The following is a 57,671-nucleotide window of genomic DNA, read 5'->3' as shown; positions in this document are numbered from 1 at the left end:
GTGATCGGCACCAGCCTGGACAAAGAGCTGTATCTGGCATTCCAGATCCTGGACTACGCGCTTCTGTCCGCGCCGGGCGCACCCCTGAAGAAAGCCCTGACAGATGCAGGCATCGGGAAGGATATTATAGGATCCTACGACAACGGCATTTACCAGCCCATCTTCTCTGTTGTTGCCAAAAATGCCAACGTGGAGCAGAAAGAGGAATTTATCCGCATCATCGAAGAGGTGCTGACAGATGCGGCGGACAAAGGTATAGACAAGAAAGCCCTGGAGGCGGGGATCAACTATCATGAGTTCCGATACAGGGAGGCGGACTTCGGCAGCTATCCCAAGGGACTTATGTATGGGCTGCAGATGATGGACAGCTGGCTCTACGATGAAAACGAGCCATTTATGCACATTGATGCCCTGGATACATTTGCGTTCCTGAAAAGTCAGGTGGGAACAGGATACTATGAGGAGCTGATCCGGAAATACCTGCTGGACAACACTCACGGGGCCATTGTCGTGGTGAAGCCGGAGAAGGGCCGCACGGCCAGAATGGACAGGGAGCTGGAGGAGAAGCTGGAGACCCTCAAGGACAGCCTCAGCGATGCCCAGAAAGAGCGCTTGGTGAAGCAGACCAAAGAGCTGGAGGACTACCAGTCCCAGCCGGACAGGCCTGAGGATATTGAGAAGATCCCCGTGCTGCAGAGGACGGATATTTCCCGGGAGATTGCGCCTATCATCAACGAGGAGATGACACTTGCCGGTGTGCCTGCTGTGTTCCACGAGACCTGGACCAACGGGATCGGCTATGTGGATCTCATGTTTGATCTTTCGGATGTGCCGGAGGAGATGCTGGGGTATGTGGGCATTCTTCAGTCCGTGCTGGGCATTATCGATACAGAAAATTATGAGTACGGGGAACTGTTCAATGAGATCAACAGCCACACTGGCGGCATCGGTACATCCCTGGAACTTTACAACGATGTGACTAAGGTGGAGGAGAAAGCTTTCCGTGCTACCTTTGAGATAAAGGCAAAGGCCATGTACGGTCAGATGCCTTTTGCCTTCCGGATGATGCGTGAGATCCTGACCGGGTCAAAACTGGAGGATACAAAGAGGATCAAGGAGATCCTGGATATGTTGAAATCCCGGCTTCTCATGCGGTTCCAGTCCTCGGGACACACCACTGCTGCCCTGCGGGCCCTGTCTTACGCCTCGCCCTCAGCGAAATTCAAGGACATGACCAACGGTATAGACTTTTACCAGTTTGTGGCAGACCTGTCAGAACACTTTGAGGAGAGAAAAGATGAGCTGACACAGGTGCTTGAAACACTGAGCCGGCAGATTTTCCGGGGGGACCATATGATGGTCAGCTTTACTGCTTCCCGGGATGGCCTGGATGGCCTGGAGGAGCTGGTAAAAGAGATAAAGGAAGGCCTCTTTGCAGACGGAGCTCCGGGGACACCCTGCGTGATCCACTGCCAGAAGAAGAACGAGGGGTTCAAGACAGCTTCCAAGGTTCAGTACGTGGCCCGCACCGGTAATTTCATCGATCATGGGGCATCCTACACAGGTGCGCTGCAGATCCTGAAAGTGATCCTGAGCTACGATTACCTGTGGCAGAATATCCGCGTCAAGGGTGGAGCCTACGGCTGCATGAGCAGCTTTAACCGGATCGGTGAGGGATATCTTGTCTCCTACCGTGATCCTCATTTAAAGCGCACCATGGACGTGTACGAGGGCGTTGTGGACTACCTGAAGAACTTTACGGTCAGCGACCGGGATATGAACAAATATATCATCGGCACCATCAGCAATCTGGATCAGCCCATGACTCCTGCGTCTAAGGGAGACCGCTCCATGAATCTTTACATGAACCATGTCAGCGCGGAGATGATCCGCAGGGAGCGCGCCCAGGTGCTGGATGCTACCCAGGAAGATATCCGGGCTCTGGCAGGCGTTGTGGAGGCCATGCTGGCGGCGGACCAGATCTGCGTCATCGGAAGCGAGGAGAAGATCGAGGAAAACCGGGATATGTTTGACAATGTGACAAACTTTTAACAGGGGACGTAACACTTTTAAAAAGTGTTACGTCCGGATTTACACTAACTGGTGTGTAATTGTGTACCAACCCCTGTGAAATATAATAAAAAGGAGTAAATATGACAGATAATTTTAAATCAGGTTTTGCGACCCTCATAGGCCGCCCAAATGTTGGAAAATCAACGCTTATGAACTATCTGATCGGCCAGAAGATCGCTATAACATCCAACAAACCCCAGACCACAAGGAACAGGATCCAGACTGTGCTGACCACAGAAGAGGGACAGATCATTTTTGTGGACACTCCGGGCATACATAAAGCGAAAAACAAGCTGGGCGAATATATGGTCAATATTGCCGAGCGGACCCTCAATGAGGTGGATGTGGTGCTCTGGCTTGTGGAGCCAACCACTTTTATCGGGGCAGGCGAGAGGCATATTGCCGATCAGCTCCAGAAAGTGAAGACGCCGGTGATCCTTGTGATCAATAAAGTGGACATGGTGAAGAAGGAGGAAGTGCTCCCGGCCATTGCTGCTTATAAGGATCTCTACGATTTTGCAGAGATCGTGCCTGTGTCTGCCAGGAGCGGGGAGAATACAGATGAGCTCCTGAAGGTGATCATGAAATATCTGCCTTACGGGCCGCAGTTTTATGATGAGGACACCATCACAGACCAGCCGGAACGTCAGATCGTGGCGGAACTGATCCGTGAGAAAGCCCTGCACTGTCTGAATGAAGAGATCCCCCACGGCATCGCTGTGACGATCGAGAGCATGAAGCGCAATAAAAAAGTCATGCACATTGATGCGACGATTATCTGCGAGCGGGACAGCCACAAGGGGATCATTATTGGAAAACAAGGAAATATGTTGAAAAAGATCGGCAGTACAGCCCGGTACGAGATTGAAAAAATGCTGGGATGCCAGGTAAACCTGAAGCTTTGGGTCAAAGTGAAAAAGGACTGGAGAGACAGTGAATACCTGATGAAAAATTTTGGATATCGGGAAGATGAATAAAAAGAACCGTCCACAGGAGATGCTAACCTCATGAATATTGGAACCAACAATAGGATGAGGTGAAAAGATGGAAGAACACTGGGACAAGTTTATGCATTCGGGAGCTATTTCAGACTATCTCGAGTACAAAGGAATAGAGATGTGCATGGCCATCATGCGGAAATATGAAGAGCCGGGAGACGGGACAGGAGAGGAAGACAGTGGAGCAGATAATGTTGACGGGAATGGTCCTTTTGACCACTCCTATCGGTGAATATGACAAGCGAGTTGTGCTGCTTACAAAAGAGCGGGGCAAAGTCGCCGCATTCGCTAGGGGTGCGCGCAGACCCAACAGCCCCCTGGCCGGGGCGACAGAGCCCTTCTCTTTTGGCAGTTTTTCCCTGTATGAGGGGCGCACTTCCTACACACTGATATCGGCTTCTATATCAAATTATTTTGCAGAGCTGAGGATGGACGTGGAGGGGGCTTTCTACGGATTTTATTTTATGGATATTGCCAATTATTATGCCCGGGAGGCAAATGATGAGACAGAGCTTCTGAAGCTTCTCTATCAGACGCTGCGAGCTCTTGTGAAAAAGTCTATTCCGGATAAACTGATCCGCTACATATACGAACTGAAAGCTATTACTATAAATGGTGAGGGGCCGGATGTGTTCCACTGTGTGATCTGCCGCCGGGAGACGACAGGAAGTTTTTTCAGCCCTCTCAAGGGAGGACTTGTCTGCGACGGGTGCCGGCCCCAGGGGGCAGACTGCCTGCCGCTGGATCCCTCCACGCTCTATACGATGCAGTACATTGAAACATCCAGCATTGAAAAGCTGTATACCTTTACCGTTTCTGAGAAAGTGCTGGGCGAGCTGGAGATGATCATGAAAAGGTACATGGAGATCTACGTGGACCGGCATTTTAAGTCGCTGGATATTCTGGAGCAGATGATCAGGGCTTGAAAACTGCAGTGCTTAACGGTATAATATTGACATTATCCAATATTTATAAAGGAGAGAAAGAGAAATGGTTGAGAAGACAATGGACAAAATCGTGGCCCTTGCAAAATCAAGAGGTTTTGTCTATCCGGGGTCTGAGATTTACGGTGGTCTTGCGAATACATGGGACTATGGAAATCTTGGCGTGGAACTGAAAAACAATGTAAAAAAAGCCTGGTGGCAGAAATTTGTCCAGGAAAATCCATACAATGTAGGTGTGGACTGTGCCATCCTGATGAATCCACAGACATGGGTGGCATCCGGGCATCTGGGCGGTTTCAGCGACCCTCTGATGGACTGTAAGGAGTGCCATGAAAGATTCCGTGCGGACAAAATGATCGAGGATTATGCCCAGGAGAACGGCATTGACATCGGCCCCACCATTGACGGCTGGAGCCACGAGCAGATGGAAGCCTTTATTGAGGAACATAACATTCCCTGTCCTACGTGCGGTAAACACAATTTCACAGAGATCCGGGAATTCAACCTTATGTTCAAGACATTCCAGGGCGTAACGGAAGATGCAAAGAATACTGTTTATCTGCGCCCGGAGACAGCCCAGGGCATCTTTGTGAACTTCAAAAACGTGCAGCGTACATCCAGAAAGAAAATTCCGTTCGGTATCTGCCAGATCGGAAAATCTTTCAGAAATGAGATCACACCGGGTAACTTTATTTTCCGTACCAGAGAGTTTGAGCAGATGGAGCTGGAATTCTTCTGCGAGCCGGGAACAGACCTTGAGTGGCATGCATACTGGAAAAAGTACTGCCTTGACTGGCTGAAAACACTGGGAATTAAAGAAGAAGAGATGCGCGCAAGAGACCATTCTCCGGAAGAGCTCTGCTTCTACAGCCGTGCTACCACAGATGTGGAATTCCTCTTCCCATTCGGCTGGGGCGAGCTGTGGGGTATTGCTGACAGGACAGACTATGACTTAAGCCAGCACCAGGAAGTGTCCAAGCAGGATCTGACCTATTTTGACGATGAGAAAAAGGAAAAATATATCCCCTATGTTATTGAGCCTTCGCTGGGGGCTGACCGTATGGTTCTGGCGTTCCTTTGCAGCGCTTACGATGAGGAGGAGCTGGAAGGCGGAGATGTGCGTACAGTCCTTCATTTCCATCCGGCAATTGCTCCTGTGAAGATCGGCGTGCTTCCACTCTCCAAAAAACTGAGCGAGGGCGCCACAAAGATTTATACACAGCTCTGCAAAAAATATAACTGTGAGTTCGATGAGAGAGGAAATATCGGAAAGCGTTACCGCCGTCAGGATGAGATCGGCACACCTTTCTGCGTGACCTACGATTTCGAGTCAGAAGAAGACGGTGCAGTGACTGTCCGTGACAGAGACACCATGGAGCAGGAGAGAGTAAAGATCGAGGATCTGGAGAAATATTTCGAAAAGAAATTTGAATGGTAAGACAGCAGCAGAAAGCAAAAAAGTTGATAAGAAAAGGAGTGTTGCAAAATAGATGAGTCATTCATCTATGGAGCAATGCTCCTTTTCTTATCAACTGGTTTTGCCATTCAATTTGGAAAGCTTGGTTCCTGATGATGATCCTGTCCGGCTGCTGGCAGGAAGAACCCCTTTCGTATCTTTTCTGAACCAGGAGAATATCCACAAAACAAAGCGATACTCTCCTGATTTTTCATAAACGGAGCGAGAATGCCGCCCGATCCTCTAATCTGATGATCGGGCGGCACCCTATTTTACTTGCCGTATATTTACTTGTCTGTATTATCTTATTTGTTCTTAGGAACTGTGAAGCGAGCTTCCGGCTTTCCAACGTAATTCTCGGGGTGAAGACGTCTGTCGCGGAACTCCGCACAGGCTGTGTAGAGAACATCTGTGGAAGAATTGATACCTGTCTCGCAGGAATCCTGGATTACGCCGATGATGAAGCCTACGCCGACAACCTGCATAGCGATGTCGTTCGGGATGCCGAAGAGGCTGCAGGCGAGCGGGATCAGCAGAAGGGAACCGCCGGCCACGCCGGATGCTCCGGCTGCACTTGCTGCCGCCAGTACGCACATGATCAGAGCGGATCCGAAGGATACCTCGATGCCCAGTGTTGTCGCTGCTGCCAGCGCCATGGTGGAGATCGTGATAGCGGCTCCGGCCATGTTGACTGTGGATCCCAGCGGGATGGAGATAGAATATGTATCCTCATCCAGGTTCAGCTTCTTACAGAGCTCCATGTTAACCGGGATATTGGCAGCAGAGCTTCTTGTGAAGAACGCTGTGATAAAGCTCTCTTTTAAGCAGGTGAACACGAGTGGGTACGGATTTTTGCGCACACATATAAATGTAACAAGCGGGTTGATGATAAAAGCGACAACCGCCATACTGCCAACCAGAACAGCGATCAGCTTTCCGTACTCTACAAGTGCACCCAGTCCCTGCTCGGAGATGGTGCCGAAGATCAGGCCCATGATACCGAAGGGAGCACAGCTGATAACCCACTGCACGGCAACGGAAACGGCCTCGGAGATATCCTCCAGGGCTTTTTTCGTGCCGGGGCCGGCCTTCTTGAGGGCTACGCCGAAGATGATGGCCCATGCCAGGATGCCGATGTAGTTAGCGTTCACGATGGCATTCACCGGATTGTCCACCAGGTTCATCAGAAGGTTGGTCAGCACTTCTACAACGCCGCTCGGGGGAGCTACATCACTTGTGGCAGTGTTCTCGGAGAAGGTTACGGTGACCGGGAAGATGTAATGCGCGATCACAGCTACCAGAGCGGCCAGAAGGTTGCCCAGGCAGTAGAGGATCACGATGGCCTTCATGTTGGTCTTCTGTCCTTCGCCCATGTGGCACAGTGCACTCATGACCAGGAAGAATACCAGGACGGGTGCAACGCCGCGGAGCGCCCCAACGAACAGATCTCCGAGAATGGAAATGCCGGTTGCCTGTGGAACAGCAAGCCCCAGGATGATACCGATGATCAATCCGCAGATGATACGCGTTACAAGACTGATGCTGTTCCATTTTTTGATTAGATTTTTCATACTTTTTTTCGCAGATATGTTTGGATCTGCTTCTCCTCTCTTTCTCTCATGATTTCAGTTGCTGTATTTCCTGATAGGACTTATTATCGCATATTATCATCAATAATGCTATAGAAAAAGTGAAAAAACTTGTAAAAAGTAGAATAAATCTTACAAAAATGTTATAAGATTAACAATTAAAATAATGCAAAATGCATAAAATTTGTCAATATGTAATTGTAGTCACTGGCCAGGAGTGCTATAATAAACAAAGGTAGGCTGCCGGCATTTTTTATAGAATATTTCTATAAAAACGGGGCAGTAATTGATAGAATATGGAGGTATGTATATCATGGGAGAAGGAAAAAATGATGGAATGATGTGGGCGCTTGTCAAGGAGAAACCGGAAGAGGGACTCTGGATGAAGCGAGTACCCATACCGGAGGTAGGACCGAATGATGTGAAGATTAAGATCCACAAGACAGCGATCTGCGGGACAGACGTACATATCTGGCAGTGGAATGACTGGGCACAGCATACGATTCCCATTGGTCTTACGGCCGGCCACGAGTATGTTGGGGAAGTCGTGGAGACAGGGGAAGGCGTTCGCGGATTTAACATCGGTGATCTGGTGTCCGGAGAAGGACATATCACATGTGGAAAATGCCGCAACTGTCTGGAAGGACACAAGGAAAACTGTAAGGATGCCAAGGGCGTGGGCGTAAACCGCAACGGAGCGTTTGCGGAGTATCTGGTCATCCCGGCTTCTAACGTATGGCCCTGCAATCCTAATATACCGGAAGAGATGTACGCGATTTTTGATCCCTTTGGAAATGCAACTCACACAGCCCTTTCTTATGATGTATTGGGCGAGGATGTGCTTGTGGCAGGCGCAGGTCCTATCGGCATCATGGCAGCAGCTATCGTAAAATTTGCGGGCGCAAGACACGTGGTGGTGACAGATTTCAACGAGTACCGTCTCGACCTGGCAAAGAAGCTGGGTGCTACCAGAGTAGTTGATCTGGGCAAAGAAAAGCTTCCGGATGTTATGAAAGAGATCGGAATGACAGAGGGCTTTGACGTTGGTCTTGAGATGTCCGGTTCCCAGGCAGCGCTCCACGATATGATCCACAATATGAAGCACGGCGGCAAGATCGCGCTTCTCGGACTGCAGAGGACAGATGCCAAGGTGGATCTGGAGACCGTCATCTTCAACGGACTGAACCTGCGCGGTATTTATGGAAGAAAGGTATGGGATACATGGTACAAGATGTCCACTATGCTTCAGGCTGGTCTGGATATCAGCGGCATTATTACTCACCATTTCGACATCAAAGATTACCGCAAGGGATTTGAGGCAATGATTTCCGGAGAGTCCGGCAAGGTGATCCTGGACTGGGCCCATGTAAATGACTGATCTGACATCTGAATGTGATTGCATTATAATTAGGAAAGTACATTAACAATAAGGTAAAGGAGCGAAAAAAGAAAATGGCACGTAAAGACGATATTTTAAGCATTTATGCAAAAGAAGTGGAGGGGATCAAGGAAGCAGGATTGTTTAAAGGCGAGGCGCCTTTCGTTTCTCCTCAGGGAGCGAGAGTGACCATGGAAGATGGAAGAGAACTCCTCTGCATGTGTGCAAATAACTACCTGGGATTGGGAGACAGCCCGAGGCTGATCGAGGCTGCCAAGAAAACATATGACGAAAAAGGATTTGGCGTGGCATCCGTGCGATTCATCTGCGGAACACAGGATATCCACAAGAAGCTGGAGAAGACTATCTCCGATTTCCTTGGAACAGATGACACCATCTTGTATTCCTCCTGCTTTGACGCCAACGGCGGACTTTTCGAGACACTTCTGACAGCTGATGACGCAGTGATCAGCGATGAGCTGAACCATGCTTCCATCATTGACGGTGTGCGCCTGTGTAAGGCAAAGAGATACCGCTATAAAAACAACGACATGGAAGACCTGGAGGCTAAGCTGAAAGAGGCAGATGAGGCGGGAGCCAGGATCAAACTGATCGCTACAGACGGCGTGTTCTCCATGGATGGAATTATCTGTAACCTGAAAGGTATCTGCGATCTGGCAGACCAGTACAATGCACTGGTTATGGTGGATGACAGTCATGCAGTCGGATTCGTCGGAAAGACAGGCCGGGGAACTCCCGAGTACTGCGGCGTGCAGGGCCGTGTGGACATTATCACAGGTACTCTTGGAAAAGCACTCGGCGGTGCGTCAGGCGGATACACATCCGGCCGCAAAGAGATCATTGACCTTCTCCGCCAGAGAAGCCGTCCGTACCTGTTCTCCAACTCCCTTGCTCCCGCTATTGCAGGCGCCAGCATTGAGATGTTCAAGATGCTGGATGAGAGCACAGAACTTCGGGATCATCTGGAAGAAGTGACAGCTTACTACAGAAAACTTCTTGTGGACAACGGCTTTGACGTAATCCCCGGCACACATCCCTGCGTACCGGTTATGCTGTACGATGAGAAGACAGCAGCAGAATTCGCAAAACGTATGGTGGACAAGGGCGTATATGTAGTTGCCTTCTCCTACCCGGTTGTACCGAAGGGCAAGGCAAGAATCCGTACCCAGGTGTGCGCAAGCCACACGAAAGAAGACATCGATTTCATCGTGAAATGCTTCATGGAAGTAAGAGATGAGATGGGATTGTAATATGTAGTTCCGTTAATTCTGGACGTAATACTTTGCAAAAGTATTACGTCCGGAATTAAACTAACTGGTGTGTAATTGTGTGAAATGTCCCTGTGGCAAGTGAGAGGAGAGATATTTTGCCACAGAGAAAAAGACAGGAGAGTAGTACCGGCATATACCACGTTGTTGGAAAAGGAATAGCCCGGGAAAATAATTTTAATCAGACAAGAGAAAAGAAATATTTCCAGAAAATTATCAGAAAATATCAGAGCAAATATGCAGTAAAAATCTATGCCTACTGTATCATGTCGAATCATGTGCATATTATGATTGGGGCAGAGCTTCAGGTTTTATCTTTGTTCATGGCCAGGATCCTGGCAGAATACGCATTTTATTATAATTATAAACATAACCGTAATGGGCATGTGTTTCAGAATCGTTTTACAAGTGAATGTATTGAGACAGAATCTTATTTCTGGAATTGTCTTCGCTATATTCATATGAATCCGGTAAAAGCCGGAATGGTGGTGCATGCAGGAGATTACCGCTTTAGCAGTATGAAAGAGTTCTTTTCTGGGAAAGATCCGCTGATACATCCAGACAGTATACAACTAGTAAAACAGAGATTTTGTGATCGGATGTCTTTTGATGATTTCCATGGAAAGAGGAAGTACGAAATTTTCCAGGATATCTATGAGGAAATGGAACAGCAGAGGATTGAGATTGCAGAAAGAATCGCAAGAGAAATGTATGCGCAGGCAAGGATGAATTATCTTAGCCAGGTGTTTGAAGAAAAAGAATATCGGGAAGAATATATGGAAAGGATTCAACAAACACTGCATGTATCACAGCGCAAATCTAAACTTCTATATTCAAAAGTAAGAAATCAGGTAAAAAACAACTGACACAATTACACGGGGAATATTTCATAAAAGCACACCAGTTAGTTTAATTCCGGACGTAATACTTTTTAAAAGGGTTACGTCCCCAATCAAATATGTTATACTATACCCATCATCATAAAGGAGGACTACAGATATGGAAAGAACAAATGCATGGCTTACCTACTCCGAAGGGGAGCTCGGCGAGCTGGAGCGCATCAGCAGTTTATACAAAGCATGCCTGGACGAGGGCAAGACGGAGCGGGAGTGTGTAAAGGCCGCTGTCCGAATTGCCGTGGAACACGGATACCGTGATCTGAAGGAAGTGATCACATCCGGCGGCAGCCTTTCAGCAGGAGACAAAGTTTACGCAGTGTGCATGGAAAAAAGCGTTATCCTCTTCCACATTGGCGAGAATCCACTGGAGGAGGGTATGAATATTCTGGGCGCCCACATTGACTCGCCCCGCATTGATGTAAAGCAGAATCCTCTCTATGAAAATGAGGAACTTGCCTATCTGGATACTCACTATTACGGCGGCATCAAAAAGTACCAGTGGGTGACCCTGCCTCTGGCGCTTCATGGTGTGGTTGTGAAAAAAGACGGGACAACCGTGGATATCTGCATAGGAGAAAAGGAGGAGGATCCGGTCTTTGCAGTGACAGACCTCCTTGTGCACCTGGCAGGAAAGCAGCTGGAGAAAAAGGCGAACATTGTCATTGAGGGAGAAAAGCTGGATCTTCTGGTGGGAAGCAGACCACTTAAAAAAGAGGAAGAAGACGCCCAGGACAAAGCAGAAAAAGAAGCAGTGAAAAAACAGATCCTGCAGCTTCTTAAAGAAACGTACCAGATTGAGGAAGAAGATTTCTTTTCCGCTGAGCTGGAAATCGTTCCAGCAGGAAGGTCCAGGGACTGCGGACTTGACCGCAGCATGATCATGGCCTACGGACAGGACGACAGAGTCTGCGCATTCACATCCCTGTTCGCCATGATGGACACGGCTGATCTGAAAAAGACCGCCTGCTGTATCCTGGTAGATAAGGAAGAGATCGGCAGCGTTGGCGCCACAGGCATGCATTCCCGGTTCTTTGAAAATACAGTGGCTGAGGTGATGGCGCTTAAAGAGGGAGAGTCAGAGCTGAAGCTGCGCCGGGCCCTGCAGAATTCCAAAATGCTTTCTTCTGATGTGAGCGCTGCCTACGATCCCATGTACGCGGAAGTGTTTGAGAAGAGGAGCTCCGCCTTTTTTGCCAAGGGCCTGGTGTTCAACAAATTCACAGGCAGCAGGGGAAAAAGCGGATCCAATGATGCCAATGCCGAGTACCTTGCACAGATCCGCCGCGCCATGGATGAGCAGAATGTGGCTTACCAGTTCGCGGAGCTTGGAAAAGTAGACGCAGGCGGTGGCGGAACTATTGCCTACATCATGGCAAATTATGGGATGGAAGTCATTGACAGCGGCGTGGCCGTGCTGTGCATGCACGCTCCCTGGGAGATCACAAGCAAGGCGGATGTGTACGAGGCATACAAGGGGTACAAGGCGTTTATCCGAGAGATGTAAATCTTTGGTTTTCAAGGGTTTTATGGCAAAAAAGAGCGGCCGGCATATTATTTTACAACTTACTGGTTAAGGACTTGACGAACCATGGCAAAAACAGTAAAATATTATGTGCAAATTACTAGATATTACTAGAAAGAAAAATTTTTAGGAGGTCATTGGAACATGGCAACAAAATGGGTTTATATGTTCACAGAAGGTAACGCAACCATGAGAAACCTTCTCGGCGGCAAAGGCGCCAACCTCGCAGAGATGACAGGCCTGGGACTCCCGGTACCGCAGGGATTCACTGTTACTACAGAGGCTTGTACACAGTACTATGAGGATGGCAGAAAGATCAACGACGAGATCATGGGTCAGATCATGGACGCTATGGCTAAGCTGGAAGAGATCACAGGAAAGAAATTCGGAGACAAAGAGAATCCGCTTCTCGTTTCCGTACGTTCCGGTGCAAGAGCTTCCATGCCTGGTATGATGGACACAATCCTGAACCTGGGATTAAATGAGGAAGTTGTTGAGACTCTGGCAGAAGCTTCCGGTAACCCGCGCTGGGCTTGGGACTGCTACAGAAGATTCATCCAGATGTACTCTGACGTAGTTATGGAAGTTGGTAAGAAATACTTTGAAGAGCTTATCGACAAGATGAAAGAAGAGAAAGGTGTTACACAGGATGTTGATCTGACAGCAGAGGATCTGAAGACTCTTGCAGGACAGTTCAAAGCTGAGTACAAAGAGAAGATCGGTTCAGACTTCCCGTCTGACGCTAAAGAGCAGTTAATGGGAGCTGTTAAAGCCGTGTTCCGTTCATGGGACAACCCGAGAGCAAATGTATACCGTCGTGACAACGACATCCCGTATTCATGGGGAACAGCTGTCAACGTACAGATGATGGCATTTGGTAACATGGGTGATGACTGTGGTACAGGTGTTGCGTTCACACGTGATCCAGCTACAGGAGAAAACGGACTCTTCGGTGAGTTCCTTACAAACGCACAGGGCGAGGACGTTGTTGCTGGTGTCCGCACACCTATGCACATTTCCGAGATGGAAGACAAATTCCCGGAGGCATTTGCTCAGTTCAAGAGCGTATGCAAGACTCTGGAGACACACTACAGAGATATGCAGGACATGGAGTTTACTGTAGAGCACGGCAAACTGTACATGCTGCAGACGCGTAACGGTAAGAGAACAGCTCAGGCTGCGCTGAAGATCGCATGCGATCTGGTTGACGAGGGAATGAGAACAGAGGAAGAAGCTGTTGCAATGATCGATCCCCGTAACCTGGATACACTGCTTCATCCGCAGTTTGACACTGCTGCACTGAAGGCTGCTACTCCTATGGGCAAAGGTCTTGGAGCTTCTCCTGGAGCTGCCTGCGGTAAGGTTGTCTTCACAGCTGATGACGCTGTAGAGTGGGCTGCAAGAGGCGAGAAGGTTATCCTTGTTCGTCTTGAGACATCACCTGAGGATATCACAGGTATGAAGTCTGCGCAGGGTATCCTGACAGTCCGCGGTGGTATGACATCTCACGCAGCCGTTGTTGCTCGTGGTATGGGCGAGTGCTGCGTATCCGGATGTGGCGACATCATCATGGATGAGGCTAACAAGAAATTTACACTTGGCGGAAAAGAGTTCCACGAGGGAGATGCTATCTCTATCGATGGTTCCACGGGTAACATCTACGACGGTATCATCCCGACAGTAGACGCTACAATCGCTGGTGAGTTCGGACGTATCATGGACTGGGCTGACAAATACAGAACAATGAAAGTCCGCACAAACGCAGATACACCGGAAGATGCAAGAAAAGCTGCTGAGCTTGGCGCTGAGGGTATCGGACTTTGCCGTACAGAGCATATGTTCTTCGGCGAGGGAAGAATTGACGCATTCCGTGAGATGATCTGTGCTGAGACAGAGGAAGAGAGAGAGAAAGCTCTTGAGAAAGTTCTTCCGTATCAGCAGAGCGACTTCGAGAAACTGTACGAGGCTCTGGAAGGCAACCCGGTAACAATCCGTTTCCTTGATCCGCCGCTTCATGAGTTCGTTCCGACAGAGGAAGAGGACATCAAGAAACTGGCAGAGGCTCAGGGCAAGACTGTTGAGAGAATTAAAGAGATCATCGACAGCCTCCATGAGTTCAACCCGATGATGGGTCACCGCGGATGCCGTCTGGCTGTAACATATCCTGAGATCGCAAAGATGCAGACAAAGGCTGTTATCCGCGCGGCTATCAATGTACAGAAAGCTCATCCGGGCTGGAAAGTTCAGCCGGAGATCATGATCCCGCTTGTTGGCGATATCAAAGAGCTGAAATACGTGAAGAAATTCGTTGTTGAGACAGCTGACGCTGAGATCGCTGCTGCAGGAAGCGACCTTGAGTACGAAGTTGGTACAATGATCGAGATCCCGAGAGCTGCTCTTACAGCTGACGAGATCGCTGCAGAGGCTGACTTCTTCTGCTTCGGCACAAACGACCTGACACAGATGACATACGGCTTCTCCCGTGACGATGCAGGTAAGTTCCTTGAGGCTTACTATGATGCTAAGATCTTTGAGAACGATCCGTTCGCAAAACTGGATCAGGTTGGCGTTGGCAAGCTGATGAAGATGGCTATCGATCTTGGAAAACCGGTTAACTCCAAGCTCCACGTAGGTATCTGCGGCGAGCACGGTGGAGATCCGAGCTCTGTAGAGTTCTGCAACAAGCTTGGTCTTGACTATGTATCCTGCTCACCGTTCCGTGTACCGATCGCTCGTCTGGCTGCTGCACAGGCTGCAATCGCACAGAAGAAAAACTAATCACAGCAGAATATAGCGTGGTATATAAATCCCGCCTCGGAAATGAGGCGGGATTTTTGTGTGTGGCGCCATTAATTATATTGGCGCGGACAGGGCGTCCAGTATGTCCGGTATGCTGCGGGAGGCGCAGGGGATCTGCAGGTCCGGCTCTCTGATGTCCCAGAGATAGTGGGCATCTGAACTTGAGAGGATGCGGCAGCTCTCCAGATAGGGGTGGTCTCTCCTTAGCTGATGCAGCTTTGTAAGATCACGGATTTCTGCGCATCGGAAAGTGCTCTCCGGGGGAATAAAGCCCAGGTTGGAGAGCAGGCTGGTGGAAGATTTGTCCAGGTGGGCCGGAAAACAGATGCCGTGGAATCCTGCCACGAGAGCCTCTGTCCGGTAGAAGGGGATGTCTGTAGCATTGATCAGGAGTTTCTCTAAGGTGCCTGTGATCTGATCCTTCTCATCCAGGATCAGCTGTTCACCGAAAATGTCCGGACGGTTTTTTACAGGAAGGAGATGTGCATACACATAGCTGTCGAAATCCATGGCTGCCTCCAGAGAGGGAAAGAGGCAGACCACGTGAACTTCCTCGGAGGTGGTCAGCTCCATGCCCGGGATCAGCGTAATGCCCAGAGCCTCAGCGTGCCTCATGGCGGCGGGACAGTTCCTGCAGGAATTGTGGTCTGTGAGGGCGATCACATCCAGCCCCTTCACGGCAGCCATGCCGGCGATGTTGGCCGGCGTCATATCTCCGTCGCCGCAGGGGGAGAGGCAGGAGTGGATGTGAAGATCGTAGAAGAGCATGTTCACAGGAGAGCATGCACCGCCAGGGCTGCCTCAAAGACGGGCAGCTCGGTGTAAAATACGGTGATCTCCTCTTTTTTTGCGCAGTCCAGATCTTCCGGTGCGAAGGCAGCCCCCTCTGCCAGGATCACACAGGAGACATCCGCCAGGGAGGCGACGGCCAGCGTGTTCCGGTTTCCCATGACCGTGACCCAGGCACTGTCTCCGGGAGCCTTCCCCATGGCGATACTGAGAAGATCGCAGCAGAACACTTTTGTGATGTCCCGGTCAGTCTTTCCTGCATTCTTCAGCTCAAAACAATTTTTTTCTATAAGATTCTGTACAGAAGCCATCTGTCACACATCCTTTCTGCGCAGTTCCAGAGCCAGTTTCCCGATGGAGTGCTGCAGGTTCTGCAGATCCTCGGGGCCAATGCGGCCGGAGGCCTCCATCTCGGTAGTCATGTAGGACAGATCTCCGGAGAGGCTCTGGATAAATGCAATAAATTCATAGATACAGTCATTTCTCGAGGCTTCTCCTCTGACAATATCCTCCGCCAGGGCCCGGCAGGTGGGAGCGCCGCAGGAGCCGCAGTCCAGGCCGGGAAGCTGCTCTGTCAGGTCCTCCACCATACCCATCATCTCAAAGCTTTCGCGGAAATTGCTCCCAAGGCGGAAGACCGGTTCGTACTCCACATACTCTTCCCACAGATAGTCCACATCCGGGCAGGCTTCCATATGGGTGCCGGAGACAGGCAGATACCGGTGGAGCCGCTTTGTCTTGGCGGTGGCCACGTAGGGATTTTCTACGGTCAGAGGACCGCCCACGCATCCTCCGTTGCAGGCGTTCAGCTCCACAAAGAGAAGACCGTGAAACTTCTCGTCCTCCAGATCGCTGAGCACCCGCAGTACATTCATGATGCCGTCAGCTGCCAGGTAATTGTCTGTGATGAGCCCGGCTGCCTCACCGCCGCTGTTGCTCCAGCCGATGCCGATGCGGCCGGAAGTGGAGAGGGGGCGCAGCTTCGACTCATCGTGGGTCATGTGGGAGAGGAGCACAGGATACACATCTTTGATGGCAAGTACCTTGTCAATCTGGCTTTTCTCAATACCAAGAGGAGCCTTGGCGTAGGTGACCTTGGAGGGACAGGGGGATATGAAGAAGATTCCGATGTCCGAGGAGGGAAGTCCTGTCTTTTCCATAGCCAGTTTTCTGGCAATCTGTGCCGCGATCTCCACCGGGGGCCGGATGGGCAAAAGGCGGGGGATCAGAGTGGGAAAGCGGACCCGGATGATGCGCACAATGGTGGGGCAGGCGCTGCTGATGAAAGGCGCCTCATCACGGTGTTCTTCTATGTAGGAGCGGGTCATCTCCGACACCAGTTCCGCTGCGGCGCTGACCTCAAAGACATCGTCAAAGCCCATGGAGAGGAGGGCGTTGAGAACAATGTCCACGTTGGTCAGATTGTTGAATTGGGCGTAGAGGGAGGGGGCGGGAAGAGCCACCGTGTATTTATAATTATGCATCTCATCCAGGGAGTCCGACTCCGCGATCTTGGCGTGGTGGGGACAGTACCTGATACAGCGGCCGCAGTCCACGCAGAACTGGGGCTTGATGGAAGCCTTTCCGCCGTGTACCCGGATGGCCTGGGTGGGGCAGTATTTGATACAGTTGATGCAGCCTGTGCAGGCATCTTTATCCAGTTTGACAGAATGTATGAATTTATCCAAAAGATGTCCTCCTTTACAGGGCAGATCCGCCTACAGGTGTATGTCCATGGTCACTGTGGTCCCGACACCCACCTCAGTGTCGATCTGCATATTGTCTGAAAATTTTTTCATGTTGGGCAGACCCATACCGGCGCCAAAGCCCAGGGAGCGCACCTCCTCCGGGGCGGTGGAGTAGCCCTGCTGCATGGCTTTTTCCACGTCCGGGATGCCGGGGCCTGTGTCCGCCAGTATGAGCCGGATGTTGTCGTCAGAGACCAGGACTTTAATGCTGCCTCCGTCTGCATGGATGACCATATTGATCTCTCCTTCGTACATGGCGATGGCGACCCGGCGAATGACGCCGCTGTCCACGCCCATCATCTTGAGTTTGTTCTTTACATCGCTGCTGGCTTCGCCGGCGCGGGTGAAATCATCGCCGGAAACCTGGTATTCGAATGTCAGGCATTCGCTCATGTCTGTTTACCTCCTTGATGCCGGCATGACCGGCATTACAGCCCGCTGCTGTACAGAATGCCGCAGGTTGTATACATTCCTTTCTCCGTGTGCAGAACGCACATATCCTTTGCCCTTGCCAGATTCAGGATCTCGCTGTCCAGGGGCTTGCCCCGTACAAAAACAATACAGGAAACATCCAGCATTTCGGCAGTCCGGATGACCTGTGGGTTGCACAGACCGGTGAGCAGGACACAGTGGGGATTGGCAAAGGCCAGCACATCGCTCATCATGTCCGAGGCAAAAGCCTCTGCCACATCCTGATCCAGCATCTGTTCGCCGGACAGGATCTGTGCATCCAGAAGGGTTTTGATTTCTCTGATTAACATGGAAACCTCCTGTAAAAATACTGTAAAAACACAGAAAAGATATTTAAATAAGAAACAATAATCATAAAGAGAGTATAACATCAGAAAATATCCAAATCAAGGCAAATTGTATAAAATAGATAAAAATGAAAACACATTATTGTGCATTTTTTAACATATACTGTGAAAAAATAAACATTGAAAAAGGTATAATAACTAAAAAACAGGATAAAAAATTGTAGATATTTAGAAAAGTCTATGATAGAATGAATAAAGAGTGAAATGCAACGCAATTTTCAGACAAAAAACGAACAAGGAGGTTTACAGATGGGTTCTACGAAGTCGACCGTTCCATTCCGTGGAACGAAAGAGCAGGAAGAGGCGCTGCTTGCTGTCATCCGCGGTATGAAGGATGAAAAGGGCGCCCTCATGCCGATTCTGCAGAAGGCTCAGGAGATATACGGCTATCTTCCCATAGAGGTGCAGAAGATCATTTCCAATGAGACAGGGATCCCCCTGGAAAAAATTTACGGAGTTGTGACATTTTATTCACAGTTTACCTTGAGTCCCAAGGGCAGATATCAGATTTCTGTCTGTCTTGGCACGGCATGCTATGTGAAAGGATCCGGCGACATCTACAACAAGCTGATGGAGAAGCTGGGGATTGTGGGCGGAGAGTGTACCCCCGACGGAAAATTTTCACTGGATGCATGCCGCTGTATCGGTGCCTGCGGCCTGGCTCCGGTCATGACTATCAACGATGAGGTCTACGGCAGGCTGAAGGTGGACGATATCGACGACATTCTGGCCAAATACGAATAGCCATGCTGCCGGAGATATCCCTTCATATCCTGGACGTGGCAGAGAATTCTGTCCGGGCAGGCGCGACCCTGGTAAGGATCGAAGTGCTGGCTGACACGGCTGAAAATACCCTCTCCGTTACGATAGCGGACAACGGCTGCGGCATGTCAGAGGAACAGCTTGCAAAAGTGGAAGATCCCTTTTTTACCACCAGGAATACCCGGAAGGTGGGGCTTGGCATTCCCTTTTTCAAGCAGGCGGCCCTGGCCACAGGAGGAAGCTTTTCCATCCGGTCAAAGGAGGGGGAGGGGACAGTGACAAAGGCGGTGTTTGTCCTCGACAGCATCGACAGGATGCCCCTGGGAGATATGACAGCCACCATACATACACTTGTCACCTGCCATGAGGAGATGGATTTTTATTACAGATATGACTGTGACGGACGCGGGTTTGTGCTGGACACGCGGGAGATGAAGGAAATACTTGGAAATGTGCCGCCAGGACTGCCGGAGGTGTCCGGGTTCATAAAAGAATACCTGGAGACGAATCACAGAGAGGCGGACGGCGGAAACGTGTTATAAAACGGAAAGATTGGAGGAAGGATATGAAATCTCTTGAAGAATTACGTGCTATAAGAGAGAAGATGCAGGGAAAAGTGGGCTTCCGCTCCGAGGATGCCACCCAGACAAGGGTTGTGGTGGGAATGGCCACATGCGGCATCGCCAGCGGCGCCCGTCCTGTACTTACAGCCCTTTCTGACGCTGTGCAGGAGGAGGGGCTGAACAATATCAATGTCACCCAGACAGGCTGCATCGGCCTGTGCCAGTATGAGCCCATTGTGGAGGTCATGGAGCCGGGCAAAGAGAAAGTAACGTATGTAAAAATGACACCCGAGAAGGCGATGGAAGTGTTCCGCCTGCACTTAAAAGGCGGCCAGGTAGTGACAAAGTACACCCTCGCCACAGAGAAGATCGGAAAAGAGTAGAAGGAGGTTGCAGCTATGTATCGTTCACATGTACTGGTCTGTGGAGGAACCGGATGTACCTCCTCGGGAAGCCAGAAGATCAGAGACAGACTGGAAGAAGAGATCAGAAAACAGGGACTGGAAAATGAAGTTGGCGTGGTAAAGACGGGCTGCTTCGGTCTGTGCGCCTTAGGTCCCATCATGATCGTGTACCCGGAAGGGGCCTTCTATTCCATGGTAAAAGAAGAGGATATCCCGGAGATCGTGTCCGAACACCTCTTAAAAGGAAGAGTGGTCAAGCGACTCCTCTATGATGAGACAGTCAAAGGCGCGGAGGTGCTGCCGCTCCAGGAGACAAAATTCTACAAAAAGCAGCATCGTATCGCCCTGCGCAACTGCGGTGTCATCAACCCGGAGAATATTGAGGAGTACATCGGCACCGGCGGATACGAGGCGCTGGGGAAGGTGCTCACAGAGATGAAGCCCCAGGACGTGATCCAGATCCTTCTGGACAGCGGCCTTCGGGGAAGAGGAGGAGCCGGCTTCCCCACGGGACTGAAGTGGAAATTTGCCGCCGCAAACGAGGCGGACCAGAAATATGTCTGTTGTAACGCCGACGAGGGCGACCCGGGAGCATTCATGGACCGCTCCGTGCTGGAGGGCGACCCCCACGTGGTGCTGGAGGCCATGGCCATCGCGGGATACGCCATCGGCGCCTCCCAGGGTTACATTTACGTCCGGGCAGAGTACCCCATTGCGGTAGAGAGACTGAACATTGCCATCGGACAGGCAAGAGAGTACGGACTTCTCGGCAAAGACATTTTCGGGACAGGATTTGATTTTGATATTGAACTGCGCCTGGGTGCGGGAGCCTTTGTCTGCGGCGAGGAGACAGCCCTTATGACATCCATCGAGGGCAACAGGGGCGAGCCCCGTCCCCGTCCGCCTTTCCCGGCGCTGAAAGGCCTGTTCCAGAAACCCACCATCTTAAATAATGTAGAGACGCTTGCAAATATCCCCCAGATCATCTTAAACGGCCCTGAGTGGTTCGCGTCCATGGGAACCGAGAAGTCCAAGGGAACCAAGGTTTTCGCCCTGGGCGGAAAGGTAAACAACACAGGACTGGTGGAGATCCCCATGGGAACCACCCTGCGGGAGATCGTGGAGGAGATCGGCGGGGGCATCCCCAAGGGCAAGAAGTTCAAGGCAGCTCAGACCGGCGGCCCCTCCGGCGGCTGTATCCCGGCAGAGCACTTTGACGTGCCTATAGACTATGACAATCTGATCGCCATCGGCTCCATGATGGGATCCGGCGGACTCATCGTCATGGATGAGGACACTTGTATGGTGGACATCGCCAAGTTCTTCCTGGAGTTTACGGTAGATGAATCCTGCGGCAAGTGTACACCCTGCCGGGTGGGCACAAGGAGGATGCTGGAGATCCTGGAGAAGATCACAAAGGGCCAGGGAACCATGGAGGACCTGGACCGCCTGGAGGAGCTGGCAGAGCATCTGAAGTCAGGTTCCCTCTGTGCTCTGGGACAGACAGCGCCAAACCCGGTTCTGTCCACTTTGCGGTATTTCCGGGACGAGTACATAGCCCACATTGTGGATAAGAAATGTCCGGCGGGCGTGTGCAAGGATCTTCTGCAGTACCGGATCGATGCGGACAAGTGCCGCGGATGTACGCTCTGTGCCCGCACCTGCCCCAACGAAGCTATCGAGGGCAAGGTGAGAGAGCCTCACGTGATCAATCAGGACAAATGTGTAAAATGCGGCGCCTGCATGGAGAAATGCCGCTTTGGCGCAATCTACAAAGAATAATGGAGGATGGAGAATATGGAGAATATCAACTTAAAGATAAACGGTTTAGAAGTATCCGCTCCGGCTGGTTCCACCATTCTCGAAGCGGCGCACCTGGCGGGTATCAGGATCCCGACCCTGTGCTATTTAAAAGAAATCAATGAGATCGGCGCCTGCCGTATGTGCGTGGTGGAGGTCAAGGGAGCCAAGAACCTGGTGGCGGCCTGTGTCTATCCCATCAATGAAGGGATGGAGGTGTGGACCAACACGCCCAGGCTCATAAAGTCAAGAAGGCGGACCCTGCAGCTCCTGCTTTCCAACCACGACAAAAAATGTCTCTCCTGCGTGCGCAGCGGCAACTGCGAACTGCAGCAGCTCTGCCGTGAGTACGGCGTTGACGATGAAGATTATTTCCAGGGAGAGTCCAACCACTACGAGCTGGACACCTCTGCGGCCCACATGATCCGGGACAACAACAAGTGTATCCTCTGCCGCCGCTGCGTGGCTGTGTGCGAGAAGACCCAGGGTATCGGTGTCATTGGCCCCAACAACAGAGGTTTTGCCACCTTTATCGGCTCAGCCTTTGACATGGGCCTTGGCCAGACCAGCTGCGTCTCCTGCGGACAGTGTATTGCCGTCTGTCCCACAGGCGCTCTCTACGAGAAGGACTACACAGACCAGATCCTGGAGGCCATCGCAGATCCGGACAAATACGTGGTGGTGCAGACAGCGCCCTCCGTCAGAGCCGGCCTTGGCGAGGAGTTCGGTTATCCCATGGGAACAGATGTAGAAGGAAAGATGGCGGCAGCCCTGAGAAGAATCGGATTTGACAAAGTATTTGATACAGACTGGGCGGCGGATCTGACCATCATGGAGGAGGCCACAGAGCTCCTTGACAGGATCAAAAACGGCGGCGTGCTTCCTCTCATCACCTCCTGTTCACCGGGCTGGATCAAATACTGCGAGCACTATTTCCCGGATATGACAGAGAACCTGTCAAGCTGTAAGTCGCCCCAGCAGATGTTCGGAGCCATGTTAAAGACCTACTTTGCCGAGAAGGAAGGCATTGACCCGGCAAAGATCGTGTCCGTCAGCGTCATGCCCTGTACAGCCAAGAAGTTTGAGATCGGAAGAGACGACCAGAGCGCGGCCGGCGTGCCGGATGTGGATATAGCCATCACCACAAGGGAGCTGGCACGGCTGATCCGGCGGTGCGGCATTGAATTTACCTCCCTCCCGGATGAGAAATTTGACGATCCCATGGGCGAGTCCACGGGAGCCGGCGTCATCTTCGGCGCCACAGGCGGTGTTATGGAGGCGGCCCTGCGGACAGCGGTGGAGACCCTCACCGGCGAGGAGCTGGCAAAACTGGAGTTCACCGATGTGAGAGGAACAGAAGGTATCAAGGAAGCCTCCTACAATGTGGCGGGCCTGGATATCAAGGTGGCAGTCGCCTCCGGTCTTTCCAATGCCAGAACCCTTCTCAACAAGGTGAAAGCAGGAGAAGCCAGCTACCACTTTATCGAGATCATGGGCTGCCCGGGCGGATGCGTCAACGGCGGCGGCCAGCCTCAGGTGTCCGGCGATGTGCGAAACTTTACAGATGTGCGGGCCATCCGCGCCGGCGTGCTGTACCGCAATGACGAGGCCAAGGAAATCCGGAAGTCCCATGAGAATCCGGCCATCAAAAAGCTTTACGAGGAATATCTGGGCGAGCCGGGAAGCCACAAGGCTCACGAGTATCTGCACACAACCTACGTGAAACGGACCATCAACGGATAGGAAAACCTCCTTATGTGATATTTATACAAATAGCGAAGCGGGAAGAGAGCTCTTGAGGCTTTCTTCCCGCTTCACTGATTCTGGCCTGTTCTTCTGTTTTAGTTCTGGCTGGCAAGCTGACGCTTAAGCTCTGCGATCAGCCTGTCCTTTTCGTCGAGTGCGGCTTGCATCCGGTTTCTTTCGGCTTGCATCCGGTTTCTTTCGGCTAACATCTGACTTCTTTCAGCTGACATCTGGTCTCTTTCGGCTAGCATCTGGTCTTTTTCAGCTAACATCCGATCTCTCTCAGTTTGGATCTGCATCCTTTCTGCCTTCATCCGGTCGATCTCTGTCTGCATCTCATCCATCATATACTGTTCCGTATTACGGTCTAAAATAGCCAACTCTTCTGAAAACATATTCATCACCTTCTTTGTATCCTGGCATAGTGTATAAAGTTCTTCGTAAAGTTTCTGGAAGAATGGATAGTCCTCTAAAAGTGAGAGAATGGTTCCGGGCTCATCGGAAGAGAGGAATGCAAGCCATGCTTCCAGCCGGTTTCTGATACCATTATTGTGAAGTATTTCCTGAAATATGTCAAGTGGAATGAAAATGTATTTCTGTAGAAGATTGATCTTGATACCCGTATCGGATCTGGCTTCCAGATGGTGAAGGTAGTCATTGGGGAAAGCATGAAATTGAGAGGGGGATTTTTCGTAGAGAACGATTGTGTAGACGTTCTGGATATCTTTATAGCTGAATCTTTTCTCTTCTTTACTGCGCTTTCCGCGCACTCGTTTGTACTGCCTAAGGAGCAGATCGGCAGAGTAGCAGGCGCTGCGCTGTCCGGGAAACATATATCCCAGTCGCTGGATTTCAAGGTTGGCAATGCTTCCATCATCCAGTTCGATCACAATGTCTGTAATGATCAAATAACTTTCGCCGGCGATCCTTGCGGAGTCATTAGGCAGGACAGACCTGATCTTTACAGGCTGATGAAGGAGAAGCGATAGGAAATCTTCCATTCGTTCCGGAGCATACTCGGGATTAAAGATCTCTTTAATGAAGCCATCCGTCAGGATATTAATGCCCTTTTCACCGGAACAGAATGCAAGGAAATGTTCCTGGCGGTCTTTCGTCCATTTGCCGTACATGTCTGAAAGATTGTCTGAACTTCTGATCTCTGCAAGGATTTCTTCTTTTGTGCGGATCTTTGGGAAATAGCTTTTGATGCCCATAGGGCTGTGGGAGACTGCCCAGAGCAGACAGTCTGAATTATAAAGATATTAACATAAATAAATATGAAATGCAATGTGAAATAAAAAAGGCATAAAAAATTCGTAGAGCATATAAGTCTACGAAAAATATGAAGGGGAAAGAAGCAATGCGGTGCGTCCATAGCAGCCATACGGTGTTTAAGGAAAATTAATAAAATCATAAGCCGCTCTTCCTTGACGATTCAGTCAAAAACATATACTATAAGGTCTCTGAAGGTGACACAAGTTGACAGACACAAAAAGGAGGCCTGCATATGGGTATCTATCAGATCATAGCAATTCACAGCCGTCCCTGGTCCCAGCGGGAGATCGTTTTCTTTGGGAGCGTGATCATGGCCGTGGCGTTGCTGCTCCTGGCAGCGGCAGGGATGCGCAGGATCAAGAAAAGCCAGGCGGTCAGTGTGCTGGCTGCGCTGGTCTATATCGTGCTGGTATTTGGATCTACGGTGTTTACGAGAGGCGTGACGGACCGGCAGTTTGAGCTGACGCTTTTCTGGTCGTGGAGGGAGATGCTGGCATACCATGACAGAGACATGCTGCAGCAGATCCTGCTGAACTGCGTGATGCTGGCCCCGGTGGGGATGTTGCTCCCGGCGGCAGCAGGGCGCAGGGTGCGGCCGGCAGCTGCTCTGGCAGTGGGCATGCTCCTGTCGGGGATGATCGAAGCGAGCCAGTTTATCTTCAGGCGGGGGCTTTTTGAGCTGGATGATATCATACACAATTCGCTGGGATGCATGATAGGGTGCATGGCTGCAAACGCTGCGCTTCACTTTTTTCTGCAGAGAAAGAGTCAGCGGGCCGGGGCTGTAAAAGCGGCTGCGGCATGAAAGGAAAATGGATAGAAGTTAAAGACGACAAAAAAAGCAGGCAGCTGTTTGGGACCGGACACTCTTAACAGGGTGAAAGGCCAGGACAGCTACCTGCTTTTTTATTGTTATTTTGTTTCATTGTTTTTTACCGTGTTTTCTAGAAGAGATCTTTTGTATAAATCTGCATATATGTCTCAAAAGAGTCTCTTAAGAAATTGCTAAATCTTCTGATCATATGTGGCACCTCCTCTTTATTTTCAATTGCATTATAGTGTGATCCGGACTATAATTCTTGTCAAAAGAGAAGATAAATCAGCCAAATCTTGCAGGAGGGCCTCATGCATTTTTTCTACGAGTTAAAAGAAGAGCAGATGGAGATCTATGAGAAAGAGTCTGTCCACTACCCGCCCCACATCCACAAGTCCATGGAGTGTATCTATGTGACAAGCGGGACATTGGAGCTTGGCGTGGGGAGGACGCTGTGCCATATGGAGACCGGGGACTTTGGGATTGTTTTTCCCAATGTCATCCACCACTACCAGGTGTTCAGCCGGGGGGAGTCCAGGGCTCTGTATTTCCTGGCTCCGCCATCTTTTGCGGGATTTTATCTGGAGCAACTCCAGACCTGCCAGCCCAAAAACCCGGTGCTTCCGGCAGCGCTTGTACATCCGGATATCCCTTACGCCCTGGAACGTCTGAGGGAGCTGGCCGACCTGGGAGAGGGACAGCAGGGGGAGGCGCTCGGAAAGGCGTTCACCCAGATCATCCTGGCAAGGGCATTTCCTTGTCTTACTCTGCAGAAGCGTGGGGAACAGCCGGGACAGGATATCGTGTACGACATGGTGGCTTATATGGCAGAGCACTATACCGAGGAGGAGATGTCCCTCACCAGGATGGCGCAGGATCTGGGGTACAGCCCCTTTGCCCTGTCCCGTGTTTTTTCTCACACGTTTCACACCAATTTCAACCGGTATTTAAATGAACTCCGCCTGAATCAGGCGTTGTCTCTGATGCAGGATGCGGATGCGTCTGTCACAGATCTGGCTATGAATGCGGGATTTACCAGCATGCGGACCTTCAACCGCGTCTTTCAGGAGCGTTTTCATATGCCGCCCAGAGAATACAGAAAGCGGATGACAGGAAAGGCGGACACTGCAGAAAAATGAGTGAGCCCCGGGGATGCGGTGGATATCTTCCTGTATGTGTGCTAATATGATGGCAGATGAGCAAGAAACAGGGGAAAGGGGAGCTGTGGATGAGCGAAACATATCAGGAGGCAGCCTGGAAAGTGATCCGTGAGGTGGAGAAGGCTGTGGTGGGAAAGGAACAAATCATAGAGAAGATCATGACAGCCATTCTGGCAGGCGGGCACATCCTTGTGGAGGACATGCCCGGAACTGGAAAGACCACAATGGCACTTGCCTTTTCCAGAGCTATGGGACTGAAGGAAAAGAGGGTGCAGTTCACGCCGGATGTACTGCCCTCAGATCTGACAGGATTTACGATCTACAAAAAGGAGCTGGAGAAATTTGTCTACCAGCCGGGGGCGGCTATGTGCAATTTTCTTCTGGCTGATGAGATCAACCGCACATAGCCCAAGACCCAGTCTGCCTTGCTGGAGGTCATGGAGGAAGGGCAGGTGACGGTGGACGGCGTGACAAGGCAGACCGGCCGTCCTTTTATTGTCATGGCCACGGAGAACCCGGCAGGTTCAGCCGGAACCCAGCTGCTCCCGGAGTCGCAGCTGGACCGTTTTATGATCTGTGTGAAAATGGGGTATCCGGACCGGGCGGAAGCGGTGAAGGCTGTCTATGACTTCATCTATGACAGAAGTCTCCGGAAGGGAATGAAAGAATACAGGCCCTTGGAGGAGGAGACCTGCCGGCACATGGCAGGCTTATGGGAAAGCGTCCGGGAGGAGGAGATGATGTGGCTGTATCAGCTTGTGCTGGAGAGCATGTTTTTCCACAAGCGCCCGTCCCGGGAAGAATACAGCAGGGCGATGGATATCTGCCGGCGGACGGAAGCAGAGATGTACAGGGAACTGAAAGGCTGGCAGAAGTGGAAGTATAAATATATCTGGTGCCTGTGATGCCTGGCAGGACAGGCCGGCGTGGCAGAGGACAGGGACAAGGAGGAAGACGTGAAAGAGTACAAGTACATTTTTTTTGATCTGGACGGAACAGTGACAGACCCGGGGATGGGCATCACCAATTCTGTCATGTATGCCCTGAAAGGGTTTGGCATTGAGGAGACAGACCGGACAAAGCTGTACCGGTTTATCGGGCCGCCTCTTGCGGACTCTTTTCAGGAGTTCTATGGATTTACCCGGGAGGAGGCCAGGCGTGGGATCGATCTGTACCGGGAATATTACAGGGACCGGGGCATTTTTGAAAATAGAGTCTACAACGGCATGGAAGAGATGCTGGGCACTTTGAAACAAAGAGGAAAGACGCTGGTGCTCGCAACCTCCAAGCCGGAGCCCTTTGCCCGCGAAATACTGGAGCATTTTCATCTGGCTTCTTATTTTGCCTATGCGGCGGGAGCGACCATGGACGAGACAAGGGTGAAAAAAGAAGAGGTTATCGCCTATGCCATGGAGTCCTGCGGCATCACAGATCCGGGGCAGGTGCTCATGGTGGGAGACCGTCGCCATGATATCGAGGGCGCCAGGGCAAACGGTGTGGACAGCCTGGGCGTTCTCTACGGATATGGAAGTAGAGAGGAGCTGGAGCAGGCCGGCGCCTGCTATCTGGCGGAAAAAGTGGAAGATATTCTAAAAATCGTAAAATAAAAGGGCAGAAAAAAAGATGCACGGCCGCATGTGGGAGTATACTCACTGCGGAATGTGCATCTTTTTCTATGTGACTATATAGCGGATTTCAGCGGCAGCGCTGCTTTTACCTTCTCCACGCCTGCCCCGATGATAGCCTGGGTTCTGGCAGCGGACTCGTCAGCCTCCCCCTTGATGCCGGAAAGTCCGGTGCTCTCCTCCAAGGTGGAGGTATCATTTACCGGAAGGACGGCAAAGGCGGCGCCGGCGTCGGTTTCGTAGCGGTACGTCCACATGGGAGTGAAACCAGCGTCTGTGAGGGTAACCTTTCCTTTCTCATCGCTGGAAAGGGTCAGCGTCAGCATGTAGCTGTCCTCGGTCTCGCCGGTGGGCATTTCCGCCTGCATGTATTCAGCACGCTGGTTGGAGAGGAAGTTGCCGATGGCATAGGCGCAGAGCATCTGGTGCTCTCCGTCTGCGGAGGTCAGCACATCTACCGGCTGGATCACGTGGGGATGGCTGCCGATGAGGGTGTCAATGCCCATGTCGCAGAGCTTCTGGGCGATCTGTGTCTGCTCTTCGGACTGTTGTGTCTGGTACTCTGTGCCCCAGTGCATGTAGGCGATGGTGTACTGGACACCCTCCTCCTTCATGGCGGAAAGGGAGGTCTCTACTTCACTGTAGAATGGATCCGGATTGCTGGGATCAAAGGAATTGATGAGAGCAGATGCCGTGTCTGACAGGGGAATGCCGTTGATGGACTTGGAACCGCTCTGTGCTGTGGTTTCATATACATAGCTGAGCACGCCCACCTTGATGCCGTTTACATCTACTACATTATATTTCTTCTGGTTTTCATCACGGCGCGTTCCCATGTACTGGAGATTTCTCTGCTGCAGCACGTCCATGGTGCGCTGGAATCCGTCGTCCAGCCCGTCGTACACATGGTTGCTGGCCAGATTGACCATGTCAAATCCGCCTCCGGCCAGGGCGTCAGCCAGGGCATCCGGCGCCTTGAACATAGGATAACCGCTGTATCCGGCCTCCTCCCCGGCAAGAGAGGTTTCCGTGGTGACAGTGGAGAAATCTGCTTCCTCGAGGAGAGGGCGGCAGTAGTCAAAAATAGAGTTATAGTTGTAGCTGCCGTCTGAGGAGTTCAGGTACACGCCTGACTCGAGAAAGGGAAGATGGAAAACAATATCTCCGGTAGCTGTCCAGGTGGCGGTTGCTGGTGTGTAAGTCTGGGCCTGGGCGCTGGCAGGCTGGGCTTTCTCTTTTTTACTCTCCTGTCCTTCTGCCGGGAAGAAGACGGACAGCAGGGAGGCAGCCACGATGCCCAGAATGATCGTGGCAAAGACAAAAAGGAAGAATTTCTGGTCATTTTTCTTCCTGGAACGCTTTCTGGAACGCCGAACTTCTGCTGCGGCCTGTTCCCGCGCTTCCTCTGCCCGCTGCATTTCCCGGGCCCTTTTTCTATGGTTCTCAAATTCAGTCATTTCTCTTTTTGAACCGGTATTTTTTTGCGGGCATACCGGCTCCCCTCCCTCTTATGTAATACTTATATTGTACGTCCTCTCCTGTATAAAAACAAGCCCTGAACAGAGGGGGATTTCAGCATTTTCCAGGCTTTTCGTTGCTCTGTCTGTGTCGGGAATGCTATAATATGCATAAGTATGAAAAAGAGCGATGCGGGAGGAGGGCAAAAGTGAGAGTTATAGATTTTAAAGATGCAAGCTGCCGACATTGTTATAAATGCGTGCGGCACTGTGAGGTGAAGGCGATTTCTGTGCAGAATGAGCAGGCCCACATTATGAAGGATCACTGCATTAACTGCGGCCACTGTCTGGAAGTCTGTCCCCAGAACGCCAAAAAATTTGCCAGCGATATAGACAGGGTGAGAGGATACCTGCGCCAGGGAATGAAAGTGATCATCTCCCTTGCCCCTTCCTACCTGGGAGTGCTGGAGTATGAACGGCCGGGGCAGGTTGTCGCGGCGCTCAAAAAGCTGGGATTTTATGCGGTCAGGGAGACGGCGGAAGGGGCGGCCCTTGTGACGGCTGAGTACCAGAAACTGCTGCAGGCAGGGGAGATGTCCAATATCATCACAACCTGCTGTCCCAGCGTCAACGATCTGATCGAGAAATATTATCCGGAGCTTGTCCCACTGATGGCTCCTGTGGTGTCCCCCATGATCGCCCACGGGCGTCTGATCCGCCGGATCTACGGGGAGGACGTAAAGGTGGTTTTCCTGGGCCCCTGTATTGCCAAGAAGGCGGAGGCTGTGGGAGATGAGCGTGTGAGCGGTGCTGTTGACGCTATCCTTACCTTTGAGGAAGTGGTGAAATGGTGGGAGCTGGAGGGCATCGACGTCTCCGCGTGCGAGGAGGAGGCACTGGCGAATCCCTGTCCCATGGTGAACCAGCTCTACCCTGTGGGGGGAGGCATCATCCAGTCTGTGCTGGCAGGGCCGGGAGAGCCCCGGGAAGAACAGGGGCACTATTACAAAGTGGCAGTGGACGGACTGGGAGCCTGCATGGAACTTTTTGAAGAGCTGAAAAAAGGTGAGATCCAGGGCTGCTTCTTTGAGGTCAACGTGTGTGAGGGCGGATGCATCAAGGGCCCTGCCTCTGACAAGTGGAACCGGTCCGCGGTCCGGGCGAAGATGGATGTAGAGCGGTATGCGGTCAAAAGAGGACCGGCAGAGGAAATAGACGGAACAGAAGTGGAGATGCACAAAGTATTTATGGACCGGAGAGTGGAAGATCCCCTGCCCACAGACGAGCAGATGCTGGATGTGCTCCATGCCATGGGAAAATACACAAAGTCCGATGAGCTGGACTGCGGTGCCTGCGGCTATCCAAGCTGCCGCGCCAAGGCCACGGCTGTATTCCAGAAGAAAGCGGAGATCGGCATGTGCCTTCCCAATGCAGTGGCCCAGGCAGAGTCCATGTCCAACATCGTCATGGACGCCACGCCCAGCATGATCTTTATCGTGGACGGGGAGATGCGCATACGGGAGTGCAACAAAAAGGCGCTAAAACTGCTGGAGGTGTCCAGGGAGGAGGCGCTGGACCGGTATATATTTGAATTTTTTGAAGTGGATGATATTGTCCATGTGCTGGACACAAAAGAGCAGATCATAAGAAAGAAGATCCGGCTGGAACCGGTTGGCATGTCCGTGGTGGAGAGCATTATTTACATAGACCATCTGGAGTCAGTCCTTGTCACTTATCAGGATGTATCAAAAGAGGAGAAGGTGAAGGAGCAGCATTACCACCTAAAGATGGAGACGGTGGAGATGGCCCAGAAGGTCATTGACAAACAGATGATGGTGGCGCAGGAGATCGCCGGGCTTCTGGGAGAGACGACGGCGGAGACCAAGGTGACACTGTCAAAGCTGCGGGACTCTATTTTGTTTGAAGAGGAAGATTGATATGAGCGTTTGTGTGGATATTGCATGGAAAAGCCTGAATAAGCATAACGAAGAGCTGTGCGGCGACAAGGTGGAGGTGCTGCATACAGAGGACTCGGACATTGTGATCCTGGCAGACGGCATGGGAAGCGGCGTTAAGGCCAATATTCTGGCCACGCTCACTTCCAAGATCCTGGGGACCATGTTCTTAAATGGGGCGGAGATCGAGTCCTGCGTGGAGACTATTGCCCGGACGCTGCCTATCTGCCAGGTGAGGAAAGTGGCCTACGCCACCTTCAGCATCCTGCAGATCTCCCATGACGGAAGCGCCTATCTTGTGGAATTTGACAACCCCTCCTGCGTGTTTGTGCGGGACCGGCAGATTGTGGATTATCCATATGAAGAGCGTTTCATTGAGGATAAAAAGATACGGGAATACAGGTTCCGGGTACAGATCAATGACTGTTTTGTCCTTATGAGCGACGGCGTGATCTACGCCGGGGTGGGAGAGCTCCTTAATTTTGGCTGGACATGGAAGGACATGGCCCAGTATACTCTGAAATGCACAAAGGAGACGCTCTCCGCCTCCCGGCTTGCGGCCATGCTGTCCCAGGCCTGCTATGACCTCTACGGGGAAAAGCCGGGAGATGACACTACGGTGGCAGTAGTCAGAGTCATCGAGAGGAGGGTGGTAAATATATTTACAGGGCCGCCCACTGACAAGGAGGACGATGAGCAGCTGGTCAGCGACTTTATGAAGTGTGAGGGGAAAAAGGTGGTCTGCGGCGGAACCAGCGCCAATATCGCGGCCCGCGTGCTGAAAAAAGAGATCGTCACATCTGTGAACTACGCCGATCCATCCGTCCCGCCCACAGCCTCTATCGAGGGGCTGGACCTTGTGACAGAGGGCGTGCTGACTCTTGGGAAAGCCCTGGGCATTCTGAGAAAATATGAACAGGATGAATTTGACGAAGAGTTTTTCAACGAGCTGGATGCCGACAACGGGGCTTCCAAACTGGCCAAGCTTCTCATCGAAGAGTGCACAGACCTGAACCTCTTTGTGGGAAAAGCCCTGAATCCGGCGCATCAGAACTCCAACCTTCCCTTTGACCTGAGCGTCAGGATGAACCTGGTGGAGCAGTTGAAAGACTGCGCGGAGAAGCTGGGGAAGACTGTAAAAGTCAAATATTACTAGACAACTGATACAATGGTACACCAATAATGTTAATTGCGGACGTAATACTTTTTAAAAGTATTACGTCCGCAATTGCGTTAGTTGAAATAATCATAGAACCCCGGGAATGAAATGTCTACACAATTGGCACCACTGATCCGGCTCTCGCCGTCGGCGGCGAGAGCCGCCACGGCGAAGGACATGGCGATGCGGTGGTCCAGATGGCTATCGATCACAGCGCCGTGGAGGGGCGAACCGCCCCGGATGATCATGCCGTCGGCTGTGGGAGTGACATCCCCGCCCATGGCCAGCAGATTTTCGGTGACTGTGACGATGCGGTCGCTCTCTTTGACTTTCAGCTCTGCTGCGTCCCGGATCACTGTGGTCCCCTCTGCAAAAGCAGCCAGGACAGCAGCCATGGGGAGCTCATCTATGAGGGTGGGGATGAGACTGCCCTCTATGGTGACACCGTGCAGGGAGCTGTGCCGCACAAGCAGATCCGCGGAGGGCTCCCCGCCGGTCGTCCTTTCATTGAGAAGCGTGATGTCTCCGCCCATGTCCCGGCAGACGGACAGGAAGCCGGCCCGGGTGGGATTGATGCCCACATTTCTGATAAGCAGGCTGGAGCCGGGCACAATGAGCGCCGCGGCGATACAGTAGGCCGCAGAGGAGATGTCCCCGGGCACCACAATGTCCTGAGCGTACAGCTCCCGGCAGGGGCGGATGGAGGCAGTAGCTGTGCCGTCCTCATTTATAATAGAAGAAACATCTGCGCCAAATCCCCTAAGCATCAGCTCCGTGTGATCCCTGGAGAGGGAGGGCTCGGTCACGGAAGTGGGGGAGTCGGCAAAAAGGCCTGCCAGAAGGATAGCTGATTTTACCTGGGCGGAGGCCACTTTTGTGCGGGAATGGATGCCATGCAGCTGCCCCGGTCTGATGGACAGAGGTGCGCAGCCGTTGCCGTGGACACTGCGGATATGGGCGCCCATCTGGGTCAGGGGCTCCAGGATCCGGTTCATGGGGCGGGTGTTTAAAGAAACATCGCCGGAGAGCAGAGAGGGGAAATCCTGGCCTGCCAGAATGCCGGAGATCAGCCTTGTGGTGGTGCCGCTGTTGCCTGTATCCAGCACCGCTTCCTTCAGATCCCCGTCTGGCCCGCCAGTTTTTTGCGCATTGCCGGCGCCTGGGTAGACGCCAAGCCCATGCATCCCCTTACCGTGGACAGCCACCTGGCCCTCGGCAGCGTTTACATCGATCTGTACGCCCAGACGCCGGAAGCAGTCAATGGTGGAGAGGCAGTCCCCTCCCATGAGGAAATTTTGGATCCGGGTAGTGCCCTTGGCAATGGCCCCCAGCATGACTGCCCGGTGGGAGATGGATTTGTCCCCGGGAACCTGGATTTCTCCGGTGAGAGGCTGCCGGGCAGGATAGATGATCTTACTACTGTCTTTCATAGACGATATACCTGTATTTCTGCAGAAGCTGCGCCGCCTTCCTGGAGGAGGCATCGTCGTAGAACTCGATCCGCAGAACCCCTTCTTCAAATTCTCTGTTGTGCACGATCCCTATATTTTTAATGTTGATATTGTTGGAGGCAAGGATAGTGGCAATAGTGGCAATCCCGCCCGCCTCATCGATAATGTCACAGTACACGGCAAACACTTTCTTGATGGGGCCGGAGGAGCCGCCGGGAATGGAATTGCGGTAATTTCTGGAGCTGTCAAAAAGCTGGTACAGCGCCTGGGCATCCCCCTCTGATACGGCCTCCTCTGCCTCCTGGAGCATGTGGATATAGCGCTCCAGAATAAGGGCAATATTCTCCTTGTTGTTCAGGCAGATGTGCTGCCACATGGTGGGGGAGGAGGAGGCGATCCGTGTGATGTCCTTGAATCCCCCCGCCGCCAGCTGTTTCATCAGCTCATCCTTTGTGTCCGTGTCCCGCACCAGGCATACAAGGCTGGCGGCGATGATGTGGGGCAGATGGCTGATGGTGCCGGTGATCTGATCATGCTGCCGGTAGTCCAACACAACGGGGAGGGCCCGCAGACTTTCGATAAATGTCTCAAAAGCCGACACCTTTTCCGGGGCCACTTCCTCCGTGGGGGTAAGAATATAGTAGGCGTTCTCAATGAGCATGGCCTTTGAGTTGGAGTAGCCGCTTTTCTCGGATCCGGCCATGGGGTGGCCGCCGATGAAATATTTTCCAAGTCCCATCCGTTCCACTTCCCTGTGGATGCTCGTCTTTACGCTGCCAACATCTGTCAGGATGCAGTCCTCGCCGAGAAACTGGGAAACCTGTTTCAGATAGGCGTTGTTGTAGGACACAGGGGCGCACAGGAAAATGTAGCTGCAGCCCCGGAAGCTGTCGTCAATGTGTGTGGCCGCCACATCGATGACCGACTCCTGTGTGGCCAGCGCCAGTGTTTCCTTATTCTTGTCAAAAGCTGTGATAGTGTAGTCGGGATAGTACTGGCGGATGGCTTTTGCGATGGAGCCGCCGATGAGTCCCAGCCCGATAAATCCGATTTTCTTTTTCTGATCCATGATTTGTTAAGTTCCTCTCTGTAAGCTGCAGGCGCACTGTTTTGCAGAACATATTCTTTATATAAATGCGACTGTTTGATGAAAATTTTACTACGATTGACAGAAGTTGTCAAAATAGTATTGAATTTGTAAAATATGCATGAAATAGTTGTAAAATCAGAAAATTTTTAGTACAATATACCCATGAGATTTTACAAACGCAAGGAGGCAGCTATATGAAGGTTTACAGAACGGACGAAATCAGAAACGTGGTCCTTTTGGGACATGGGGGAAGCGGAAAGACAAGCCTTGTGGAGGCTATGGCTTACGTCTCCGGTGCTATCAGCCGTATGGGAAAAGTGGCGGATGGCAACACCATCAGCGATTTTGATAAAGAGGAGCAGAAACGTAAATTTTCGATCAGTACGACACTGGTGCCCATCGAGTGGGAGAAAGCCAAGATTAATGTTCTGGACACGCCGGGATATTTTGATTTTGTGGGCGAAGTAGAGGAGGCCGTCAGCGCGGCGGACGCGGCCGTCATCGTGGTTTCCGGTAAAGCCGGTGTGGAAGTGGGAACTGAGAAGGCATGGGAACTGTGCGACAAGTACAATCTGCCCCGTATGGTGTACGTGACAGAGATGGACGTGGACGATGCCAGCTTCCGCGAGGTTGTGCAGCAGCTGACAGAACGCTACGGCAAAGTGATCGCGCCCCATTTCCAGCCCATCCGTGAAAATGAGAAACTGGTAGGTTATGTCAATGTCATCAAGAATGCAGGACGCCGCTACACAGGCATCGGTCAGAGAGAAGAGTGCGAGATCCCGGATTACTGCAAGCCCAATCTGGAGATTTACAGAGAAAAACTTCTGGAGGCTGTGGCAGAGACAAGCGAGGAGTTCATGGAGCGGTACTTTGCAGGAGAGGAGTTCTCTGTGGAGGAGATCCGCGCAGCCATGCGTACAGAGGTTATGGACGGAGATATCGTTCCGGTGGCTATGGGATCCAACATCCAGGCCCAGGGCGTTGCCAACCTTCTGTCTGACATCGTCCGCTTCTTCCCCAGCCCGGACTGCAGAAAATGTGCCGGTCTGAACAGGACGACAAACGAGATCTTTGAGGCAGACTACAATTTCTCCGCTGCAAAGAGCGCTTACGTGTTCAAGACCATGGTAGATCCATTTATTGGAAAATATTCCTTCATCAAAGTGTGCTCCGGCGTGCTGAAGGGTGATGACACACTCTACAACACTGCTTCAGATACAGAAGTGAAGCTGGGTAAGATCTACACGATGAACGGTAACAAGCCTGTGGAAGTGAGCGAAATGTTTGCAGGTGATATCGGCGCCATCGCAAAGCTGCCGAACACCCAGACAGGAGACACTCTGTCTGCCAAGACGACACAGGTTGTGTACAGCAAGACAGACTACTCCAAACCCTATACATATATGAAATATGTAGTGAAGAATAAAGGGGATGAGGATAAAGTATCCCAGGCTCTCCAGAGGATGATGGCCGAGGATGTGACACTGAAGGCTGTCAATGACAGTGAGAACCGCCAAAGCCTCCTCTACGGAATGGGCGACCAGCATCTGGAGATCACGGCCAGCAAGCTCCTTTCCAGATACAAATGTGAGATTCTTCTGGAGACTCCGAAGGTAGCCTTCCGCGAGACGATCCGAAAGAAATCCGATGTGGATTCCAAGTACAAGAAGCAGACAGGCGGCCACGGCCAGTATGGTCATGTAAAGATGCGCTTTGAGCCGTCAGGAGATCTGGAAACGCCATATGTATTCGCAGAGGAAGTTGTGGGAGGGGCTGTGCCAAAGAACTACTTCCCGGCAGTGGAGAAAGGACTTCAGGAGTCCGTGCAAAAGGGACCTCTGGCCGGATACCCGGTTGTGGGTGTCAAGGCCGTGCTCTACGATGGCTCCTACCATCCGGTAGACTCCTCTGAGATGGCATTCAAGACAGCCACCATTCAGGCATTCAAGAAAGGCTTTATGGAGGCAGACCCGATCCTTCTTGAGCCCATCGCTTCTGTGAAAGTGAACGTGCCGGACGACTATACAGGAGATATCATGGGTGATCTGAACAAGAGAAGAGGACGGGTGCTTGGCATGACCCCGGTGAGCGGCGGACGCCAGATCATTGAGGCGGATGTGCCTATGACAGGCATGTTTGGCTACTGCACCACACTTCGCTCCATGACAGGCGGAAGAGGAACATATGAGTATACCTTTGCCCGCTATGAGCAGGCTCCTCACGATGTGCAGGAAGAAGAAATTGCCAAGAGAGCTGCAGAGGATTAGAAGGAAAAGCCTGCTGATCTATAGACATTCTTCCGCAAACTCATAGATAAAAAAGCGGGTGTAAAAATAGCACAAAAATCGGCTGCGGCGGCATACATTTTTTTGTGATGTATGCTGCCGTTTTCATGCCCTTTTCTGTATTGCGGTTCAGATATAAAAGTGCTATAATCCTGTTGCTGTATATCAAAAAGATACAGAGGTTCTAAAGAGAATATGGAAAAAAGAGGTATAAAAAGGTGAAGATAGTTATCATTGGCGACGGAAAGGTGGGGCATAAGCTTTGTGCCCAGTTGTCAGAAGAGGATTATGATATCGTATTGATCGACCAGAACGCGGGAAAGCTGAAAAAAGCGCTGAATCGGATGGATATTTTTTGTATTACCGGTGACGGGGCCAACGTGGAGGTACAGAAGGAAGCGGACGTTCCTCACGCAGATCTGGTTATCGCCTGCGCATCCACAGACGAGCTCAATATGCTGAGCTGCCTGCTGGCAAAAAGACTGGGTGCAAAACATACCATTGCCAGGGTGAGAAACCCTGTCTATTACCGTCAGATCGGACTGTTAAAGGACGATCTTCATCTGAGCATGGCAGTCAACCCGGAGCTGGCCGTGTCCCACGAGATCGCCAGGGTGCTCCTGTTCCCGGACACAAGCAAAGTGGAGACATTTGTAAAGGGGAGAGTGGAGCTTGTGGAGTTTGGTATCCGGCCGGACAGCAGACTGAAAGACCTGTCCCTTGCCGAGATTTATCGCAGGTTTCAGATCCGTATCCTTGTCTGTGCAGTGAGACGTGGGAAGGAAGTCTTTATTCCAAACGGAGATACGATCCTTCGGGAGGGAGACAGGATCCATATCGCTGCTACCCACAGGGAGCTGGAAAATTTCTTTAATGCACTGGGAAAGAGGACTGGGAAAGTCCGCAATGTCCTGATCTGCGGAGGAGGCGGAGTCAGCTACTATCTGGCGCACCAGCTTCAGCACAGCAGGATGCACGTGAAGATCATAGAGAAGGACTACGCAAGATGTGAGAAGCTGACAGAGCTTCTGCCGGAGGCTACCATCATTCACGGGGATGCCACGGACCATGACCTTCTGATCGAGGAAGGCATTGAGAGTGCAGACGCTCTCATTGCGCTCACCGGCATGGATGAGGAGAATATCATCATGGCCCTGTTTGCCAAGACGCAGAATGTGCCTAAGATCGTTGCCAAGGTCAACGAGGATTCCAGAGCACAGATGGTGGAGGGACTGGGCATTGACAGCATTGTGTCAGCCAAGAGCGTGACGGCAGACGCGATCCTGAGCTACGTGCGTGCCAGAAGGAAATCCATCAAGAGTGCCAATGTAGAGACACTGTACCGACTGGTGGAGGGCAAGGTGGAAGCCCTTGAGTTCCTGATCCGCCAGGAGTGTGAATACACAGATATTCCGCTGAAGGATCTGCCCATAAAACCGGAGTACCTGATCGCCTGTATCGGACGAAAAGGCAGCATCGTCATTCCCGGCGGAGATGACTGCATCCAGGTGGGCGACAGTGTCGTGATCGTCACGACTGAGCGCGGGACAGAAGACTTACGAGAGATGTTTCGCAGATAGAGGTAGACAGACATGAATAAAAAAATGATTGTACATATACTGGGAAAAATGATGGGGGTGGAAGCGCTTCTGCTTCTGCTCCCGGCTTTTGTGGGATGGATTTACGGCGAGAGCTGTGCCATCTGGTTTGTTGTCACGGCAGCCATCCTTTTTGTGTTTTTCCTTCTGACAGGCCTTAAGAAGCCGGGGACTCCCGGACTTTATGGAAAGGACGGACTTTTTATCGTTTCCTCGGCATGGATCCTCTGGTCTCTGTTCGGTGCCCTTCCCTTTTTCCTGTCCGGCTCCATTCCGAACTACATGGATGCCTTTTTTGAGACCGTGTCCGGATTTACAACGACAGGCTCCACCATCCTGAAGAATGTGGAAGTCCTGCCCCACTGTATGGCATTTTGGAGAAGCTTTACTCACTGGGTGGGAGGTATGGGCGTGCTTGTCTTTGTCATGGTGCTGACTAATCTGGATAAGCAGAGTTCCATCCACCTGATGCGTGCGGAAGTGCCCGGACCGGAGAAGGATAAGCTGGTGCCCAAAGCAAGGGAGACAGCCCAGATCCTCTACGGTATGTATTTTGTGTTGACAGTGATACTTGTCGTGCTTCTGATGGCAGGAGGCATGAATCTGTTCGACTCTCTGGTCCACGCCTTCGGAACTGCGGGAACCGGCGGATTCTCAAACTATGCAGCCAGTGTGGGCCATTTTGACAGTGCCTACCTGGATGGGGTGATTACCGTGTTTATGATCCTCTTTGGCATTAACTTTAATCTTTATTTTTTCCTGGCTATCAGGGAATTTAAGCTGGCCATCACTAATGAGGAGCTGCGTGCCTACCTGATCATCATCGGCGCGGCCATTGCGGCTATCACAGCTAATATTTACCATATATATGGATCTGTGCTGGAGGCATTCCGTTACGCAGCCTTTCAGGTGGCGTCCATTATCACCACCACAGGATACGCTACGGCGGACTATAACCTGTGGCCGGTATTTTCCAAATGTGTGCTGGCGGCCCTTATGATCGTGGGAGCCTGTGCTTCCTCCACCGGCGGCGGGATCAAGGTGTCACGCCTTCTGATCGCTCTGAAGAGCATTGGAAAGGAAGTTAAACAGATGGCCCATCCCAAGTCCGTTAACGTGGTGCGCTTAAGCGGCAAAAAGCTGGGTGAGGACACGATCCACAATGTGTATATCTATCTGATGGCCTATGCAATCCTCGCCATTGTTTCTGTGCTGCTGGTATCTATAGACAATTTTGATTTTGAGACCACAGTGGGTTCTGTGCTGACAACCATCGGCAACGTGGGACCGGGACTTGGCCTGACAGGGCCGGTGGGAAGCTTTGCGGACTACTCCATGTTCTCAAAATTTGTATTTTGTATTGATATGTTGGCCGGAAGGCTTGAAATATTCCCCTTTTTGATGTTATTCTCATATATGTGGAGAAAGAAATTCTAACTCCCTCAAAAAGGAGGAATTATGAAAAAGAGTAAAAAGATCATTTTGGGTATTGTGCTGGTGCTTCTTGCATGTCTCTACTATTATATTGCGCTTCCGGCATTCAATATCCATTCTTCGGACACCTGGTTTTTCCTTCTCTTCCTGCTTGTTGTCATTGCTGTTGTTTACGGTGCAAGAAAACGGCTGGGAAGAGGGGAGATCAGACAGTCCCGTCCTATGAAGATCTTCCTCGGGCTGATCCTTGGGGTCGGCATCGTGTATCTTGTCGGTACGCTTCTCTCTTCCCCTGTCATTAACGCAAAGAAATACCAGAAGCTCATGACAGTGGAGGAAGGAGATTTCACTGAAGATATAGAGGAACTGTCTTTTGACCAGATCCCGCTTCTTGATAAGGACTCGGCAGCGATCCTTGGCGACAGGAAAATGGGAAGCATGGTGGATATGGTCTCCCAGTTTGAGGCGGATGACATTTACAGTCAGATCAATTATCAGGATCGTCCGGTCAGAGTTACCCCCCTTAAGTACGCCAGTCCCATCAAGTGGCTGACCAACCAGTCGGAAGGCATCCCGGCCTACATTCTCATCGACATGGCCAGCCAGAACACAGAGCTTGTGAAGCTGGACGAGGGCATAAAGTATTCCACAAGTGAATACTTCAACCGGAATATCCATCGGCACCTCAGATTTGCCCACCCTACTTATATCTATGGGGAACTGAGTTTTGAGATTGACGAGGATGGGGTTCCCTACTGGATCGCCCCGGTGAAAAAATTTAATATTGGCCTGTTCGGCGGAGAGACTGTGGGAAAAGTGGTTCTCTGCAATGCCGTGACGGGAGAGACGACCACCTACGATGTGGAGGACGCCCCCCAGTGGATCGACCGGGTATACTCGGCAGATCTTCTGGTGGAACTTTTTGATTATTATGGTACACTGCAGCATGGTTTCCTGAACAGTGTACTGAGCCAGAGAGACTGCCTGCAGACAACAGAAGGCTACAATTATCTTGCCCTGGACGACGACGTGTGGATGTACACAGGCGTGACATCTGTCAACGGCGATCAGTCCAATGTGGGATTTGTCCTTGCCAACCAGAGGACGATGGAGACCAAATACTACGAGGTGGAGGGCGCCACTGAGGCTGCGGCCATGGGCTCGGCGGAAGGGCAGGTACAGAACCTGAAGTACCAGGCAACATTTCCTCTGCTTCTGAATATTGCTGACGAGCCCACTTACTTTATAGCGCTGAAGGATGACGCTGGCCTTGTGAAAAAATACGCCATGGTAAATGTGCAGAAATACCAGATCGTAGCTGTCGGCGACAGCGTCAGCCAGTGCCAGGAAAATTACCGGGAGCTTCTTGTGAGCAATGGCATTAAAGCTGAGGCGGAGGCTGAGGTGGCTGAGAAAATGACAGTCACCGGCGTGATCACCAGGATGGCAGAGGCTGTTGTGGAGGGAAATTCCCACTACTATGTGCTGGTGGAGGGCTCCGACGAGATCTTTGATGTGTCCGTGGCGGACTGCCTGGATATTATCCGCTATGAGGAGGGGCAGAGTATCACTCTGGAATATCAGGAGGGATCTGCGGTTAACAAAGTCACATCTATAAAGTAGCAGAAAGGTTTTTGCATAAAGGAGAAGTAAGATGAGAGAGATGCCATGGAGATAAGTGTACTGCTGGCAGAGCAGATCACCGTTCTTTTTTTCATGGGACTGGTGGGTTTTCTGGCAGTAAAGGCAGGGAAATTTAAAGAAGAGGACAGCAGGATCATTTCAAACGCAGTCGTATATATCTGTTCCCCTTGTGTCATCATAAACGCGTTTCAGATCACGTTTACGCCGGACAAGCTCAAGGGGCTCCTGCTGGCAGTAGGAGCCGCTGTCCTTGTACACATTATACTGATTGGCGGAGGAAAACTTCTCTCGGGTCCGCTGCATCTGAACGGCGTTGAGAAGGCTTCGGTTGAGTACAGCAACGCCGGGAACCTGATCGTGCCCCTGGTGTCGTCTGTTCTGGGAGAAGAGTGGGTTTTTTACACAACAGCCTATATTATCGTGCAGACAGTTCTTATCTGGACCCACGGACAGTCTGTGATCCGCCAGGGACAGGAAAAAGACTACAGAAAAATACTTCTCAATCCAAATATTATCGCTATTGCAGTGGGGTTTATCCTCTTTGCCACAGGCATACATCTGCCCTCGGTTGTGGGGCAGTGTATCAGCGGTTTCGGGGATATGATCGGACCGGCCAGTATGCTGGTGGTTGGTATGATCATCGGAAATGTGAACCTGGGATGGGTGTTCCGGCAGAAGAGACCGTATCTCATCTGTTTTATACGGCTTGTACTCTTCCCGGTGATCACCATACTTATCTTTGCCCTCAGCGGGGCAGAGCGCCTGCATCCAGATGCAGAATATATTCTGATGGTGGTGCTGTTGGCTACAAGCGCGCCGGTGGCGGTCATGGTGACCCAGCTTGCCCAGATCCACGGAAGAGACGCCAGATACGCAAGCGTGATCAACGTCATGTCCGTGATCTTCTGTATTGTTACGATGCCTCTGATGGTGCTTCTATACGAAGCAGTCATCTGACAGGCTCAGTATAAAAAGTGAAAAAACAAAGGATGGAAAAAAGAAATGGGAATTACAGAGGTTTTGCAGTTACTAGGGGGACTTGCCCTGTTTCTGTACGGTATGCAGATGATGAGTACCGGACTGGAGACAGCGGCGGGAAACAAAATGAAGACGATCCTGGAGAAGCTGACATCCAACCGTATTATGGGAGTCATTGCCGGAGCTGTGATCACAGCAGTGATCCAGTCCTCCTCAGCCACTACAGTCATGGTGGTGGGATTTGTTAATTCAGGACTTATGACACTTCAGCAGGCAGTCTGGGTGATCATGGGAGCCAACATCGGTACCACCATCACAGGACAGCTTATCGCTCTTGACATTGGAGTCCTTGCACCGTTGCTTGCGTTTATAGGTGTAGCCTGCATCATGTTCGTAAAGAAGGAGAAAGTAAAGCATATCAGCGAGGTCATTGCAGGTTTCGGTGTGCTCTTCATCGGTATGGATATGATGGGAAGCGCCATGGTGCCCCTGCAGAGCTCCGAGGTATTTATCAACTTCATGACCAGCCTGTCCAATCCGCTGGCCGGTATTGCTATTGGAGCGATCTTTACGGCGATTATCCAGTCCTCTTCTGCGTCCGTGGGTATTCTGCAGGCGCTGGCTATGGCAGGACTGGTGCCGCTTCACAGTGCAGTCTTTATCCTGTTTGGACAGAATATCGGTACATGTATCACAGCTGTGCTGGCATCTATTGGTACAAAGACAAACGCAAAGCGCACCACGATCATTCACCTGATGTTCAATATTATTGGATCTGTTCTGTTTACGATCATTTCGATCGCCACACCGTTTGTGGATATTATGGCGACAACAGCACCGGGGAACCCGGCGGCCCAGATTGCAAATGTGCATACAACCTTTAACATTGTGACAACGATTCTGCTTCTGCCGTTTGGTACATACATGGCAAAGCTGGCGACAAAGATCCTGCCGGAGAGCGAGAAAGAAAAAGAAGAAGTCAAGCATCTCAAGTACATTACTCCTTTTGAGACCAGCTACCAGGTAGGTCAGACTGCTATCATGCAGGCCCAGGTAGAGCAGGAAGTAGACCGTATGACAGATATGGTAAGAAAAAATATTGAGGACAGTTTTGAGGCGCTTCTTTCATCTGATATCGGTAAAAGTGAAGAGATCGATGACAGAGAAGAGTATATCGATTATCTCAATGTGGAGATATCAAGGTATATTGTGCATGTTATGTCCTCGGAGACAGGCAGCCAGGATCTGGTAAATATCAGCGGCTACTATACAGTGGTCAGCAACCTTGAGCGTATCGGGGATCATGCCATGAATATCGCCGGATATGCAGCAAATCTGAAAAAGTGGAAACAGACGTTTTCAGAGGAGGCTCTCGGTGAGATCGGCAGAATGCGGGATATGTGTCTGAAGACCATTGATGATATCCGTGATTTTACACAGGGCAGAAAAGATAAAATCCTGGAAAAGACAGCGAAAAATGAGCAGAAGATCGATGATATGAGAGATGATTACAGAGAGAAGCAGGTGGCGCGTATGCAGAAGGGCACCTGCCAGGCAGATACAGGCATCATCTACTCCGAGATTCTGACAGACTTCGAGCGTATCGGCGACCATGCCCTGAATATCGCGCAGAAATACAATGAGATAGCATGACAGTAAAGATATAAAAACAGAAAAAAGCTTCGGTTCAGTTTCACAACTGTTCCGAAGCTTTTTTAGTCGTTTGTTCAGAATAAATTCCCCGGCCTTTTAGTTTAATACTTTGCAGTCGGTAAGATCTACATTTGAAAGCTCGCTCTTGTCTGCGCTGATGCTCACATAGAAGTCGATGCCGCACTGTGCGGAGATCCCTTTCAGACGCTCTACAAATTTAGGCATATCCTCGGCCTTGATGTGGTCTCTCTTGAGAATGCCGTCAATGAAGATGCACTCTACATCGTGGTTGGCGCTGTACATGCCGTACAGGAAACCTATGTACTCGTCAATGTTCTTGATGGCCTCATAATCATCCATACATACAACGCGAATGTCGAATGTCACGCTGCTTGTGTCACGGTGACTGTTTTTGATAAAAACTACGTTGCCGTTACATGCCTTTGCCTGCTGATTTGCAAGCTCGATCATCTGCTGGGTCTTGCCGCTGCCTTTTGGTCCTGTCAATAAATTTACCATGGGAAACACTCCTTTTTTTATGTATTTGACATACGTATTTTTCTTAACATTTATTATACATGAATTTAATCAGATACACAATATAAATATTTGTATAGATGACAGAGAAAAAAACCCCGGATTTCACACGGCTGTAAAATCCGGGGTTTTGTCTTTAGTTCCAGAAATCTGTCTTGTCCTTCAGCTGAATGTCAGCAGCCTTAAAGACAGGATTTTTTCCTTCTTTTTTCTGATTGGCATAATCTCTGAGACAGCGGATGGCTGGCTTGCTAAGTATGATGATGACAGGAAGGTTGATAAGTGCAAGGAAGCCCATGATCACGTCTGCCGTGGCCCATGCAACGGAGAACTCCATGAGGGCGCCGCCAAATACAACAACAGTAGCAAAAAGGCGGAAAACAGTCAGCAGTTTTTTCCCCGGCTTTTTGTCGCACAGATAGCCAAGTCCCATCTCCGCATAAAAGTAGTTGCCGATGAGTGTGGTGAATGCGAAGAGGAACAGCGCGATTGTGATGAAGGTGGTTCCAAAGCTTCCCAGTGTCTCCGCTGCCGCGGCCTGTACCCAGGGCATACCTTTCAGAGCATCGCTGGGCGCAACACCGGAGCAGAGAAGCATGAAGGATGTGGCGGAACAGATGAGGATCGTATCAATAAATACAGACAGCATCTGCACAAGTCCCTGCTTTACAGGGTGGGATACAGAGGCGCTGGCTGCCGCGTTGGGAGCAGAACCAACACCGGCCTCGTTGGAGAACAGTCCCCTCTTGATACCCTGCATGATACATGATCCGGTAAATCCGCCGAAGATGGCCTGAAAGTCAAATGCGCTGCTGAAGATGGAAATGAACATCTGCGGGATCAGATTAAAATGGGTTATTACGATAAACAGCGCGACTGCCAGGTAGAAAATTCCCATTACCGGAACCAGAACGCCTGTGATCTTTGAGATCTGTGTGCTTCCGCCGAAGATACAGATACAGAAGATGACTGCCAGGATGACGCCGATGATCACCGGTGTGGTGGACTCGTTAAAGAAGCTGTACGTTCTGAAGGAGTCCGCAATGTTGAAGGATGCCACCATGTTGAAACCGACCATGTAGGTGAGGATCAGGAACACGGCAAATACTCCGCCCAGCCAACGCTTTTTCAGAGCAGCCTGGATGTAGTAGGCGGGTCCTCCGTAGCAGGTGCCGTCCTGTGCTTTTCTTTTGTAGATCTGTGCCAGAGTACTCTCGATGAATGCAGATGCACTCCCCAGGATGGCTGTCAGCCACATCCAGAATACTGCGCCCGGGCCGCCGATGCAGATGGCGGTGGAGATACCTGCAATATTTCCCGTACCTACTCGTGAAGCGGTAGAAACCATCAGAGCCTGGAAGGAGGAAAGTCCGTCGTCATTGTCCTTTGGCTCCATAACAACGCGAATGGATTCGCGCAGCATGCGAAACTGTACACCTTTTGTTCTGATTGTAAAATAGATGCCTGTCCCAAGAAGCAGCACGATCAGAATGTAGGAGTATAACAGGTCGCTCAAGGTGTTGATAATCTGTGCAAACATGTTTGCCCCTCTCTTTCTTTTGTTTTATTTTTTTATATTTATGTGGTGAAAATAAAGTCGGATATCTGCCGGAATAGCCTGGAATACAGACGAATGCAGATCTGACGGCAGACCACTATATCATATCGCAATTCCCTATAGTTTGTCCAGATAAAAATAGTATGAAATGCAACTTATATGTTTCTGTACTAAGAAAATACAGAGTGAAATCTGGAAAATCCGGGCTGAAAACTTGACAGACGGGCTTCCTATGGTAAAATTAGAAATAGTGTACATTTACGCAAATTATTAGGAGGAATGAACAATGGCAGTACCTTATAATCATAAGGCGATCGAGAAGAAGTGGCGGGAAAACTGGGAAAAGAACCCGGTGAATACCAAAGAAGATAAGAACGGCAATAAGCGTGAAAAATATTACTGTCTGGACATGTTCCCGTATCCTTCCGGAAACGGGCTCCATGTAGGACATTGGAGAGGATATGTGATCTCTGACGTGTGGAGCAGATACAAACTGCTGCAGGGATACTATATCATCCATCCCATGGGATGGGATGCTTTTGGCCTTCCGGCTGAGAACTATGCTATCAAGATGGGCGTGCACCCGGCAAAGTCCACGGCTGAGAACATCAAACATATCAAAGAGCAGATCAACCAGATTGCGGCCCTCTACGACTGGGATCTGGAGGTCAATACGACAGATCCGAACTATTATAAGTGGACACAGTGGATCTTTGTGAAGATGTTCAAAGCGGGCCTGGCATATGAGAAGGAATTCCCCATCAACTGGTGCCCATCCTGTAAGACAGGACTTGCAAACGAGGAAGTTGTCAACGGAAAATGTGAGCGCTGCGGTACAGAGGTGACCAAGAAGAACCTCCGCCAGTGGATGCTGAAGATCACAGCCTACGCAGAGCGTCTCTTAAATGATCTGGACAAACTGGACTGGCCGGAGAAAGTAAAGAAGATGCAGACAGACTGGATCGGCAAATCCTACGGCGCTGAGGTGGACTTCCCGGTAGAAGGCAGAGAGGAGAAGATCACCGTCTACACCACCCGCCCCGACACGCTGCATGGCGCGACTTTCATGGTGCTGGCGCCGGAGCATGAGCTGGCGGCCTCTCTGGCTACACCGGAGAATAAAGAGGCTGTGGAAAGATATATCTACGAGGCTTCCATGAAATCCAATGTGGACCGTATGCAGGACAAGGAAAAGACAGGTGTGTTCACAGGAACCTATGCCATCAATCCGCTGAACGGTGCGAAAGTGCCGATCTGGCTCTCTGACTATGTACTGGCAGATTACGGTACCGGAGCCATCATGTGTGTGCCTGCACACGATGACCGTGACTTTGAGTTTGCGAAGAAATTTGATATTCCGATCATCCAGGTTATCTCAAAGGATGGAAAAGAGATTGAGAATATGACAGAGGCCTACACAGAAGCGTCCGGAATTATGATCAACTCCGGCGAGTGGAACGGCATGGAGTCCTCCGTGCTGAAGAAGGAAGGTCCCCACATTATAGAAGAAAAAGGTATCGGACGTGCCACAGTGAACTACAAGCTGCGCGACTGGGTATTCTCCCGCCAGCGCTACTGGGGTGAGCCCATCCCTATCGTACACTGCCCGGACTGCGGCGCTGTGCCCGTGCCGGAGGAAGAGCTTCCGCTGCAGCTGCCGGATGTGGAGTCCTATGAGCCCACAGGAACAGGCGAGTCACCATTGGCAGCCATTGACGAGTGGGTGAACTGCAAGTGTCCGGTCTGCGGAAAACCGGCCAAGAGAGAGACAAACACCATGCCTCAGTGGGCAGGATCTTCCTGGTATTTCCTCCGCTATGTGGACAACCACAATGACAAGGAGCTGGTTTCCAGGGAGAAGGCAGACGCCCTCCTGCCGGTGGATATGTATATCGGCGGCGTGGAGCACGCGGTGCTTCACCTTCTGTACTCCAGATTTTATACAAAATTCCTCTGTGACATCGGAGTGATCGACTTTGACGAGCCCTTTACCAAGCTGTTCAACCAGGGTATGATCACTGGAAAGAACGGCATCAAGATGAGCAAATCCAAGGGAAATGTCGTCTCCCCGGACGACCTTGTCCGCGACTACGGTTGCGACTCCCTGCGTATGTACGAGCTCTTCGTGGGGCCGCCGGAGCTGGATGCAGAGTGGGATGACAGAGGGATTGACGGTGTGTACCGTTTCCTCAAGAAAGTCTGGAACCTGCTTCAGGACAGCAAGGAGAAAGACATCAAGGCCACAAAAGATATGCTCAAGGAGCGCCACAGACTGGTTTACGACGTGACCACACGTCTGGAGAACTTCAGCCTGAACACGGTCATCTCCGCATTTATGGAGCACACCAACAGCCTGGCCGCCATCGCCAAGAAAGAGGGCGGCGTGGACAAGGAGACCCTGGAGACTATGGCAGTGCTTCTGGCGCCCTTCGCACCTCACATGGCAGAGGAGATGTGGGAGGAGCTGGGCCACACAGAGACTGTCTTCCACGCAGGATGGCCGAGCTATGACGAGGAAGCCATGAAGGACGACGAGGTAGAGATCGCTGTCCAGGTCAACGGAAAGACAAGGGCAGTTGTGGCTCTTCCTGCTGATGTGTCCAAAGAGGACGCTATTGCAAAAGGAAAGGAAGCTGTCCAGGATAAACTGACCGGAAACATTGTGAAAGAGATCTATGTGCCGGGAAGGATCATCAATATTGTAGTAAAATAGTGACATAGACGATAGAAATTTAGTCAGAGGCAGCCGCCGGCGGGCTCTTAAGGGAGCGGGCAGGGCGGCTGTCTTTTTGCGCCTTTTAGAGAAGAGACTGTATCTGCGGAAAAAGAGAGAAAAAAGCAGCCATGTGTATTATAATAGGAGTAAGATAGAGGGAGGTTGATAGGATGTTTTTGAGCGAAAAGGAATACGGGCATGCAGTTGCTGTCCTGTCCGGCAAAGTGGAGAAAACGCCCTTTTTTGCCGAGGTGGAGCAGTGGTTTAAAAATGCGTTCAGACTGCAGCTCTACGACTATTACTGTGACTGTACCAATGGGGGCCTTCCCCGGGTTCGTCTGCTCCTCTGGGATCGGGGCTGCGCCGGGAAGATGAAGAGGGGAGCAGAGTTTGATGAGAAAAAACAGAGGCGCATAGCCGGGGAATTTGCCAATCTGTGCAGAAAATATGACGTGCACCCAGATTACCACAGACCGCAGGATGTTTTTGTTTGTTATGATACATTAAAAGATGAGATGCAAAAGAGAGTGCTTCGGCAATGCGCCGGGGAACTGAAAGCGCTGGAGGTCCCTGATATATGGCGGGTGGAGATTATCTTTGACAGGGTGCATATCTTTTTCGGGACAGATGAGCAGGAGGCCCTGCACCGCCGGGATGGCGTGTGCGGCAGTGTGAAAAGAGAAGTGGAGGAGATCGTAAAACAAAAGGACGTATTTGGAGCTTTTGAGGACGGGGTGCAGTGTGTGTTCACAAGCCGACAGACTTTGGATGAAAAATATGATGGAAAGATGTTCTATTACACAAGATAGCCGATAAGGAGGTTGGATCATTGGAGAGATGTAAGTGGTGCATGTGCAACGAAAAGATGATCCGGTATCACGATGAGGAGTGGGGTGTTCCCCTGTATGATGACCGGAAACAGTTTGAGTTCCTGATGATGGAGGTCATGCAGTGCGGCCTGAACTGGAATATGATGATACAGAAACGGGAGATTTTTCAGCAGTGCTTTGACGGGTTTGACTTTGATAAAGTGTCAGCCTACGGAGAGGAGGATGTGAGCCGGATCATGGAGACGGAGGGGATGATCCGCTCAGAGAGAAAGATCCGTGCTGTCATACACAATGCCCGGTGCTTCCAGAAGATCCGGGAGGAGGCGGGCTGTTTCAGCGACTACCTGTGGAGTTTCACAGGAGGAAAAACCTATGTCTATCCGGCGCACCAGACAGAGGGGATGCCGGCCAGCAATGACTTGTCGGATCAGATCAGCCGGGATTTGAAAAGGAGAGGGCTGAAATACATGGGATCTATCACCGTGTATTCCCACTTGCAGGCATGCGGGATGATTAATGATCACCAGAGAGACTGCTTCCGGTATGAGGAACTGCTGAAGCTGGCGGATGTGGAGGAGAGAGAAGAAAAAGAACAGTGAGAGGGGGGGCAGGAGATATGCTCACAATTTTTAACAGGGAGAGCCTGTGGATCGGAAGAGACCTGACACGTTTTAATGCGATCAGGGATGTGCTGGAGAGGGAGCGTATTCCCTACACTTACAAGACGAGAAACAGCGGAGGCAATTGGGGGGGCCATGGCACAGCCCGGGGGACTCTGGTGAGTATGATCAGTCCGATTGATATCATGTACGAGTATGAGATTTTTGTTCTGAGAACAGACCTGGACAGAGCCAGGTATTTTATCAATACACAGTAAGCGAGGGCAGATCTATTTTTCCTGGGGATGAGAGATATAGAAGGAAAGTGAGGAGGAAAACATGCTTGAGATAGAGAGTTGGACAGAACATTTTATACAGGTATTAAGGGAAACTTTTGGAGAGCGGATCTGGTTTGCGGGCCTTCAGGGAAGCCGGGGGAGGGGAGAGGAGACCGAAGGAAGCGACATTGACCTGGTGGTGATTCTGGATGAACTTACACCCGGCGACATACGGACTTATGATAAGATGCTGGATGGGCTGCCGGACAGAGAGCTTGTCTGTGGATTTCTCTCCGGGAAAGCAGAACTTTTTAAATGGGAACCGTCAGATCTTTTCCAGTTCTATTATGACACAAGGCCGATTGTGGGAAGTCTGGATGAGCTGCTGGAGCGGATTGACGAGGAAGCGGTGCGCCGGGCAGTCAGGCTGGGAGTGTGCAATATTTACCACGGCTGCATACACAACATGCTGTACGACAGACAGGAGGAGATCCTGAAGGGACTGTACAAGGCGGCCTCCTTTGTGGTGCAGGCCATCTGCTTTTTACAGACGGGGAAATATACGAGGAAACAGAAGGATCTGCTTGACATAGCCGGGAAAGAGGAACAGAATATTGTCAAAACATTCCTGGCGCTGAAGGCAGGCGGAAAGGCGGACCTTGGAGAAATGTCGGACAGGCTGCTTCTGTGGGCCCAGGGGTGGATCAACAGACTGTAAGGAGGAAGGACAGATGATAGAGGATAAGGACTATATCATGCGCCTTACCCACGAGATCGCGCGCATGCTCATAAGACTAATATTTGGCAGGGATATCGACAAGGAGGACGAGCTTCCGGTCTCTGTGGAGAGACTGCAGCAGTTTAAAAAGCTGACCGCCATGATAGACGACGGTCAGATCAACGAGGCGGAAAATCAGCTCCTGGACGAGCTGGACCCGGACAGCCAGTCCTACTTTGAGATGGCTCTCCGCTTTTATGAGAAGCTGGGGTGCAAGAGCGAGGAATTCCTGGAGGAGCACGGCTTTACCCAGGATGAGGTGGTGGACGGAATGAAATACATTGTGGATTGCTACGGATACGGGGACCTGTGGGACCCGGTGAGCAGGTGAGAGGATGAAAAAGGTGATCGTGATAGGATGCCCCGGCGCGGGGAAAAGTACCTTTGCCCGGAAGCTGCGGGAGAGGACATCGCTGCCTTTGTATTACCTGGATATGATCTGGCACAGGGCTGACGGCACCAACATTTCCAGGGAAGCGTTTGTCAGGCAGGTAAGTGAGATTGTAGGCGGAGAACAGTGGATCATAGACGGCAACTATCTGAATTCCCTGGAAATGAGGCTTCAGGAGTGCGACACGGTTTTTCTCCTGGACTATCCCACGGAGCTCTGCCTGGACGGAGCCAAAGAGCGCATAGGGAAAAAGAGGGAGGACCTGCCCTGGGTGGAGAAAGAGTTTGACCGGGAATTCCGCCAGTGGATCGTGGATTTCCCGGAGGACCAGCTCCCCCGTATCTACGAGATGCTGGAAAAATACAGAGACAGCAGGGATATTTTTGTCTTCAGGAAAAGAGAAGATGCGGACGCGTATCTGGCTTTGCTGGAACAGAGGAAATAAAGGGAAATGAGCAGGAAAACGAAAGGGAAAGGGTTATGGATCTTTTGAGGACAGCCCTTCTTCAGATTGCTCCCTGCGGTTCTCAGGAGGGGAATCTGAAAAAGGGAGTGGAGTACTGTGAAAAAGCAAAAGAGATGGGAGCCCACATTGCTCTGTTTCCGGAGATGTGGAGCTGCGGCTATGATATATGCAGCAGGCCTTTTGAAGAGTGGAAGAAGGAGGCGGTCCCGGCGGACAGCTCCTTCGTCCGGACGTTTGGGGAGCTGGCCAGAGAGCTTTCCATGGCTATCGGCATCACATTTCTGGAAAAATGCGGGTCGGGATGCCGCAATACACTGGCGCTATTTGATCGGAACGGGGAGAGAGTCCTCACCTACGCAAAGGTGCACATCTGCGAGTTTGGGGCGGAGGCGGACCTGATGCCGGGTGAGGATATTTATGTGACGGATCTGGACACGCCCCTGGGTTCGGTGAAGGCCGGGGCTATGATCTGCTACGACCGGGAGTTTCCGGAGAGCGCCAGAATCCTGATGCTGAAGGGTGCGGAGATCATTCTCGTGCCCAATGCCTGTCCCATGGAGATCAACCGGCTCTCCCAGCTTCGGGCCAGAGCTTTTGAGAATATGACAGCCATCTGTACCTGCAATTACCCGGGCACGGTGCCGGATTGCAATGGCGGCTCCAATGTCTTTGACGGAGTGGCCTATCTGCCGGATCTTCCGGGCTCCAGAGACATGTGCATTCTCAAGGCCGGTCCAGAGGAGGGAATCTTTCTGGCTGACATAGACCTGTCCATGCTCCGCAGATACAGAGAGAGTGAGGTCCACGGGAACGCCTACCGGCGCCCGGAAAAGTATGGTCTTCTGACGGGAAGAGACATTGAGGAGCCCTTTATCAGGAGTGACCACAAGAGATAGGAGGATACAGAACATGAAGATCGAGATTGGAAAGGAGTTCCCCGGATATTTCAAATCCCTCTACCCGGAGGAGTTCCAGCTTTTCTCCCACTTTGAGACGACTGCTGCTGTCCCCGGTCCGCTCTTTGCCATCACCACATGGAAGGAAAACGGGAAGCCCAACGTGTGCCTGCACAGCTGGAGCTGTTTCCACGGGGACAAGACCGCTTTTTTCGCAGTTATGGGAAATCTTTACCAGCACACTCACACCTACGCCAATATCCTGCGGGAGAGATGCTTCTGCATCAATTTCCTGCCTGTCAGCTGCTACGACAGGCTGACAGAGACCATTTTCCACAACGAGTATGACAGCGACGAGTTTCAGACAGGAGGCTTTGCCCTGGAGGAGGCCAGGACCATCCATGCCCCGGTGATACGGGAGGCGTTCCTGACTATGGAGTGTACCCTGCGGGATGTCCAGGACTTAAGCGGTACCGGCATGGCGGCCATGGTCATCGGAGAGGTACAGCACATGTCCGTGGAGGAGGACTATGCCCAGGGCTATGCGAAAAGATACGGGAAGGAGGGCTTTATGATGCTTGTGCCCTCGCCCCAGGACCTTGTCACCGGGGAGCCGGGTCTGTCGGCCATCGGGACGGTGAAGATTGAGAAATACGATTGAAGAGGAGAGAAAACGTGGAACAGACAGTTGCTGTAAACGAAACAGAGTACACCATCCTTAAGCTCCTGGGAAAAGGGAAGGGCGGCTATTCTTACCTGGCCCTTGCGGGAGGAAGATACGTGGTATTAAAGCAGATACACCATGAGCCCTGCGATTACTACCAGTTCGGGGATAAGCTGGAGGCGGAGCTGCGGGACTATGAAAGACTGAGAAATGTGGGAATCCCCATGCCAGAGCTGCTGGATGTGGACCGGGGGAAGGAGCGGATCGTCAAGGAGTTCATAGAGGGAGAGACCGTGTGACCTCGTGTTAAGAGACAGACTGCCGGAAACCTGCGCGGAGCAGGTCAGGGACATGTGCCGCTGCCTCGGCCCGGCAGGACTCAACATCGATTATTTTCCCACCAACTTTATCTTGCGGGAGGGAGTCTTATATTATATTGATTACGAGTGCAACGACTATATGGAGGAATGGGATTTTGAACACTGGGGCGTCCGGTACTGGTCCGGGACGCCGGAGTTTTGGCAGTATGCCAGGGACCACGAAAATGAGTTCCAAAGGCAGCAGCGCTCTTTCTGGGAAGTCTTTGGCGAAGCGAAGAAAATGGTGCTCTCCACTGCTGCGGGGGACAGAGTTTCCTCCAGGATGATGAGCGTTATCCAGATGGAGGGGCTTCTGTATTTTCAGACAGACAGGGCCTTCCTCAAATACAGACAGCTTGCAGAGAATAAGAACGCAGCTCTTTGCATGGACAACATACAGATCGGGGGCATCTGCAGGGAGCTGGGGCATCCCATGGAAAATGAGAGATTTGCCGGGCTGTACGGAAAACATTTTCCCGGCTCCTTTGAGCGGTATTCCGGCCTGAAAAACGAGAGGTTGTTTGTGATGAGCCCGGTCTTCATCAAGAAATGGATCTACCGGGATGGGCTGCCCTTTGAAGAGGTGTTTGAAGCGGAAGGAGAGAGGTATTCCCTGACGGAATATAAGGGGGAGTGAGAGGGAAGCTGGTCAGCAGCGCTATCCCAAGAAAGCAGACAAAGTAGGAGACATACATGGGGTTGCGGGAAAAGCGGTAAATGCCGTCAGTGTTGAGCCCGATTTTATCCGGCGAGGCGAAGGCCTTTACTGTGAGAAAGAAGGGATAGAGGATAATCCCTGCATTTGTTAACGGATATATGAAATAAGCTTCTTTTTCGTTTCTTTTCAGGGGCGCAAACATGGCTGCCCTCTGCAGGGAGGCCCGGTCGAGAAATGTCAGGATGGCAATTCTGATAAAGAAAAAGGAAAGCAGCAGTATAAATCCGTTTATTTTCTTTCCTCCTGAAAATGTATGGAATATAGGCGCAGACCGAGAAGTCTGCGCCTGCGTATTTTATTGATGTAAATTTAATCGTTTCTTTTGCCCTCCAGCTTCCAGATATGTCCATCTCTCTGGAAATACAGGCATACCAGGATGCCCGCAAATGCGATCACAAAGAACAGAAAAGCTGCGCCTGACCCCTTTCCTGTGCCAAACAGGAGAGACGGGATGCTGCCCTTATCCTGGTCTGCCATAAAGGGCTCAAAGACCTGGTCTACGAGAACGCCGCCCAGCAGATAGCCTACGGGTATGGTGAAAAACTGCAGAGTATTTCTTGCGGAGTAGACCCGCCCCTGCATCTCCACAGGAATGTAGGTGCGGAAGAGGGCGTCCATGTTGGTGTTCATAACCGGGATGAAGAGCCAGCCAAGGATGGCTCCCAGACACCATACAGGAGTGCCCCGGCCAAGAGCCAGCAGAAAGTTTTCCGTGCTCATGGAAAAGAGGAGAGAGAGGCAGATGGCTCTGACCCGGCTCTTTGGGGCTGGCAGGAAGGTGGCGATGACACTGCCGGTTACATTTGCCAGGCCCGTACAGGTGGACACCAGTGCCAGTGCAGCCTGGCTTCCTCCGTCTCTGGAGAGCAGCATAGCGGGGAGGGCGGCGTTGTACACAGAAGCCACCAGATTGATGCAGGCCAGAAAGAGGATAAGATCCAGGATGCCCCTATTCTCCCTCAGGTAGCAGAGCCCCTGGCCGGCGGTCTGCAGCACAGACGCCTGTTCAGTGTTCCGCTTGGACAGGTCCTGCTCCGGGAGCTTTACAAAGAAGGCCAGGGAGAGGAAAGCTGCCGTGAAGGTGAGAAGATCAAAGGCGATCACTGTGTAAATGCCAAAAGCCGACAGAAGAGCTGTGGCGAAAACCGGTGACAGTATGGTCACAAGGGAGTTGGAAAAGGCCCGCATCCCCGCTGCTTTCTGGTATTGTTCTCTGGGAGTTAAAAGGCTTACGGCCACGTCTGAAGCAGGCTGCTGCAGCGTATTTCCGAGGCCGTTCAGGGCATTGATCACATACAGATGCCAGAGCTTGAGCTGTCCAGTCACAAGAAGGACCAGGACAGACAGAGTACACAGAGCCGCAAAGCTGTCGCACACCAGCATGGTGCGCTTTTTGTTCCACCGGTCGCTCAAGGCTCCGGCAAAAATACTCAGAAGCACATAGGGGGCATAGGAACACGCAGTCAGAAGGGAGGAGGCAAGGGCCGATCCCTCCTGCTGGTAGGCCCATATGACAAGTGCATAGCTTGTCATGGAGCTGCCAAGAGCAGAGAATCCCTGGGTTGCCCAGAGAATGATAAAGGTGTGTAATCCGTTAAATAATGTATTGAGTTTTTGTATCATGACTTTGCTCCTTTTCCTTATGATAAAACAGACCAAAAGTGCAAAGCCTTTCTTTCCGGACGGCAGTTATCCTATTTGAAGCAAGCTCCGTGTCAGTCCC

At 51.3% G+C, this 57,671-nt stretch carries 51 protein-coding genes and 1 pseudogene (1 of these 52 only partly in view); 38 read left to right on the top strand and 14 right to left on the bottom strand.

What is annotated here, in order from left to right:
• The 5 genes from INF30_RS07475 to INF30_RS07455 all read left to right on the top strand — a co-directional run.
• Positions 1 to 2,052: the 3' portion of an insulinase family protein gene (locus tag INF30_RS07475; RefSeq protein ID WP_226394766.1), read on the top strand. The gene continues 870 nt to the left of window position 1, outside the view; only the last 2,052 of its 2,922 coding nucleotides appear in the window; its start codon lies beyond the left edge, outside the window; it ends in the stop codon at positions 2,050 to 2,052.
• A 101-nt stretch (positions 2,053 to 2,153) separates the two neighbouring features.
• A complete protein-coding gene (era, locus tag INF30_RS07470; protein ID WP_076778639.1) occupies positions 2,154 to 3,050 on the top strand; it encodes a GTPase Era in 897 nt (298 codons plus the stop codon).
• 67 nt (positions 3,051 to 3,117) lie between these two features.
• Entirely contained in the window at positions 3,118 to 3,303 is a 186-nt protein-coding gene (locus INF30_RS07465; RefSeq protein WP_226394765.1) for a hypothetical protein, read from the top strand.
• Positions 3,251 to 3,997 (top strand): DNA repair protein RecO, encoded by a 747-nt coding sequence (gene recO / locus INF30_RS07460; protein WP_226394764.1) that lies wholly within the window; start codon positions 3,251 to 3,253, stop codon positions 3,995 to 3,997. Before INF30_RS07465 ends, recO begins: the two co-directional genes overlap by 53 nt.
• Positions 3,998 to 4,061: 64 nt before the next feature.
• Positions 4,062 to 5,453 (top strand): glycine--tRNA ligase, encoded by a 1,392-nt coding sequence (locus INF30_RS07455; protein ID WP_076778637.1) that lies wholly within the window; start codon positions 4,062 to 4,064, stop codon positions 5,451 to 5,453.
• Positions 5,454 to 5,776: 323 nt separating this feature from the next.
• Here the strand turns inward: INF30_RS07455 and sstT are convergent, their stop codons facing one another.
• Positions 5,777 to 7,042 carry a serine/threonine transporter SstT gene (sstT, locus tag INF30_RS07450; RefSeq protein WP_226394763.1) on the bottom strand — a complete coding sequence of 422 codons (1,266 nt, stop codon included), beginning with the start codon at positions 7,040 to 7,042 and terminating at the stop codon, positions 5,777 to 5,779.
• 331 nt (positions 7,043 to 7,373) lie between these two features.
• Here sstT and tdh point away from each other — a divergent pair, with 331 nt between their 5' ends.
• From tdh to ppdK, 5 genes are all read left to right on the top strand, one after another.
• The gene (gene tdh / locus INF30_RS07445; RefSeq protein WP_087174923.1) at positions 7,374 to 8,438 is read left to right on the top strand and encodes an L-threonine 3-dehydrogenase; all 1,065 of its coding nucleotides are present in this window, start codon (positions 7,374 to 7,376) and stop codon (positions 8,436 to 8,438) included.
• A 74-nt stretch (positions 8,439 to 8,512) separates the two neighbouring features.
• A complete protein-coding gene (locus INF30_RS07440) occupies positions 8,513 to 9,709 on the top strand; it encodes a glycine C-acetyltransferase (RefSeq protein WP_076778629.1) in 1,197 nt (398 codons plus the stop codon).
• 116 nt (positions 9,710 to 9,825) lie between these two features.
• Complete coding sequence (locus INF30_RS07435; RefSeq protein WP_226394762.1) at positions 9,826 to 10,593, top strand: REP-associated tyrosine transposase; 768 nt, start codon at positions 9,826 to 9,828, stop codon at positions 10,591 to 10,593.
• Between the two features lie 133 nt (positions 10,594 to 10,726).
• Positions 10,727 to 12,130 carry an aminopeptidase gene (locus INF30_RS07430; RefSeq protein WP_226394761.1) on the top strand — a complete coding sequence of 468 codons (1,404 nt, stop codon included), beginning with the start codon at positions 10,727 to 10,729 and terminating at the stop codon, positions 12,128 to 12,130.
• Between the two features lie 162 nt (positions 12,131 to 12,292).
• On the top strand, positions 12,293 to 14,926 hold the full coding sequence (gene ppdK / locus INF30_RS07425) for a pyruvate, phosphate dikinase (RefSeq protein WP_226394760.1): 2,634 nt from the start codon (positions 12,293 to 12,295) through the stop codon (positions 14,924 to 14,926).
• Positions 14,927 to 15,001: 75 nt separating this feature from the next.
• Here ppdK and INF30_RS07420 read toward each other — a convergent pair whose 3' ends face one another.
• Genes INF30_RS07420 through INF30_RS07400 form a run of 5 tightly spaced genes read right to left on the bottom strand, consistent with a single transcriptional unit; the run spans position 15,002 to position 18,245 of the window.
• Positions 15,002 to 15,715 (bottom strand): PHP domain-containing protein, encoded by a 714-nt coding sequence (locus tag INF30_RS07420; protein ID WP_264176881.1) that lies wholly within the window; start codon positions 15,713 to 15,715, stop codon positions 15,002 to 15,004.
• 2 nt (positions 15,716 to 15,717) lie between these two features.
• A complete protein-coding gene (locus INF30_RS07415; protein WP_076776390.1) occupies positions 15,718 to 16,047 on the bottom strand; it encodes a hypothetical protein in 330 nt (109 codons plus the stop codon).
• Between the two features lie 3 nt (positions 16,048 to 16,050).
• The gene (locus INF30_RS07410) at positions 16,051 to 17,424 is read right to left on the bottom strand and encodes a [Fe-Fe] hydrogenase large subunit C-terminal domain-containing protein (RefSeq protein WP_226394758.1); all 1,374 of its coding nucleotides are present in this window, start codon (positions 17,422 to 17,424) and stop codon (positions 16,051 to 16,053) included.
• A 30-nt stretch (positions 17,425 to 17,454) separates the two neighbouring features.
• A complete protein-coding gene (locus INF30_RS07405) occupies positions 17,455 to 17,877 on the bottom strand; it encodes an ATP-binding protein (RefSeq protein ID WP_076776394.1) in 423 nt (140 codons plus the stop codon).
• A 35-nt stretch (positions 17,878 to 17,912) separates the two neighbouring features.
• Positions 17,913 to 18,245 (bottom strand): DRTGG domain-containing protein, encoded by a 333-nt coding sequence (locus tag INF30_RS07400; protein WP_226394757.1) that lies wholly within the window; start codon positions 18,243 to 18,245, stop codon positions 17,913 to 17,915.
• A gap of 306 nt (positions 18,246 to 18,551) precedes the next feature.
• Here INF30_RS07400 and INF30_RS07395 point away from each other — a divergent pair, with 306 nt between their 5' ends.
• From INF30_RS07395 to INF30_RS07375, 5 genes are read left to right on the top strand one after another with little or no spacing between them, the layout of a single operon-like run.
• Positions 18,552 to 19,046, top strand: a complete 495-nt coding sequence (locus tag INF30_RS07395; protein ID WP_226394756.1) for an NADH-quinone oxidoreductase subunit NuoE family protein — start codon at positions 18,552 to 18,554, stop codon at positions 19,044 to 19,046.
• Positions 19,047 to 19,048: 2 nt separating this feature from the next.
• On the top strand, positions 19,049 to 19,606 hold the full coding sequence (locus tag INF30_RS07390; protein WP_226394755.1) for an ATP-binding protein: 558 nt from the start codon (positions 19,049 to 19,051) through the stop codon (positions 19,604 to 19,606).
• A 23-nt stretch (positions 19,607 to 19,629) separates the two neighbouring features.
• Positions 19,630 to 20,010: a (2Fe-2S) ferredoxin domain-containing protein gene (locus tag INF30_RS07385; RefSeq protein ID WP_226394754.1), complete on the top strand. Its 381-nt coding sequence runs from the start codon at positions 19,630 to 19,632 to the stop codon at positions 20,008 to 20,010.
• A 15-nt stretch (positions 20,011 to 20,025) separates the two neighbouring features.
• On the top strand, positions 20,026 to 21,813 hold the full coding sequence (gene nuoF, locus INF30_RS07380) for an NADH-quinone oxidoreductase subunit NuoF (protein WP_076776403.1): 1,788 nt from the start codon (positions 20,026 to 20,028) through the stop codon (positions 21,811 to 21,813).
• 15 nt (positions 21,814 to 21,828) lie between these two features.
• Positions 21,829 to 23,574 (top strand): NADH-dependent [FeFe] hydrogenase, group A6, encoded by a 1,746-nt coding sequence (locus tag INF30_RS07375; RefSeq protein ID WP_226394753.1) that lies wholly within the window; start codon positions 21,829 to 21,831, stop codon positions 23,572 to 23,574.
• A gap of 98 nt (positions 23,575 to 23,672) precedes the next feature.
• Here the strand turns inward: INF30_RS07375 and INF30_RS07370 are convergent, their stop codons facing one another.
• Complete coding sequence (locus INF30_RS07370; RefSeq protein WP_226394836.1) at positions 23,673 to 24,707, bottom strand: PD-(D/E)XK nuclease family transposase; 1,035 nt, start codon at positions 24,705 to 24,707, stop codon at positions 23,673 to 23,675.
• Between the two features lie 377 nt (positions 24,708 to 25,084).
• Between INF30_RS07370 and INF30_RS07365 the strand changes: the two genes are divergently transcribed.
• From INF30_RS07365 to INF30_RS07350, 4 genes and pseudogenes are all read left to right on the top strand, one after another.
• Positions 25,085 to 25,657 carry a VanZ family protein gene (locus tag INF30_RS07365; protein WP_226394752.1) on the top strand — a complete coding sequence of 191 codons (573 nt, stop codon included), beginning with the start codon at positions 25,085 to 25,087 and terminating at the stop codon, positions 25,655 to 25,657.
• Between the two features lie 320 nt (positions 25,658 to 25,977).
• Entirely contained in the window at positions 25,978 to 26,805 is an 828-nt protein-coding gene (locus INF30_RS07360) for an AraC family transcriptional regulator (protein WP_226394751.1), read from the top strand.
• Positions 26,806 to 26,894: 89 nt separating this feature from the next.
• Positions 26,895 to 27,440: pseudogene (locus INF30_RS14850) on the top strand (AAA family ATPase); the annotation flags it as partial.
• 312 nt (positions 27,441 to 27,752) lie between these two features.
• Positions 27,753 to 28,433: an HAD family hydrolase gene (locus INF30_RS07350; protein ID WP_226394750.1), complete on the top strand. Its 681-nt coding sequence runs from the start codon at positions 27,753 to 27,755 to the stop codon at positions 28,431 to 28,433.
• Positions 28,434 to 28,507: 74 nt separating this feature from the next.
• Here the strand turns inward: INF30_RS07350 and INF30_RS07345 are convergent, their stop codons facing one another.
• Positions 28,508 to 29,908, bottom strand: coding sequence for a CapA family protein (locus INF30_RS07345; protein ID WP_226394749.1), 1,401 nt, complete (start codon positions 29,906 to 29,908; stop codon positions 28,508 to 28,510).
• A 209-nt stretch (positions 29,909 to 30,117) separates the two neighbouring features.
• Between INF30_RS07345 and INF30_RS07340 the strand changes: the two genes are divergently transcribed.
• Together INF30_RS07340 and INF30_RS07335 are read left to right on the top strand one after the other, a co-directional pair.
• Entirely contained in the window at positions 30,118 to 31,845 is a 1,728-nt protein-coding gene (locus tag INF30_RS07340) for a [Fe-Fe] hydrogenase large subunit C-terminal domain-containing protein (protein ID WP_226394748.1), read from the top strand.
• 1 nt (position 31,846) lies between these two features.
• Positions 31,847 to 33,019, top strand: coding sequence for a SpoIIE family protein phosphatase (locus INF30_RS07335; protein WP_226394747.1), 1,173 nt, complete (start codon positions 31,847 to 31,849; stop codon positions 33,017 to 33,019).
• Between the two features lie 77 nt (positions 33,020 to 33,096).
• On the opposite strand, the gene aroA is transcribed toward INF30_RS07335, so the two are convergent.
• Together aroA and INF30_RS07325 are read right to left on the bottom strand one after the other, a co-directional pair.
• Complete coding sequence (gene aroA / locus INF30_RS07330) at positions 33,097 to 34,452, bottom strand: 3-phosphoshikimate 1-carboxyvinyltransferase (RefSeq protein ID WP_226394746.1); 1,356 nt, start codon at positions 34,450 to 34,452, stop codon at positions 33,097 to 33,099.
• Complete coding sequence (locus INF30_RS07325) at positions 34,439 to 35,542, bottom strand: prephenate dehydrogenase (protein ID WP_226394745.1); 1,104 nt, start codon at positions 35,540 to 35,542, stop codon at positions 34,439 to 34,441. Before INF30_RS07325 ends, aroA begins: the two co-directional genes overlap by 14 nt.
• A 215-nt stretch (positions 35,543 to 35,757) precedes the next feature.
• On the opposite strand from INF30_RS07325, the gene INF30_RS07320 reads away from it, so the two are divergent.
• The 6 genes from INF30_RS07320 (at position 35,758) to INF30_RS07295 (ending at position 45,158) form a co-directional block, all read left to right on the top strand.
• Positions 35,758 to 37,833, top strand: coding sequence for an elongation factor G (locus tag INF30_RS07320; RefSeq protein ID WP_226394744.1), 2,076 nt, complete (start codon positions 35,758 to 35,760; stop codon positions 37,831 to 37,833).
• A 236-nt stretch (positions 37,834 to 38,069) separates the two neighbouring features.
• A complete protein-coding gene (trkA, locus tag INF30_RS07315) occupies positions 38,070 to 39,431 on the top strand; it encodes a Trk system potassium transporter TrkA (RefSeq protein WP_226394743.1) in 1,362 nt (453 codons plus the stop codon).
• 12 nt (positions 39,432 to 39,443) lie between these two features.
• The gene (locus tag INF30_RS07310; RefSeq protein WP_226394742.1) at positions 39,444 to 40,886 is read left to right on the top strand and encodes a TrkH family potassium uptake protein; all 1,443 of its coding nucleotides are present in this window, start codon (positions 39,444 to 39,446) and stop codon (positions 40,884 to 40,886) included.
• A gap of 21 nt (positions 40,887 to 40,907) precedes the next feature.
• Positions 40,908 to 42,506, top strand: a complete 1,599-nt coding sequence (locus tag INF30_RS07305) for a signal peptidase II (RefSeq protein ID WP_076776480.1) — start codon at positions 40,908 to 40,910, stop codon at positions 42,504 to 42,506.
• Positions 42,507 to 42,551: 45 nt separating this feature from the next.
• Entirely contained in the window at positions 42,552 to 43,484 is a 933-nt protein-coding gene (locus INF30_RS07300) for an AEC family transporter (RefSeq protein WP_226394741.1), read from the top strand.
• Between the two features lie 45 nt (positions 43,485 to 43,529).
• Positions 43,530 to 45,158, top strand: a complete 1,629-nt coding sequence (locus INF30_RS07295; protein ID WP_226394740.1) for a Na/Pi cotransporter family protein — start codon at positions 43,530 to 43,532, stop codon at positions 45,156 to 45,158.
• A gap of 96 nt (positions 45,159 to 45,254) precedes the next feature.
• Here INF30_RS07295 and INF30_RS07290 read toward each other — a convergent pair whose 3' ends face one another.
• Positions 45,255 to 45,677, bottom strand: a complete 423-nt coding sequence (locus INF30_RS07290) for an AAA family ATPase (RefSeq protein ID WP_226394739.1) — start codon at positions 45,675 to 45,677, stop codon at positions 45,255 to 45,257.
• 154 nt (positions 45,678 to 45,831) lie between these two features.
• Positions 45,832 to 47,235 carry an alanine/glycine:cation symporter family protein gene (locus INF30_RS07285; RefSeq protein ID WP_226394738.1) on the bottom strand — a complete coding sequence of 468 codons (1,404 nt, stop codon included), beginning with the start codon at positions 47,233 to 47,235 and terminating at the stop codon, positions 45,832 to 45,834.
• A gap of 304 nt (positions 47,236 to 47,539) precedes the next feature.
• Between INF30_RS07285 and leuS the strand changes: the two genes are divergently transcribed.
• From leuS to INF30_RS07230, 11 genes are all read left to right on the top strand, one after another.
• A complete protein-coding gene (gene leuS / locus INF30_RS07280; RefSeq protein WP_226394737.1) occupies positions 47,540 to 49,966 on the top strand; it encodes a leucine--tRNA ligase in 2,427 nt (808 codons plus the stop codon).
• Between the two features lie 173 nt (positions 49,967 to 50,139).
• On the top strand, positions 50,140 to 50,778 hold the full coding sequence (locus INF30_RS07275) for a hypothetical protein (RefSeq protein WP_226394736.1): 639 nt from the start codon (positions 50,140 to 50,142) through the stop codon (positions 50,776 to 50,778).
• 20 nt (positions 50,779 to 50,798) lie between these two features.
• Positions 50,799 to 51,398, top strand: a complete 600-nt coding sequence (locus tag INF30_RS07270; RefSeq protein ID WP_226394735.1) for a DNA-3-methyladenine glycosylase I — start codon at positions 50,799 to 50,801, stop codon at positions 51,396 to 51,398.
• Positions 51,399 to 51,415: 17 nt separating this feature from the next.
• Entirely contained in the window at positions 51,416 to 51,676 is a 261-nt protein-coding gene (locus INF30_RS07265; RefSeq protein ID WP_226394734.1) for a hypothetical protein, read from the top strand.
• A 61-nt stretch (positions 51,677 to 51,737) separates the two neighbouring features.
• Complete coding sequence (locus INF30_RS07260; protein WP_226394733.1) at positions 51,738 to 52,394, top strand: nucleotidyltransferase domain-containing protein; 657 nt, start codon at positions 51,738 to 51,740, stop codon at positions 52,392 to 52,394.
• A gap of 13 nt (positions 52,395 to 52,407) precedes the next feature.
• Complete coding sequence (locus tag INF30_RS07255; protein ID WP_076776512.1) at positions 52,408 to 52,785, top strand: DUF6483 family protein; 378 nt, start codon at positions 52,408 to 52,410, stop codon at positions 52,783 to 52,785.
• A gap of 4 nt (positions 52,786 to 52,789) precedes the next feature.
• A complete protein-coding gene (locus INF30_RS07250; protein WP_226394732.1) occupies positions 52,790 to 53,290 on the top strand; it encodes a P-loop NTPase family protein in 501 nt (166 codons plus the stop codon).
• A gap of 35 nt (positions 53,291 to 53,325) precedes the next feature.
• Positions 53,326 to 54,207, top strand: a complete 882-nt coding sequence (locus INF30_RS07245) for a carbon-nitrogen hydrolase family protein (RefSeq protein ID WP_226394731.1) — start codon at positions 53,326 to 53,328, stop codon at positions 54,205 to 54,207.
• A gap of 13 nt (positions 54,208 to 54,220) precedes the next feature.
• Positions 54,221 to 54,868, top strand: coding sequence for a flavin reductase family protein (locus tag INF30_RS07240; protein ID WP_226394730.1), 648 nt, complete (start codon positions 54,221 to 54,223; stop codon positions 54,866 to 54,868).
• Between the two features lie 14 nt (positions 54,869 to 54,882).
• Positions 54,883 to 55,170: a BUD32 family EKC/KEOPS complex subunit gene (locus INF30_RS07235; protein ID WP_226394729.1), complete on the top strand. Its 288-nt coding sequence runs from the start codon at positions 54,883 to 54,885 to the stop codon at positions 55,168 to 55,170.
• Between the two features lie 4 nt (positions 55,171 to 55,174).
• Positions 55,175 to 55,867, top strand: coding sequence for a pyridoxamine 5'-phosphate oxidase family protein (locus INF30_RS07230; protein ID WP_226394728.1), 693 nt, complete (start codon positions 55,175 to 55,177; stop codon positions 55,865 to 55,867).
• Here INF30_RS07230 and INF30_RS14905 read toward each other — a convergent pair.
• Entirely contained in the window at positions 55,773 to 56,090 is a 318-nt protein-coding gene (locus INF30_RS14905) for a phosphatidylethanolamine N-methyltransferase family protein (RefSeq protein WP_226394727.1), read from the bottom strand. The genes INF30_RS07230 and INF30_RS14905 overlap by 95 nt on opposite strands.
• Positions 56,091 to 56,257: 167 nt before the next feature.
• Positions 56,258 to 57,571, bottom strand: coding sequence for an MFS transporter (locus INF30_RS07220; protein ID WP_226394726.1), 1,314 nt, complete (start codon positions 57,569 to 57,571; stop codon positions 56,258 to 56,260).
• Positions 57,572 to 57,671 lie beyond the last annotated feature (100 nt).

Source organism: Claveliimonas monacensis (genome assembly GCF_014982975.1).
Lineage (GTDB): Bacteria > Bacillota > Clostridia > Lachnospirales > Lachnospiraceae > Claveliimonas > Claveliimonas monacensis.
The sequence above is the reverse complement of the archived record's forward strand: the minus strand, read 5'-3'. Positions and strand labels throughout refer to the sequence as shown.

Bases quoted from the DNA above. Each gene is read 5' to 3' on its own strand.
- era (WP_076778639.1), top strand. From the start codon at position 2,154: ATGACAGATAATTTTAAATCAGGTTTTGCGACCCTCATAGGCCGCCCA.
- INF30_RS07465 (WP_226394765.1), top strand. From the start codon at position 3,118: ATGGAAGAACACTGGGACAAGTTTATGCATTCGGGAGCTATTTCAGAC.
- INF30_RS07455 (WP_076778637.1), top strand. From the start codon at position 4,062: ATGGTTGAGAAGACAATGGACAAAATCGTGGCCCTTGCAAAATCAAGA.
- sstT (WP_226394763.1), bottom strand. From the start codon at position 7,042: ATGAAAAATCTAATCAAAAAATGGAACAGCATCAGTCTTGTAACGCGT.
- tdh (WP_087174923.1), top strand. From the start codon at position 7,374: ATGGGAGAAGGAAAAAATGATGGAATGATGTGGGCGCTTGTCAAGGAG.
- INF30_RS07440 (WP_076778629.1), top strand. From the start codon at position 8,513: ATGGCACGTAAAGACGATATTTTAAGCATTTATGCAAAAGAAGTGGAG.
- INF30_RS07430 (WP_226394761.1), top strand. From the start codon at position 10,727: ATGGAAAGAACAAATGCATGGCTTACCTACTCCGAAGGGGAGCTCGGC.
- ppdK (WP_226394760.1), top strand. From the start codon at position 12,293: ATGGCAACAAAATGGGTTTATATGTTCACAGAAGGTAACGCAACCATG.
- INF30_RS07420 (WP_264176881.1), bottom strand. From the start codon at position 15,715: ATGCTCTTCTACGATCTTCACATCCACTCCTGCCTCTCCCCCTGCGGC.
- INF30_RS07415 (WP_076776390.1), bottom strand. From the start codon at position 16,047: ATGGCTTCTGTACAGAATCTTATAGAAAAAAATTGTTTTGAGCTGAAG.
- INF30_RS07405 (WP_076776394.1), bottom strand. From the start codon at position 17,877: ATGAGCGAATGCCTGACATTCGAATACCAGGTTTCCGGCGATGATTTC.
- INF30_RS07400 (WP_226394757.1), bottom strand. From the start codon at position 18,245: ATGTTAATCAGAGAAATCAAAACCCTTCTGGATGCACAGATCCTGTCC.
- INF30_RS07395 (WP_226394756.1), top strand. From the start codon at position 18,552: ATGGGTTCTACGAAGTCGACCGTTCCATTCCGTGGAACGAAAGAGCAG.
- INF30_RS07390 (WP_226394755.1), top strand. From the start codon at position 19,049: ATGCTGCCGGAGATATCCCTTCATATCCTGGACGTGGCAGAGAATTCT.
- INF30_RS07385 (WP_226394754.1), top strand. From the start codon at position 19,630: ATGAAATCTCTTGAAGAATTACGTGCTATAAGAGAGAAGATGCAGGGA.
- nuoF (WP_076776403.1), top strand. From the start codon at position 20,026: ATGTATCGTTCACATGTACTGGTCTGTGGAGGAACCGGATGTACCTCC.
- INF30_RS07375 (WP_226394753.1), top strand. From the start codon at position 21,829: ATGGAGAATATCAACTTAAAGATAAACGGTTTAGAAGTATCCGCTCCG.
- INF30_RS07370 (WP_226394836.1), bottom strand. From the start codon at position 24,707: ATGTACGGCAAATGGACGAAAGACCGCCAGGAACATTTCCTTGCATTC.
- INF30_RS07365 (WP_226394752.1), top strand. From the start codon at position 25,085: ATGGGTATCTATCAGATCATAGCAATTCACAGCCGTCCCTGGTCCCAG.
- INF30_RS07360 (WP_226394751.1), top strand. From the start codon at position 25,978: ATGCATTTTTTCTACGAGTTAAAAGAAGAGCAGATGGAGATCTATGAG.
- INF30_RS07345 (WP_226394749.1), bottom strand. From the start codon at position 29,908: ATGACTGAATTTGAGAACCATAGAAAAAGGGCCCGGGAAATGCAGCGG.
- INF30_RS07335 (WP_226394747.1), top strand. From the start codon at position 31,847: ATGAGCGTTTGTGTGGATATTGCATGGAAAAGCCTGAATAAGCATAAC.
- aroA (WP_226394746.1), bottom strand. From the start codon at position 34,452: ATGAAAGACAGTAGTAAGATCATCTATCCTGCCCGGCAGCCTCTCACC.
- INF30_RS07325 (WP_226394745.1), bottom strand. From the start codon at position 35,542: ATGGATCAGAAAAAGAAAATCGGATTTATCGGGCTGGGACTCATCGGC.
- INF30_RS07320 (WP_226394744.1), top strand. From the start codon at position 35,758: ATGAAGGTTTACAGAACGGACGAAATCAGAAACGTGGTCCTTTTGGGA.
- INF30_RS07310 (WP_226394742.1), top strand. From the start codon at position 39,444: ATGAATAAAAAAATGATTGTACATATACTGGGAAAAATGATGGGGGTG.
- INF30_RS07305 (WP_076776480.1), top strand. From the start codon at position 40,908: ATGAAAAAGAGTAAAAAGATCATTTTGGGTATTGTGCTGGTGCTTCTT.
- INF30_RS07300 (WP_226394741.1), top strand. From the start codon at position 42,552: ATGGAGATAAGTGTACTGCTGGCAGAGCAGATCACCGTTCTTTTTTTC.
- INF30_RS07295 (WP_226394740.1), top strand. From the start codon at position 43,530: ATGGGAATTACAGAGGTTTTGCAGTTACTAGGGGGACTTGCCCTGTTT.
- INF30_RS07290 (WP_226394739.1), bottom strand. From the start codon at position 45,677: ATGGTAAATTTATTGACAGGACCAAAAGGCAGCGGCAAGACCCAGCAG.
- INF30_RS07285 (WP_226394738.1), bottom strand. From the start codon at position 47,235: ATGTTTGCACAGATTATCAACACCTTGAGCGACCTGTTATACTCCTAC.
- leuS (WP_226394737.1), top strand. From the start codon at position 47,540: ATGGCAGTACCTTATAATCATAAGGCGATCGAGAAGAAGTGGCGGGAA.
- INF30_RS07275 (WP_226394736.1), top strand. From the start codon at position 50,140: ATGTTTTTGAGCGAAAAGGAATACGGGCATGCAGTTGCTGTCCTGTCC.
- INF30_RS07265 (WP_226394734.1), top strand. From the start codon at position 51,416: ATGCTCACAATTTTTAACAGGGAGAGCCTGTGGATCGGAAGAGACCTG.
- INF30_RS07260 (WP_226394733.1), top strand. From the start codon at position 51,738: ATGCTTGAGATAGAGAGTTGGACAGAACATTTTATACAGGTATTAAGG.
- INF30_RS07255 (WP_076776512.1), top strand. From the start codon at position 52,408: ATGATAGAGGATAAGGACTATATCATGCGCCTTACCCACGAGATCGCG.
- INF30_RS07250 (WP_226394732.1), top strand. From the start codon at position 52,790: ATGAAAAAGGTGATCGTGATAGGATGCCCCGGCGCGGGGAAAAGTACC.
- INF30_RS07245 (WP_226394731.1), top strand. From the start codon at position 53,326: ATGGATCTTTTGAGGACAGCCCTTCTTCAGATTGCTCCCTGCGGTTCT.
- INF30_RS07240 (WP_226394730.1), top strand. From the start codon at position 54,221: ATGAAGATCGAGATTGGAAAGGAGTTCCCCGGATATTTCAAATCCCTC.
- INF30_RS14905 (WP_226394727.1), bottom strand. From the start codon at position 56,090: ATGTTTGCGCCCCTGAAAAGAAACGAAAAAGAAGCTTATTTCATATAT.
- INF30_RS07220 (WP_226394726.1), bottom strand. From the start codon at position 57,571: ATGATACAAAAACTCAATACATTATTTAACGGATTACACACCTTTATC.